A 55,660-nucleotide genomic window follows, 5' to 3' on the forward strand; every position below is an offset into this window, starting at 1 on the left:
AGGTAGTGCGCGAGCGGGTCGACGCCGGCCGCCTTCACGTCCGGGTTGCGGGCGAGGTAGAGCTCGTTGTCGAAGGCGGCGGAGGGGTCGCGGCCCTCCTTCCAGCCCGCCTGGTCGTACTGCTCGAGCGGGTTCTGGCCCGAGGCGCGCACCGCCTGGTTGGCGGCGAGGTAGCCGGTGGTGGAGAACAGCGCGTTGGGGTCGCGGCCCTCCTTCCAGCCGTAGAGGGCGTAGTGCGCGTCGGCGTCCTGGCCGGCGGCGAGGACGTCCTTGTTGGCGGCGAGGTAGAACAGGTCGTCGACGAGGGGCGCGCCGTCGCCGGTGACGATGGTGGCGTCGGTGAACTGGTAGCGCTCGAAGCCGGCGACGCGGTCGCGGCCCTCGGGCCCGGCGATCAGCGTGTAGGCGCCGTCGCGGGTGACGGTGGCGTCGGCGAGCCTCGAGCCGAACACCAGGGTGTCGTCGCCGGCGCCACCGCTGATGATGTCGTCGTAGGGCGTGCCGGTCAGCGTGTCGTTGCCGTCGGTGCCGGTGCGCACGACGCCGCGGGCCAGCACCGTGTCGCCGCGGGTGGCGAGGTTCTGGATCCGGGTGTCGCCGGCCGGATTGGTGTCGGCGGTGCCGTAGGGCGTCGAGGCGTGGAAGGCGCGCAGGTACTCGGCCATCGCGTCCTGCTCGGTGCCCTGCGCGGCGAAGGTCGCGGTGTTCGGCAGCGAGCGGCCGGGCGTGGCGGAGGCGAGCGCCACCTTGTTCTCGCCGTAGGCCGGGAAGGGATAGTTGTCGCCGCCCAAGCCCGGCGCGGTGGAGGTGCCGGTCGCCAGGAAGTCGAGGGTGACCGTGCGGATGCCGCGGTTCGGGTCGCCGACGATCTGGCCGTTCTGGACCAGGGTGTCGGTGATCCGGCCGTTCTCGTCGACGATCGCGGCGTTGAGGATCCGCTGGCCCTCGCGGGTGACGGTGCCGTTGGCGTCGAGGGTCTGGGCGGTCTTGCCGGCGTCGAACGAGAAGCTCAGGCCCCCGATCTGCGGGAACTGCCCGGGGGTCGCGCCCGAGGCGGTGGCCGAGACCGCGTGCTCCAGGATCCGCTTCATCTCCAGCGCCGAGACCGTGGTGACGGCGAGCGCGTTGTTGAAGCGCAGCGAGTTCGTGACGTCGAGCTGCGAGATGTCGCCCGATTGCTTGCCCGCGGAGGGGTTCGCCGCCGGGGGCAATTCGGCGGTGCCGCCGCCCGCGGTCGAGAACGAGCCGATCGAGTCGCGGATGCCGCCGCCGTTCTTGATCGAGACCGCGACCGACGCATCGTACTGCTTGGCGTACCAGAGGTTGGCGTCGGCGGAGAGGTCGCCGAGGTTGGTCTCCTCGGTGCGGACCTCGCCGCGGCGCCCCTCGAGGTAGACGCTGGTGCGGCCCAGGATGTTGCCGTCCTGCTGGCGGATGATGTCGGCGACGCCGGCGGTCTCCTGGATGCCGTCGTTGTTGACGTCGAGGCCCTCGATCACTTCCCTGACGAGGAAGCCCTTGGTGCCGGGCGCGAAGGCCGCCTGGGTCGAGCCCCAGAGCTGCGCCACGCTGGTGTCGTCGACCGCGACCGCGCCCGAGTTCTGCGGCGTGATCGAGTCGCGGATGATGGTGCCCTTGTCGTCGAAGGTGACGGTCAGGCGGCCGACATACGAGTACTCGGAGGCGGTGTTGACCAGCGCCAGGGTCTGGCCCGAGGCGTTGGTGAAGAATTGCGGGTAGGCGCCGCCCGAGACGTCGCCCGGCAGCAGCCGGTCGTTCGAGTCGGAGAGCAGGGTGTGCGAGCCGCCGCCGATCAGCACGTCGACGTTGCGCAGGAGCGGGGCCAGCGCCTGCTCGTTCGACAGCTGCTGCAGGTGGGTGCCGACGATGACCTTGTTGAGGCCCGGGTTGGCGGCGAGCACCCGGTCGACCTCGGCGTTGATCTGCTGGGCGAGCAGCGCGATCTCGTCGCGGCCGGTGAAACCGTCGAGCGTGACGTTGCCGAGCGTGGTCAGCAGCGGCTCGAGCTGGGTGGTGGCGCCGATGAAGGCGATCTTCTCGCCGTTCTCGGTGATGACCACCGACTTGGCGATCTTGTCGGCGCCGGTGCCGGTCTGGGTCGAGGTCGGGCCGGTCGCGGCGAAGGTCGCGGCGTCGCCGTCCTTGTGGACGAGGCCGGACAGCGCCGATTCCCGCGAAAAATTCAGGTTGGTCGAGAGGTAGGGAAATTGCGACCCGACCCAGGTGTCGTCGGAAGCCCCCGGGCTCGATCCGAGATTGGCGCCGATGATGTTGGCGACCTCGTTGGGCCCTGAATCGAACTCGTGGTTGCCGAACACCGCGGCCTGGACGCCGATGACGTTCTGGATCGTGATGTCGGCCCGGCCCGGCGAGGCGGTGAGCTTGCCGTAGGCGTTGGCGCCCGACAGCCCGTAGAGCTGGTTGTAGACGCCGTTATAGGTCGCGTTCAGCTGCGGGTCGGCGCCGGCGATGAAGAACGGGCTCGGGATCCAGCCGTCGCCGGTCGAGAGGGTGATCGAGTTCGGGGTCGAATCCTCGAGCTTGTCGACGATCGCCGCGAAGTTCGGCGCCCGCTGGGTCGCCAGGAGGCCGGCCTCCCAGTCGGAGGCGTGCAGGATCTGGAGCGTGTAGGTCATCGGGGCGGCCTGCTGGGTGGTGAAGTCGAGCTGGTCCTGGGCGAGGCCCGCGAAGGCGTTGCCGGCCGTGTCGGTGACCGCACCCTTCGGCACGATCACGTCGTAGGCGGTGCCCGCCTTGAGGTCGGCGCTCGGGTCGATCGTCACGGTGTCGCCCGAGATCGCGACCTGGGCGGCGTCGGAGACCGCGATCGTGCGGGTGTCGCCCGCCCCGTCGGTGATCGTGATCGAACCGGTGCCGGCCTTCACCGCCTCGCTGAAGCGCAGGGTGATGGTGGCGCCCGTCGCCACGCCGGTGGCGTTGTCGGCGGGCGTGGCGGTGAGGAGCGTCGGGGCGGTCCGGTCGAGCTTGAGGCCGACCAGCACCGGGTCGTGGTCGGATTCGCGCGCCGCGACGCGGCCGTCGAAGTACGAGGGCGAGCGGCCGAAATCGAGGTTGTAGTCGATCGCGTCCGCCTCGTCGGCGTTGACGTGCCACTCGGTCACGCCGGTCACCTGGCCGTCGAGGCTCGGGGTGGCGAAGGCGTGGTCGAGGGCGCCGTAGGCCCCGTCGAAGACGTAGGAATACGGGTCGGCGAGGTGGTCCTCGGCGAGGTTGGTGAAGCCCCCGGCCTTGATCGTGTCGAGGGCGTCCTCCTTGAGGTAGGCGTTGAAGTCGCCGAGCAGGATGACGTCGGAATCCTGCGTGCCGGTCGGCTTCGTCGCCACCCACTCGGTCAGCGCCCTGGCGGCGAGCTCGCGCTGCTGCTGCCAGTTGCCCTGGCCGTCGCCCTGGTCGGCATCCGCGCCGGTGCCGGTGCCGCTCTTCGACTTCAGGTGGTTGATGACCGCGGTGAAATCCTCACCGCTGGCGATCTCGTGGAAGGTCACCGCGAGGGATGCGCGGCTGGTGTTCACCCCGTTGAACAGGTGGCCGGTCGTGCTCTGCTGGAGCAGGGCGGGGTCGATCCGCGCCACGTCCGCATCGTCGAGCTTCTCGATCGTGGTATGGAGCGCGACGCCGACCTTGCCCGGCTTGTAGATGAAGCCGACCGCGATGGCGTCGCCGCCGAGGAACTGGCCCTGGTCGAGCTGGCTGCCGGGGTTCACGTACGCGTAGGTGCCGGCCCCGGCCCGGGCGTTGAGCTGGCCCACCAGGTATTCGAGCGCGTTGCCCGGGTTGCCGGGCTGGAACTGGTTCTCCAGCTCGGTGAGGCCTAGCACGTCGGCGCCGGTGCCGATCAGCGTGGTGACGAGCTTCTCGGTCTGGCGTGCCAGCTCCTCGCTCGTGTTGGCGCCCCGCGGCTGCTGGCCGATCGCCGTCGTCGCGCTCGCCGTGCCGGCGAGCGTCGTGAAGTAGTTGAGGACGTTGAGGCTGCCGACCTTGAGCGTGCCGCCGACCGCGTCCGGCGCGCTCGGGCGCGGATTGGTCTTGGTGACGCCGTTCGCGCCGTCCTCGATCGACCGGACCCGGAAGGCGCCGGTCGGGCCGAAGCCCAGCGTGCCGGTGAGCCCGGTGATCGTGTCGCCCATCCGCGGGGCGGTGGCGGTGGAATAGGTCGGGCCGAACCCGTCGAGGGTCTCGATCGGCAGGTTCTGGCTGTTCGAGCCGTCGTCGTAGGTGATCGAGCGCGCCGCGGTCTGGGCGAGATAGGCGGCGTAGCCGGCCGCATTCGGCTCGAATGCGTTGGTGTAGGTCTCGGGCCGGCCGCCCGCCGCGAGGCGGATCTCGTTGAAGCGGTCGAGGTTGAACTGCTCCGAGATCGTGAGGGTCTGGGGGAAGCGGACCAGCATCCCCTCGTAGCGTTCGAGGTCCGGCTGGGCCGTCGTGCCGGTGCCCACCACGCCCGCCGTCGGCAGGCCGACATCGACCGCCTGCGCCTTGACCTCGGCGGCCGAGAGCGCGCCGGCCTGGACGACCTGGATGCCCGAGGCGGCGTTCACCGTGAGCTGCGTCTCGCCGTTGAACTCGGTGACCGTGCCGGTGACCCGGACCCGGTCGCCCTCGGTCACGTCGACGAGGCGGTTGCCGGTGCCCTCGTAGACGAACAGGCCCTCGGAGGTCAGCGGGTTCGAATCCTGGTCGGCCTTCTCCTCCTGCAGGTAGAAGCCGCCGAGGTTGCGCTTTGCATCCGCGTCGCCGTTCTGGAAGTCGCCGACGACGATCGCCTCGACCGTGACGGTCCGGCCGACGAGCGGGCTGGCGCTGCCGGTGCCCTGGACCGCCGAGATCAGGGTCACGTCGTCGTTGACGATGGTACCGGTGGCGGTGGCGTTGGCGGCCGCCACCGAAGCGGTGAGGCCGGCCTGGCTCGTGCTGGCGCCGGTGAGCTTGAGCGCGAAGGTCTCGCTCGGCTCCGGCGTCGCGTCGCCCTGGACGATGACGGTGACCAGAGCCGAGGCGGCGCCCGCCGGGATCGTGCCGGTGACGGCGAGCGGCAGGGCCGGGCTGCCGGCGAAGTCGGCGGAATTGGCCGGGTTCGTGCCGGAGCCCGAGAGCTCGGCCGTAAAGGCGACGGTGCCCAGCGTGCCGTTCGAGCGCTGGACCGTGAAGCTGAAGGTCGTGGTGCCGCTATCGCCCTCGGGCCGGCTGACGCTCAGCGAATCGGGCGAAAAGGAGATCTCCTGCGTCGCGCCCCGGGGCAGGGCGGCGTACAGGGTGGCGCCGCCATTCGCCACCTCGTTGGCCGAGACCACGAGGTTGGTGCCGGTCGGGTTGCGGTCGGCCGGGATGAAGGTCAGCACCTCCGGGCCGAGATCGGCCGGCGAACCGGCGAGCGGCGGCACGTAGGACACGTAGTTGGCGTTCGCCGGGTCGGTCACGTCGTAGACCAGGATGCCGCTCTGGCGCTCCAGGCCGACGAAGGCGTAGGTCCGGCCGTTCACCGTGCCGACGGTGATGCCCTCGGGCTCCGGCCCCTTGTTGTCGGAGCGGTCGTCGGGGGTGGCGGCGACGGTCTGGTCGTTGTTGAACCGCTCCGGCGCGATCTGGGCGAAGATCTTTTCGAACTCGCCGCCGGTCTCGCGCACCTTGGTGATCGTGCCGTCGGCGTTCTGGCGGAAGATCGAGATGCCGCGGCCGCCCAGCGTATTGAGCTGGTCGATCACCCCGTCGCCGTCGGTGTCGCCTTTGCGCAGGAGCACGTTGAGCCGGGCATAGGCCGGATCGGATTTCAGCGCCTGGAGCGCCGGGGTGAGGCGGGCATTCGGCACCGCGCTCAGGCGCGCGACGTCGTTGGCGTCGTCGGCGCCGCCGATGACCCGCTGGTCGCCCTCGTTGGCGGTGACGAAGTAGGTCGCGCCGCCGGTGGTGAACGACGCGACGCTGTCGGGCTGGAGCAGGCCGAGGATCGGGGTGCCGGCGGGCGTCGCGGCGATGCGGATCGAGGCGGTGCCGTTCGGCCCGTCGCGGTCGGACGCGTCGAACTCGTTGCCGGGGAGCGCGTGGTCGACCGCGCCGAGCGGCTGGATCGCGATCGGCGCCGTGCCGGGATTGGTGAGATCGATCACCGCGACGCCGTTCACCTCCTGCAGGGTGACGTAGGCGAAGCGGTTGTCGGGCGAGATCGCGATGTATTCGGGCTCGATGTCGGCGGACGCCGCCTTGCCCGGCGTGATCGCGAGGCCGCGGGCGCGCAACGTCGCCTCGGACCCGTCGAGCCCGGAAAAGCCGACGGTCGTGGCGACGGAGGCGCCGGCCGCGCCGCCCGAGACGTCGATGATCGAGACGCTGCCGACCGGGTTGCTGGCCTGGCTCGCCTGCTCGCCCTCGTTGGCGACGAGGAGGCGGCTGCCGTCGCGGGTGAAGACGATCTGGTCGGGCCCGACCCCGACGGCGAGCGAGCGCTGCAGCGTGCCGTCGGCGGTGAACAGCGCGACGCGGCCGGGCGCGTCCCCGGTCGCGTTGGCATAGGCCACCGCCACGAGGCCGTTGAACACCGCGACCGAGTTCACCGCGCCGTACTGCTCGAGGCCCGACAGCAGGATCTCGCCCGTCTTGCGCAGGGACCCGGCGGCGTCGAGGGCGACGATCTCGATCCGGTTCTCGTTGGTGTTCTGGACGTAGAGCCGGCTGGTGGTCGAATCGTAGGCCACCACCTCGGCATTCGGCGCGATCGTCGTCGCGGTGTCGTTGGTGGTGGCGTAGGCGCCGAGCCGCACGAGCTGGAGCGCGTTGGTGGCGCTCGGCGGGGTCGTGGCGGTCGCGCCCGACAGGCCCTGCAGCGAGGGCGCGGCGTCGAAGATCGCCGTGCCGCCGATCCGGGTGCCGGTATCGTCGTTGAGGATCGTGCCGGTGCCCTGGCCCTTCGCCACCGTGGCGCCCGCGACGTTCGCGACGCTCACCGTGAAGGTCTCGGTCGGCTCCACCACCGTGTCGCCGGTGATGTCGACCGCGAAGGTGGCGCGGGTCTGGCCGGCCGCGATGGTCTGGCGGGTGAGGCTGCGGGCGGCGTAGTCGCTGCCGGCGGTGGCGCTGCCGTCCGCGGTGGCGATGTCGAAGGTCACGCCGCCGGCGGGCGCGGCCGCGCTCAGCGACACCGTGAAGGCGAGCGGCTTCGTGCCCGCATCGCCCTCGGCCGCCTGGACGTCGTCGATCGACAGGGTCGGCAGGGGTTGGGCGGCGGTCACCGTAAAGGGGGTGTAAGCCGCATCCCCGACCCGGGTGGTGCTGTTCTGGGTCCAGGACGTGGGCGTGCCGACCGAGGCCAGGATCTGGTCGCGGGTGCCCGCGGTCGCGCCGGCATAGCGGCCGTTGGCGGAGGGCAGGGCGACGGCGGTCTGGCCCGGCGTCAGGCCCGGCGGCAGGGCCGAGGTGCTGGCGCTGGTGGCGTTGGCGGCAAACGCCGTGCCGCCGTCGGCGAAGTTGATCGCGTACAGGAAGGTCGGGCTCGCGGCCGTGCCCTGGTAGGCCAGGATCTGGTCGCCCGAGGCGTTGAGCGCGAAGTTCTGCGCCGTGAACGCGGGAGAGTTGGTGGCGCCGGCGGCACTGTCGGTGGTCGGGCGGATCACCGTGCCGGCGGCGAGCGCCGAGGGCGCCGTGTAGGTGTAGGTGCCCTCGCCGGTGCGGAATGCGTTGGCGCTGGAGCTCCAGCCGTTGTCGGTGAAGCTGATGGCCGTGCCGGCCTCGACGTCCCGCAGCACCACGAAGGCGAAGTCGTCCGGGTTGGTGGCGTCGTAGCCGACGATGGCGATGTCGCCGGCGGCAAGCGTGGTGGCCATGGGTTCCAGGGTCTCCGGGCGCGCGGGAGCGGCGGCGGGCCCGGACCGGGCGCCACCGTTCGGCGCGAAGCTGTTAGGGCTTGAAGAGTCAGGGACGCGCAGGAGGCACCGGGCTCACCCGCGATCGTTCGACGTGTCGGACCGGATGGAGGGCGAGGCGGCCTTGTTGCAGCTTGTTTCAGGCTGGTTTCGGTCTGTAAGGGCGTTTTGCGACAGCGCTGTGAAGGTCGGCCGGTCCCTCAGGAGAGTGGGGCCGCCCCGGTACCGCGGACGGGGCGCGCGGCGTCCGTCCGGTCGGCCGGTCTCTCAGGAGAGCGGGGCCGCCCCGTGCCCGCGGCACTCCGCGGCGGTCGCCGCCTCCAGCCGCGCCGCGAGCCGGGCGAGGGTGCGCCCGAACAGGCCGGGATCCTGCAGCGCGCTCGCCGTCACCAGCGCGCCCTGGATCGCCGTGACGGTCTCCTCGGCGAGGTCGCGGGCGGGGGCCTCGGCCACCCCGGCCCGGGCCAGCGCGGCGGCGACCGCGTCGCGCCAGGCGGCGAAATAGGCGTCGATGCGCCGGGCGAATGCATCGCGGGTGGCCGAGAGCGCGAAGGCGCCGACGAGGCAGATCCGCCGCCCCGAGCGGAAATAGGCCTCCGTCTCCGCCAGCATGGCGCGCAACGCCGCCGCCGGGTCAGGGTCCTCGCGCAGGGGGCGGAACATCCGCGCCTCGAACCACGCCTCGATCTCGGCGAGCACGCAGGCGGCCATCTCCTCCTTCCCGCCGGGAAAGAAGTGGTAGAGGCTGCCCTTGCCGAGCCCGGTGCGGCGGGCGATCACCGACAGGCTCGCCCCCTCGTAGCCGTGCTCGCGGAACGCCTCCGCTAGGAGCGGCAGGACCGCCTCGCGGGTCTGCGGGCGCGTCAGAGCCCCAGCTCCGTCAGGCCGGGATGGTCGGCCGGGCGCGGGCCCGAGCGGTCCCAGTGGAAGAGGCGCTCGCCCTCCGTGATCGCCAGGTCGTTGATGCTGGCGTGGCGCACCGCCATCAGGCCGTTCTCCGCGAACTCCCAGTTCTCGTTGCCGTAGGCGCGAAACCACGTCCCGGCCTCGTCGTGGAACTCGTAGGCGAAGCGGACCGCGATGCGGGCGTCCGACCAGGCCCAGATCTCCTTGATCAGGCGGTACTCGTGCTCGCGCGCCCATTTGCGGGTCAGGAACGCCACGATGGCCGGGCGGCCCTGGAAGATCTCGGCCCGGTTCCGCCAGCGGCTGTCCGGCGTGTAGGCCAGGGCGACCTTGTCGGGGTTGCGGCCGTTCCAGCCGTCCTCAGCGGCCCGGACCTTCAGGAGGGCGGTCTCGCGGGTGAAGGGCGGCAGCGGCGGGCGGGTCTCGGAGACGGTGGGATCGGACATGACGGGCTCCCTCTCTGTACCGATCGGTAAAGAGCCGGCGGGCCGGGGTCAAGCGTGCGGCGTGGTCAGGCCCGGCACAGGCGCGCGAGGCGCGGGCCGGAGACCCGGCCGCGGGTGGTGCCGTCGGTGCGCAGGGCCTCGCCGGCGAGCGCGATCCGGGTCGGGTTCTCGATCAGGGTGTAGCGGGTGCGCCCGGCCGGCAGGCCGAACTGCACCGCCCACAGCCGCAGGGCCTCGCAGAAGCCGCGCCGCGTCCCGGGCCCGAACCGCAGGGGATCGAGCACCGGCGCGACCTCGGCGGCGCCGTAGGGCAGGGCGCGGAACCCCGCCAGCAGGCCGGGGCGGCCCTCCGCCAGGGTGAAGGCGGCGCTCGATTCGACGCCGAGCGCGCCGGCCCGGTCGGCCGGGACGGTCGCGAGGCCGAGGCTGACGGGCTGCTCGGTCACCACCACCACGGCCCGGCCGGGCGCCTCGGACAGGTCGATCGCCAGCGGCCGGTAGCCGGCACCGGCCTCCCGCGGCGCGGTGTAGACGAGGCCGATCAGGTCGAGGGTGGCGGCCGAGCCCGGGACCCGGTCGGGATGGGCGGTCCAGCCGATGAGCCGCTCGCGCTGGGCGGTCCGCTCGGCCGTCACGTCGGGGACCTGGATCTCCTGGTCGGCGAGGGTGCCGCGGATCGTGACCGGCCCCGCCTCGGCGGTGCAGACGGGGCAGGGGCGCTCGGCGGCCTGCGGCCGGGCCTCGTCGGTCCAGGGCCGCCGGGACGGCGAGGCGGGCGGGCCCGGCATCGGGCCCTGCGACAGGGGCGGGGCCGGCGCCTGGGGCGATGACGTTTGGGTCGAGGGGGCTTGGGCCGGGGACGCCTGGGTCGAAGACGTTTGGCCGGGGGAGCTGTTGCCCGCTTCGCTCGCCGGGCGCGAGCGCAGGAGCCCGATGCGCGGGTCGAGGACCGCGATCACCGCGAACGGAATGGCGACCGCCGCGAGCGCCGCCAGGCCGAGCCCCCATCGCCCGCTTCCGTCCCGCACGCTCACCCGCCCCGCTGCGCGCACCCACGGCGCGATCCGGGTATTATGCACCCGATCGTAAGGAAAGTGCATCCGCGGCAAAGACTTAGACGAAAAACCTGGGGATGGCGCCCCGGAGGGCTTGTCGAGCGGCCCCGCCCCCTGTCCCAGCGGCACCCGTCCGGCCCGGCAGGACGGGTGCCGGCCCGCCCGAAAGCCCCTATGGTGGCACCATGACGATGCCCGACCCGACGCCGCCCGTGCCCGCGCCCGACCCGACCGACGGGCTCGCGCGCCGGCTGCGGCTGGAGCGGGAGGCGCGGGGCTGGTCGCTCGGCGACCTGGCGGCGCGCTCCGGCGTCTCGAAGGCGATGATCAGCAAGGTTGAGCGGGCCGAGGCGAGCCCGACCGCCGTGCTGCTCGGCCGGCTCTCGGGCGCCTTCGGGCTCACCCTCTCGACCTTGCTCGCCCGGGCCGAGGGGGAGACGGGCCAGCTGCGGCGCGCCGCGTCCCAGCCGGTCTGGGTCGACCCGGCGACCGGCTACCGCCGCCGCCAGCTCTCGCCGCTGATGGGGGAGCATCCCCTCGACCTGACCGAGGTCGAGCTGCCGGTCGGGGCCGAGATCGCCTATCCGGCGGCCTCCTACGCCTTCCTGCGCCAGATGATCTGGATGCTCGACGGCACCCTGACCTTCCGGGAGGGCGAGGCCGTCCACGTTCTCGCGGCCGGCGACTGCCTGGCGCTGGGCGCGCCCGCCGACTGCATCTTCGCCAACCGGAGCGACCGGCCCTGCCGCTACCTCGTCGCCGTCGCGCGGCAGCGCTGACGGAGCCGCTGGTGCCGGAGGCTCACGCCGCGCGACGGGCGAGGAAGGTCCGGGCCTCGGCCCCGCCGCGCAGGAAGCCGTAGACCAGCACCGGCCAGCAGAAGAGCAGCACCGCCATCGGCGCCGACATCTGCCAGCCGACGATCGCCCCGACGATGCCGGCCGCCGAGCCGACGAAGCGGAAGTAGAACACCGGCACCGCGACCACGAGGCCGAGCAGCACCGGCACCCCGAGCGCCGCGGTCAAGCCCGCTTGCACCGCCAGGAGGTTGGTCACGCCCATGGCCAGGAACACCAGGAAGGCGGCTATCTGCATCATCGGTCTCGCGCTCCGGTCCCTTGCGATTCGTGCAGGCCACGAAAGACAGGCGAGCATGGCTTTTTGTGGGGCGCCGGCGCGGCGGCGGCCGGGTCGCCCACCGAAACCGGCGGGAACGGAAGAATTTCATCCATCCTGGCTCTTACAGAGAATAGAATTTTCGAAATGCCAATCAAACCGAAGTCGGCAAAGCGTATTGAATCCCGGGACTCGCCCCTCGACCGTCGTTCATGTGCGCGAGCGCACAGGGATCGTCGAGGGCACAACCTAGATCCGGCTTCGAGCGGCGGCGCAATCCCGGCGACCGGCCGCGCATGACCGACGAGATCGACGATGACGAAGACCACCCTGCTCCTCGCCGGGGCGGCCCTGTTCGCCGCGACCGCGGCCTCGGCCCAGTCGGCGAAGGAGATCTACAGCTACAAGGCCCCCTCCGGCATGTTCAGCGAGGGCACCACGAAGTGGGACATGTACCGCTTCATGGCGGTCGACCACGAGCAGCAGGAGCAGCGCGCGGCGGCCGCGGCCCAGGCGGAGGCCGACCGCACCGCCTCGGTGCCGTCCCCCGCGGTGGCGGGCCGGCCGGTCGCGCATTCCCGACTTGCTCACGCCCGACTTGCTCACGCCCGCGCGCACCCCGTCCGGCCGTGAGGGCGGGAGCCGAAAGGGCGAGGCCGCCGGGGGGCCTGAGCCGGCCCTCCTGCCACACCCGGGCGCGTCCCGCCTTTGCCTAACCGTGATGTCCCTCGCCAATCGGACCGGCTCGGATAAGATTTTCCCCAGTGCGGATACGAGAAGATCCGCCGATGCTGCAATGCAAAAAAGGCAGCGGGGGACGCGATGGATGCGAGATCACTGCTCGTCCAAGTTCAGTCCGACATCGGGGCGACGTGCGACAGGGCGGTCCGGCAGGCTTCATTGATCGCGGCGCGCGAGCGACAGGGACTGGCGACCGACCGCGAGCGGAACGTCCTGCGCGGCATCCGGGTATCCCTGGGTCTCGAGTACCACCACGAGGCGGTGCTGCTGGGGCGGCTGGCCGGCGGCGAGGCGGAAGGCGATCGCGTCGACCGCCGCGCCGCGCCGGCCCGCCGCCGGTGCCATCGCGGGGTCGGGGAGGATTGCCCACTGCCGATCCCCTGCTGCGCGACGCTGGCGGCGACCCTAACGTCCCGGTCGCCGGCGGGTGCCGCCCGGCGCTGACCGGCTTTCCGGCGGACGGCGCGATTCGGGTGGGGGTGCTTCGGGCAGTCGCGTTTCGCGCCGGCCACCCGTGCTCCGGTGCCACACCCGCGAACCGGATCGCCGCCGCCGCCCTCTGGCGCGCGCCACCGCCCGGGGCGGTGTGGCGCCGGAGCACTGGCGTTCCCCGCGGCCCCGGCGGTCTTCTCCCACGGCGAGATCGGAGAGCTCATGCCTGGACCTGCCCTGCTGCCCGCCGCGTCGGACGCGCCGCTCCTCCTCCATCTCGCCGGGTCCCTGGCCTTCGTGGCCGCCGCGGGACGGGGCATCGGCTGGGCCCTCGACGCCTGGGTGCGCCGCGCGCCCGCCTCGCCCGCCGTCCCGGCCGAGCGTCCGCCTCAGTCCGGCGCCCGCATCCGGTAGCCGACCCCGGTCTCTGTCAGGATGTAGCGCGGGCGCTCGGGCTCGGGCTCGAGCTTCTGGCGCAGCTGGCGCACGTAGACCCGGAGGTATTGCGGGTCGGCGGCGTTGCCCCACACCTCGCGCAGCAGGTGGGCGTGGGTGAGCACCTTGCCGGCATGGTGCACGAGCAGGCGCAGCACGTCGTATTCCTTGGGCGAGAGCTTCACTTCGCGCTCCCCCACCCGGACGATGCGGCGCACGAGGTCGACCGAGATCTCGCCGGCCCGGAAGACCGGGCGCTCGCCGCCGACCGCGAGCTGGTGGCGGAGCGCCGTGCGCATCCGGGCGAGCAGTTCGTTCATGCCGAAGGGCTTGGTGACGTAGTCGTCCGCCCCGAGATCGAGCGCCTCGACCTTGCCGGCCTCGTCGTCGCGGCTCGACAGCACGATCACCGGCAGGTCGGGCTTCAGGCTCCGGATCTGCGCCAGGAGGTCGTGCCCCTTGATGTCCGGCAGGCCGAGATCGAGGATCGCCAGCGCGATGTCCTCCCGGCCCAGGAGGTCGAGGGCGGTGCGGCCGTTCTGCGCCTCCACGACCTGGTAGCCCTGGCTGCCAAGGCCCACGCGCAGGAGCTTGCGGATCGGCGGCTCGTCGTCGATCACCAGGATGCGGGGGTCGTTGGTCACGCGGCGGCGTCCTCCGGGGCGGCGCGGGGCACCGGGAAGGTCAGGGTGAAGGCGGCGCCCGGGAACGGGGATCCGTGCCGGTCGCCCCGGGTGCGGGCGGTGATCCGCCCGCCCATCGCCTCGACGAAGCCGCGCGAGATGGCAAGGCCCAGGCCCGTCCCGGCCCGCACCCGGTCGCGCTTTCGCACCCGGTAGAAGGTGTCGAAGATCCGCTCCTCGTCGCCCTCCGGGATGCCCTCGCCCTCGTCGAGGATCCGCACCCGCACGACGCCGTCCCCATTCTGGGTGTCCTGCCAGGCCTCGATCCGCACCAGGCTGCCCTCGGGGGCGTACTTGGCGGCGTTGTCGAGGAGGTTGAACAGCACCTGCTCGGTCAGCACCGCGTCGAGGCGCAAGGGCGGCAGGCCGGCGCCGAGGGCCAGGGCGACCCGGTGATGCGCCAGGATCTTGTCCGCCCGCTCGAGCGCCGTCGCGACGATCTCGGCGAGGTCGTGGGGCGCGAGGTTCGGGGCGAGCGCGCCGGATTCGAGCTTCGTCATGTCGAGGAGGTTGGCGATGAAGCGGTTCAGCCGCTCGGCCTCGTCGATGATGGTCGCGAGCAGTTCGCCCTGCCCGTCGCGATCGAGGGCGTCCCCGAGGTCGCGCAGGGTCGTCGCCGAGCCGAGCACCGCGGCGAGCGGCGTCTTGAGGTCGTGCGAGAGCGACGACAAGAGCGCCTGGCGCAGGCGGTCGGTCTCGGCCGAGCGCCGGGCCCGGTCGAGGTCCTCGACGAGGTGGACCCGCTCGATGGCGAGCGCCCCCTGGTCGGCGAGCGCGTCGAGGAGCCGGCGCTGGTCGGGGGTGAGGAGCGGCCCCGGCTTGTCGCCGTCGAGCCCGACCACCCCGACCATGCCGCGCCCGGTGCGCAGGGGCAGGAAGAGGCGTTTTGCTCCCGGCAGGGTGTCGGCGCCCCGTCCCGCCGGGCGGCCGTGGTCGAAGGTCCATTTCGCCGCCGCGAGGTCGGCCTCGTCGAGCTCGTCCTCCGGGGGATAGCCGGCCATCACCGTGACGGTGCCGCCCTGCGGCAGGAGCAGCACCACCCGCAGGCGCAGCATCAGGGCAATCTGGTAGGCGGTGGCCCAGAGCACGTCGTCGAGGGTGCCGCAGCCGGCGAGCTTGCGCGAGAAGCCGTAGAGCGCCTCGGTGGCCTTGCTGCGCGTGCGCGAGATCGTCGCCTCGGCCCGCGCCCGCGCGGCGAGGTTCGAGACCACCACCGCCACCAGGGTGAAGAAGAACAGGGCGACGACGTTGGTGGGATCGGCGATCGTGAAGGTGTAGAGCGGCGGCAGGAAGAAGAAGTTGTAGGCCAGCGACGAGGCCAGGACGGTCGCGAGCGAAGGATAGAGCCCGAAGCGCACCGCCACCGCTACCACGGCGGTGAGGAAGACGAGGTCGGTGCTCTCGTGGCCGAGCGACGGCTGGAGCGCGAGGCCGAGACCGAGCGCGCCCGCGACCGCACCGAGCGCCGCCCCGTAGGGCAGGAGGCCGGGCCGGGGCGGGGCGGCGGTGCGCACGCCCTTGTGGGGGGCAGGCGCCCCTGCCGCCTCCTCGCCCGCCACGACGTGGACGCTGATCGAGCCGGAGCGGCGCAGGAGGTCGTGCACCACCGAGCCGTTCAGAAGCTCGAACCAGCGCGAGCGGGTCGACTTGCCGATCACCACGTGGGTGACGTTGTGCTCGTGGGCGAAGGCGACCACGTCGTCGGCGATGCGGCCCTGGCTCGGCAGGGTCGCGGTCTCTCCGCCTAAGCGCTCGGCGAGCCGGAGCGTGTCGGCGATGCGGTCGCGCTCGGCCTCGCCGAGCTGAGCGCTGCGCCGGCTCTCGATGGTGAGCGCGGTGAACGGCGCCCGCAGCCGGTCGGCGAGGCGCTTGGCGGTGCGCACCAGGCCGGCCGAGCGCGGATCCTCGCTGACGCAGACCAGCACCCGCTCGCCCGCCGCCCAGGGGCCGGGGATCGCGTGGTCCCGCATGTGGGTGACGAGCTGGTCGTCGACCTGCTGGGCGGTGCGGCGCAGCGCCAGCTCGCGGAGCGCCGTCAGGTTGCCGGGGGAGAAGTAGTGCTTGAGCGCCCGCTCGGCCTGGCGCGGCAGGTAGACCTTGCCCTCCTGCAGGCGCCGGATCAGGTCGTCGGGCGAGAGGTCGATGACCTCGATGTCGTCGGCCCGATCGAGGATCGAATCCGGCACCGTCTCGCGCACCCGGATCCGGGTGATCTGCGCCACCACGTCGTTCAGGCTCTCGACGTGCTGGATGTTGAGGGTGGTGTGGACGTCGATGCCGGCCTGGAGCAGCTCCTCGACGTCGAGGTAGCGCTTGGGGTGGCGCGAGCCCGGGGCGTTGGTGTGGGCGAGCTCGTCGACCAGCGCCAGCTGCGGCTTGCGGGTAAGCAGCCCGTCGAGGTCCATCTCGTCGAACGTGCCGCCGCCATACGCGACCGTGCGGCGGGGCAGCACCGCGAGCCCGGCGACCAGGGCCTCGGTCTCGGGCCGGCCGTGGGTCTCGACCACGCCCACCACCACGTCGACGCCCTCGCGCACGCGCGCATGGGCGGTCGTCAGCATCTCGTAGGTCTTGCCGACCCCCGGCGCGGCGCCGAGGAAGATTTTCAGGCGCCCGCGCCCGGGCGCCTCCCGGCGCGCCTGCGCCAGGAGGGCGTCGGGCGAGGGCCGCAGGCCCTCGCGCAAGGGCCGCAAGCCCTCGCCCGAGGGACGGGACGTGTCCCTCATCGGGCCTGCTGGACGTCGAGGGCGCGGTTGAGGGCGAGCACGTTGACCCGGCGCTCGCCGAGGACACCGAGGCTCGGCTCCTGCACCTGCCCGGCGACGAGGGCGCGCAGGCCATCCTCGGAGACGCCGCGGGCCTTCGCCACCCGGGGCACCTGGAACAGGGCGGCCTCGGGCGAGACGTCGGGATCGAGCCCCGAGCCCGAGGTGGTGACGAGGTCCTGCGGCACCGGGTCGGCGGGGTTCTCGGCCTTGAGAGCGGCGAGGTCGGCCTTCACCCGGTCGATCAGCGCCGGGTTGGTCGGCCCGAGATTGGCGCCGCCGGAATTGGCGGCGTTGTAGGGCGCCGCCACGGTCGCCGAGGGGCGGCCGTGGAAGTAGCGCTCGCTGGTGAAGCTCTGGCCGATCATGGCGGAGCCCACGAGCGTGCCGTCCGCATTGCGGATCAGGCTGCCCTCGGCTTGCGCCGGGAAGAGCCGCCCGGCGATGCCCGTCATGGCGAGCGGGTAGGCGAGGCCGGTGACGAGGGTCAGGCCGGTGAGGAGCACGAGGGCGGGGCGGAGGTGCCGGAGCATGGCGTTCTTGTCCGTTCGAGCCGAATTCGATCAGGCGAGGTGGAGGGCGCTCACGGCGAGGTCGATCACCTTGATGCCGACGAACGGCACCAGGATCCCGCCGAGACCATAGATCAGGAGGTTGCGCCGCAGCAACGCGGCGGCGCCGACGGCGCGGTAGCTCACCCCGCGCAATGCGAGCGGGATCAGCGCCACGATGATCAGCGCGTTGAAGATGATCGCCGACAGGATCGCGCTCTGGGGCGACGCGAGCCCCATCACGTTGAGGGCCTGGAGCTGCGGGTAGAGCCCGACGAACATCGCCGGGATGATGGCGAAGTACTTCGCCACGTCGTTGGCGATCGAGAAGGTGGTGAGCGCGTCGCGGGTCATCAGCAGCTGCTTGCCGATCTCGACGATCTCGATGAGCTTGGTCGGGTCGGAATCGAGGTCGACCATGTTGCCGGCCTCGCGGGCCGCCACCGTGCCGGTGTTCATCGCCACGCCGACATCGGCCTGGGCGAGCGCGGGCGCGTCGTTGGTGCCGTCGCCGCACATCGCCACGAGCTTTCCTTCAGCCTGCTCGCGCCGGATCAGCGCCAGCTTGTCCTCCGGGGTGGCCTGGGCGAGGAAGTCGTCGACGCCGGCCTCCGCGGCGATGGCGGCCGCGGTCATCGGGTTGTCGCCGGTGATCATCACCGTGCGGATGCCCATCCGGCGCAGCTCCGCGAAGCGCTCCCGGATGCCGCCCTTGACGATGTCCTTGAGGTGGACGACGCCCAAGAGCTTGCCGTCGCGGGCCACCGCCAGCGGCGTGCCGCCGGCCTTGGCGATCTCCTCGGCGATGGCCCGGATCTCCTGGGCGGCCATCGCGTCGAGGCGGGGCTGGATCATCCGGGCGGTGGCCTCGCGCCCGACCGGCGCGGGGGCCGCCTCCAGGCTGGCGATCACCGCCTCGACCGCCCCTTTTCGGATCGAGGAACCGTCGAGATCGATGCCCGACATCCGCGACTGCGCGGTGAACGGCACGAAGTTGGCGGCGAGGCTTCCCATGTCGCGGGCCCGGATGCCGTGCGCCTCCTTGGCCAGCACCACGATCGAGCGGCCCTCGGGCGTCTCGTCGGCGAGCGAGGCGAGCTGGGCGGCGTCCGCCAGCGTGCCCGGGGTGACGCCGCGGACGGGACGGAACTCGGTCGCCTGGCGGTTGCCGAGCGTGATGGTGCCGGTCTTGTCGAGGAGCAGCGTGTCGACGTCGCCCGCCGCCTCGTCGGCGCGGCCCGACATGGCGAGCACGTTGAAGCGTACCAGCCGGTCCATGCCGGCGATGCCGATCGCCGAGAGCAGCGCCCCGATCGTGGTCGGGATCAGGGTGACGAAGAGCGCCACCAGCACCGTCATCGGGATCGCGCCGCCGGCATAAGACGCGAAGCTCGGGATCGAGCCGACCGCGAACACGAACACGATGGTGAGGCCGGCAAGCAGGATGTCGAGCGCGATCTCGTTGGGGGTCTTCTGGCGCGAGGCGCCTTCGACCAGCACGATCATCCGGTCGACGAAGGTCGAGCCGGCGGCGGCCGTGATCCGCACCCGGATCCAGTCGGAGAGCACCTGCGTGCCGCCGGTCACCGCCGAGCGGTCGCCGCCGGATTCGCGGATCACGGCGCGGATTCGCCGGTGATCGCCGCCTCGTTGACCGAGGCGATGCCCTCGATCACCTCGCCGTCCGACGGGATCACGTCGCCGGCTTCCACCAGCACCACGTCGCCGACCTCGAGGCCGGCGCCCGGCACGGTCTCGTACACGACACTGAGACCGTGGAGGCCGTCCGAGGGCGTTCCAAGAAGGCTCGGCCCCTGTCCCGGACGACCGGAGCGTCAGCGCAAGGAGATCCAGGATCCAGTAGAAGACTTGCCGCGAAGCGGCTCTTCATCTTTCACCGCCGCAGACACACGGACGCTTCGCGGCTTGTCGTGCTGGATCCCGGATCTCCTTCCGCTTCGCTTCAGTCGTCTGGGAAAGGGGTTGGCCGACGATGATCCGGGGAGCCCGGCCAGGGCCGGTGTCGTGGTCCGTGGCGTTGCAATCGCCAAACTCTCCAGGTTTTCGATTTTGCCGCACTGTCTTCGACGAACCGGCATCCGCTTCGTCGAAAAATGCTCTGGGTGGGCCCGACGAGACGGACCGCGACCGTCGGGTCGCCGCCCGCGACCGTCAGGTCGCCAAGAGCTCGCCGCCCTTCTCGGCGATGACCTGCCGGACCTTGCCGGAGAAGACCCCGAGCAGCAGCGGCAGGTGGACCTCGACGCGGGCGGCCTCGTCCTCGACCGCGATGGTGCCGCTGACCGACTGGCCCATGGCGCCGACCTGGAAGCCCAGGGTGTCGCCGGTCCAGACCGGGTCCTGCATGGTGAGGCCCGCCTTCTGGACGAGATCCCGACCCTGGCCGATCCGGGCATCGATGCGCCGTCGTGCCTCGCTCCGACCGAGCTGGTGGGGAATCACGACAACCAGGGGTTTCGCCATCGCCGTCTCCACGGGCCGCCGCGCCCCCTTCGCGGGAGGCGCATCCGGGCATCATGCCCCGGCGGCATCGAATCTCTGCGGTTGAATTTTATCAGGACGGTCGGGAATTCAATCGGTGGCGGCCGCGGAGGGTTAAGGAATGTGGCACGGCCCGCCCCGACCGGATGTCCCGCCGAATGATCGCTCGGGGATGCTGGGCAAGCCCGCCGGCCTGGCGTAGAGGGGCGGGGAGCGGCGCGGGCTGGCGCGCCCCGCGAACGGAGGCCGGTCGTCACGTGATCGAGCGGGGAATTCTCGGCGCCATCGCCGTGTGCATCGCGGCCACCGCCGGCCTGTGGCTGCTCGCGATGCCGGACGAGCCGGTGCGGGCCCTGCAGGACGGCCTCGGGGCCGCGGCGCTCGCCACCATCATCGCGGGCGCGGCCGTCCGGCGCTCCACCGAGTGAGCGACGACCGCCGGACGGCCCTGGCGCGGCTCGCCCGGCTCTCGACCCTGGCCCGGCCCCTAGCGCGCGGGGGCGTCGCGCTCCTCGTCGCCGTCGCGGTGCTGTGGCTCGCGTTTCACCTGCGCTGAAGCAGGCCTGCGCGGACGCCGATCTCCGCTTGCGGTAGCTGTCGCACCGGCGGGGCGGGACTGCTAAGCTGGCGGCGCCCGAACCCGGACGAAACCCGATGCGTCTCTCCCTCGCTTCCCTGCTGATCCTCGGCGCGCTCGCCGTCCCGGCCCACGCCCAGACGACGGCCCCGAACCCGTTCAGCCCCGGCGCCGCCAAGCCGAACCCGGCGCCGCCGCCGAACCCGCCCGCCATCCCGGCCAAGCCCGCGTCGCCGGCCGCGCAAGGTCCCGCCGCCACGGCGCCCGCCGGCAACGCCGCCGCCCCGCGCGCTCCGGCCGCCGGCGCGGTCTATCCGACGGCGGTCGCGCCGAAATACGCCAAGGAGTCGCCGGGCAGCGCCCGCCAGCATACCTGCCTCGACCAGTACAACGCCAACAAGGCGGCCGGCGGCGCCGGCAACGGCGGCCTCAACTGGATCGAGAAGGGCGGCGGCTACTATTCCGAGTGCAACAAGCGGCTGAAGGGCTGAGCACGGGGCCGGCGCCGAGGCGCCGTCACGCCCGCGCCGGCCCGGGGGACGGCCGCACCGTGAGGGCCAAGGCTACGCCCAAACCCGCGGCGGCCAGCCCCGCCAGCACCGCCCAGGCCGGCCAGGCGCCGCCGGCGCCCTCGGCCAGGGCCGCCTGGTAGGCCTCGATCGCCCAGGCGTTCGGGGTGAACCAGCCGAGGCTCTGGAGCCAGGGCGGCATCAGGAAGCGCGGCACCATGCTGCCGCCGACCGCCGAGAGCAGCAGCACCCCGAAGGTCGAGACGAGGTGGGCCTGCTGGCGGGTCCGCGCCGCCGCGCAGGCGGCGAGCCCCAGGCCCGCCGCCATGGCGGCGACCAGCACCCCGGTGACGAGCCAGGCCACGACGTGCGGGCCGACCGAGACGCCGTAGACCAGGGCGGCGGCCGCGAAGATCAGGCCGCCCTGGGCGGTGCCCTGGAGCACCAGGAACAGGAACTTGCCGAGCACCACCACCGGCAGGCCGCCGGGGGCGGCGGCGAGGCGGTCGGCGAGGCCGGACTGGCGCTCCTCCACCAGGGACAGGGCACCTTGCATGGCGGCGAACATCAGGAACACCGCGGCGATCGCCCCGGCATAGTAGGCGACGCGGGCGTTGCCCCCGTCCGGCCCGCCATGCCCCTCGGCCGTCGAGGTGCGGGCGACCAGGGCGGCGAAGGAGAAGGCCTCCTTCTTCTCGCGGCTCTCCGCGAAGGCGCGGTCGAGGAAGGCGCGCTCGTCCGGGCCGATCTTGCCGGTGCGCTCGACGTCGGCGACGACCCGCGACAGCACCACGTCGGGCAGGGCCTCGTTGAGGACCCGCTGGACCTGGCCCAGCGCGATCGGGGTGGCGAGGGCGCGTGCCGGGCTCTCGACGACGAGGATCGGCGCGTCGGCCGAGGTGCTGCCGGCGGCGAGGTCGCCGCGCAGCACCAGGGCGACGTCGACCTCGCCCCGGCGCACCGCCGTCACGGGGTCGCCGTCGAGGCGCCTCGTGCGCAGCGCCGGGTCGGCCTCGAGGGCGGCGACGAGCCGTCCGGTCGTGGCGGTGCGGGCCTGGTCGAGGAGCCCGACCTGGATGCGGATCCGCTCGCCGACGGCGCCGGAGAAGATCGCCGCGAAGACGCAGAAGATCACGGTCGGCAGGACGAAGGCCATCACCAGGGCGGCGCGGTCGCGCCACAGGGTGAGCAGCATCACCCGGAACGCGGCGACGATCATGCCACGGCCTCCACGGGGCGAAGGTCCGCCGGGGGCTCGCCCGCGGTCACGTCGCGGTAGAGCACGTCGAGCCCCGGCTCGCGCACCCGGATCTCCCGCACCGGCACGCCGTGGCGGCGCAGGTGGGCGAGGAGCGCCGCGCCGTCGCGCCCGCCCGCCACCGCGTCGCCGGCCCGCCGGTCGGTCTGCCAGACGAGCGGCGAGGCCGGATGGAAGCCGGCCTGGCGCAGAGCGGCCGCCCCCGCCGGGCCGGCGGCCTCGGCCAGCGCCACCTCGTGCTCGGGCGGGCCGGCGCGCAGGCGCGCGAGCAGGTCGGCGAGGCGCCCGTCGAGGCGGATGCGCCCGTCCTGGAGCACCAGGACCCGCCCGGCGAGGCGCTCGGCCTCGGCGAAGTCGTGGGTGGCGACGAGCAGCGCGGCGCCGGTCTCCGGCAGGCGCTCGAGCACCGCGTGGATCGCCGCCCGGGCGGCCTGGTCGACGCCCTGCGTCGGCTCGTCGAGGAGGACGAGGGCGGGCTCGCCGAGGAGCGCCGCCGCGATGTTGGCCCGGCGCTGGTAGCCGCCGGAGAGCACGCCGACGAGGCGTGAGGCGACGTCGTCGAGGCCGGTCCGCGTCAGCGCCCGGGCCACCGCCGGCGCCCGCGCCGCCCGGGGCAGGCCCAGGAGGCGGGCGAAGACCTCGAGGTTCTCCCGCACGGTGAGCCGGGGGTAGAGGGCGATCTCCTGCGGCACCCAGGCGATGGCGCGCCGCACCGCGGAGGAGCGTCCGGGATCGCCCCCGGCCACCCGCACGCCGCCACGCTCCGGGACGAGGCGGCCGGCGAGGAGCCGCATCAGCGAGGTCTTGCCGGCGCCGTTTGGGCCGAGCAACGCCACGGTCTCGCCCCGCGCGAACACGAGGTCGACGCGATCGAGGACGCGCCGGTTGCGGTACGAGAAGGCGAGGTCGCGGACGGTCGCCGCCGGATCGGGTGTCATGGCTCCGACCACAGCAGAGCTTTGCGGCATTCCCGGGGAGGGACGCCGGTGCGCAGGAGGACCCACCCTGGACAGGACCTACCGGGCCGGCAGGGCGCGGGTGAGCCGCACCCGCAGCGATGCGCCCAGCTCGGGCAGGCGGAAGGCGGCGGCGGGAAAATCCGGGCGGCCGCGCCGGCCGGCGCCGTTCGAGAAGCCGTAGGGCTCGGTCGGCAGGCCGAGGGGCGTGCGGCCGAGGCGGCCGTCGCCGTCGAGGTCCTGGAACGCCGCCACCGCGTAGCTGCCCGGCGGCACGCCGGTGAAGCCGAAGCGCAGGCTCGGGCCCGAGGCCGGCCCGTTCTGGCCGATGCGGCAGGCCTCCTCGGCCAGCGACCCGGTGCAGAGCGCGACGAAGACCCGGCCGGCGCCGGGCTCGACCCCGTCGACCTCGATCGCGAGGTCGGCGGCCCACGCCGACCCCGCCAGGGCCAGAAGCGCTATCAGCGCGAGAGGCCCCCTCACGAGGCCTCCCCGAGGCTCGGGGCGGCCGCGAGCGGCAGGCCGCGGGCCGGCACCGTCCCGAGCGCCAGGTCCTCGGCCATCAGCCGGGCGGTGATGCGGGCGCCCTCGTAGATCACCGGCAGGCCGGAGCCCGGATGGGTGCCGCCGCCGACGAGGTAGAGGCCGGGCCCGAAGCGGTTGTGGGGCCGGAAGTAGAGCATCTGCAGGAGGTCGTGCGACAGGTTGAAGGTCGCGCCCTCGTACACGTCGAACTCGTCGCGCCACTGGGTCGGGTCGACCACGCGCTCGTAGCGGATGCGGGATTCGATGTCGGTGAGCCCGAGCTTCTCCAGCCGCTTGAGCACCAGCGCCCGGTAGGACGGGCCGACGCTCGCCCAGTCGATCCCGGCGCGCAGGTTCGGCACCGGCACCAGCACGTAGAGGCTGGTATGCCCCGGGGGCGCCATGCCGCCGTCGGTGTAGCCGGCGTGCTGGACGTAGACCGAGGGCTGCATCGGCAGCACCCCGTCGGAGACCTCGCGGATGTTGCGGGCGTAATCCTCCGACAGCAGGATGGTGTGGTGGCCGAGGCTCTCCGGCATCGGGCCCTCGATGCCGAGATACAGCATGTAGGTCGAGCAGGAGAGGCGGGCCTTGGCCACCTTGGCGTCGCGCCAGCGCGGCCGGCGCGCCTCGGGGACGAGCTCGGGCACGACCTTGGCGAAGTCGCCGTTGATGACGACCGCGTCGGCGGCGATGCGCTCGCCCCCGGCCTCGACCCCGACGGCGCGCTTGCCCTCGAACAGCACCCGGTCGACGCTCGTGCCGAGCTTGATCTCGACGCCCATGCGGCGGGCGAGCCCCGCCATCGCCTCCGAGACCGCCCCGCAGCCGCCCACCGGGTGGTAGACCCCGTGCTCGTATTCGAGGAAGCTCAGGATGGTGAACAGGCTCGGGCACCGGAACGGCGACATCCCGAGGTACTTGGTCTGGAACGAGAAGGCGAGGCGGACCCGCGGGTCCTTGAAGTAGCGCGCCAGGTCGCGGTCGACGGTGGCGTGCGGGCGCAGCAGCGGCAGGGCCGCCAGCATCGCCGGCGAGGCGAAGCTGCGGAGCGAGTCGCAGGCCTGCTGCAGCACCGGGATGAAGGCCGCGAGCTTGTGGCGGTTGTCCTCGAGGAAGCGGCGCACGTTCTTGGCGTCGTCGGGCGCGATGCGGGCGATCTCGGCCTCGAGCCGCTCCACGTCCGGCGTCGCCTTGATCTCGCCGCCGCCCTCGAAGACGAGGTGGTATTGCGGATCGAGCCGCTCGAGGGTGAGGTGGTCTTCCAGCCGCTCGCCGCAGGATTCGAAGATGTCGGCCAGGATGCGCGGATAGAGGAAGAAGGTCGGCCCGATGTCGAACCTGTAGCCGCCCGGCGCCGTCACCGTGCGGGTGCGCCCGCCGACGCAATCCTCCTTCTCGATCACCGTCACCTGCACGCCGTCGCGCGCGAGCATCAGCGCCACCGCGAGGCCGCCCGGCCCCGCCCCGACCACCACCGCCCGCCGCCCCGACAGGGTGCGGTACCCATCCCGCGGCTGCAACAACGCTCCACCTCCTGCCAGACCGAGACGCATGTCCGTGCGTACGGCCTAGTTGTGGTGCGCGACGGTGAGTCGGCAATGGTTGCGCATTGTCGCGGCGGGGTGAGACGGGGTTTTTCGCCGGGGTGTGGCGGGGCGTCGACGGGCAGTCCGACGCGCGGTCCTTGGCGTTGCCGCCCGATCAGATCGGCGCCAGCCGCTCACCCCCGAGCCGGTGCAGAGCCACGGCGCCGGCCACCGCGACGTTGAGCGAATCGACCCCCGGCGCCATCGGGATCGCCACCCGGCGGGCGCGGGCCATCAGCGCCTCGGGCAGGCCGGGGCCCTCGGCGCCGAGCAGGAGGAGCGCCCGGGGCAGGGGCGGCAAGCGCCCGATGTCCTCGCCCCGCGGCGACAGGGCGAGGGGCGTGAGCCGGTGGCGCTCGCACAGAGCGAGGAGGGCGTCGCCGGTGGGGAGCCGCGCGAAGGGGACGGTCAGGCTCGTGCCGGCCGAGACCCGGATCGCCTTGCGGTAGAGCGGGTCGCAGGTTTCCGCGTCGAGCAGCACCGCGTCGGCCCCGAAGGCGGCGGCGTTGCGAAACAGCCCGCCGACATTGTCGTGGTTGGCAAGCCCCACGAGGCCGACGAGCAGGGCCGGGCTCGCCGGCACCAGGGCGTCGGGGTCGGGCTCGGGCCCGCGCAGGCCCACCGCCAGGACGCCGCGATGGATCGGGAAGCCCGCCACCGCGCCCATCACGGGTTTCGCGGCGACGTAGACGGGGGCGGCGAGGCCGGCGAGCGCCGGCGCCAGCCCGGGCAGCCGCTCGGGCGAGACGAGCACCGACTCGATCCGGAACCGGGCGGCGCCCGAGAGCAGCACCCGCAGCACCACCTCGCCCTCGGCGATGAACCGGCCCTCGCGCCCGACGAGGTCGCGCTCGCGCATCTGCGTGTAGGCGGACAGGCGCGGGTCGGCGGGGTCGTCGACGGGGATCGGCGTCATGCGGTCCGGGTTCTGGCCCTTCTGGGGATCAGCCCTTGCGGGCGGCGAGCGGGTCGGCCTCGGCCCGGGTCGGTACCTTCACCAGGGCCTCGCCGTCCAGCACCGTCTCGCCGTTGACCGCGCAGGTGCAGGTCAGGCGGGCGCGGCGGCGCTCCGGCACCAGCTCGGCCACCTCGACGGTGACGTCCACCGTGTCGCCGATGCGCACCGGCGCGCGGAAGTTGAGGCTCTGGCTGATGTAGATCGCGCCGGGGCCGGGCAGGCGGGTGCCGAGCACCGCCGAGATCAGCCCGGCGGTGTAGAGGCCGTGGGCGATGCGGGTGCCGAACGGGGTGCGGGCGGCGAAGTGCTCCGAGAGGTGGATCGGGTTGCGGTCGCCGGTGATCTCGGCAAAGCCGACCACGTCGGAGGTCGCGATGGTCTTCGACAGCGTCTCGGACAGCCCGACGCTCAGGTCCTCGAAGTACAGCACGCGCAGTTCGGGCATCATCGGCGTCGCTCCCGGTGGACGTCTTGGGGCCGCGGCCGGGCGCGCGGGGCTCCGCCGTCCCGCCGGGTCCCTCGGGGTCGCACGGGACGGGGCCGGAAATCCACTGGCGAAAGGTCGGAAGGGGCGGCGCCACCGCGGCGGCGGCACCGGCGGCGGCCCGGCCGGGGCCCGCGCCTCACCGAGAGAAAGGCGCCCGGACGTGCGGCGTTGCTGGCGTGGATCCGCCGCGTTCCGTTTCGTCATCGGTCCGGTTCAGGCGCTATCAGGCGAGCAAGAATTGATCTGATCTTCTTCTCTTCGGCTGTGCGACTTCATTTCGGAGTTGCGACGCATTAATAAAATTTTAGCGGTGCCGGCGCGACAAGAGCGCGATCCGACGATCGCTCACCCACGGCTTGTCCCATGCGTCTGTCCCTGAAGAGCAGCCTCACCGGCCTGTTCGGGATCCTCCTGCTGCTGACCCTGGCCCAGGGCGGCCTCTCCCTGTGGAAGCTCGGCTCGATCGAGGCCCGCATCGCCACCCTGGCCGACGACGCGGTGCCCTCGATCAACGAGGCGCATGCGATCAACGCCCTGGTGATGCGCGCGCGGCTCTGGCAGTTCCGGTTCATCACCGCCGACGGCGAGGCCGAGAAGGCGCTCGCCACCAAGAGCTTCTCCGAGATGGACGCGGCGCTGGGCGAGCGGATGGCGCGCTACCGGGGGCTGATCAGCTCGCCGGCCGAGGAGGAGATCTTCGGGAGCCTGAGCGCCAGGATCGCGGCCTTCCGGGCCGACTGGGCCCGCCTCAAGGGGCTTCCGAGCCAGGCCGAGATCGACGCCTATTTCCGCGGGCCGATGAACGCGACCTACCGCGCCACGATCGACACCGCCGGCAAGCTCGTCGCCCTCAACGCCGCCGCCGGCACCGCCGCCGGCGAGGCCGCCCGGACCGAGCGGGCCGAGGCCACCCGCAACGCCGTCGCGATGCTCGCGGTGTCGGTCCTCGTCACGCTCGCGGCGGTGCTGTTCTGCCTCGTGCGCGTCGTCCGGCCGCTGGGCCGCATGACCGGCGCGATGCGCCGCCTGGCCGAGGGCGAGGCCGCGACCGCGATCCCGGGCGCCGGCCGCCGGGACGAGCTCGGCGCCATGGCGGGGGCGCTCGCGGTGTTTCGCGACAACCTGGTCCGCACCCGGGCGCTCGAGGAGGAGACCGCGCTCGCCCGGGCCGGCGCCGAGGCGCAGCGCCGGCAGGCGACCCGCGCGATGGCGGACGCCTTCGAGCGGGCGGTCGGCGGCATCGTCGGCGCGGTCACGGCCGCCGCCACCGAGCTGCAGGCGACCGCCCGGACCATGACGGTCACCGCCCGGGAGACCGCCGGCCAGTCGGGCGGCGCGGCCGCGGCCGCCGCCCAGGCCGCCTCGAATGTCGGCATGGTGGCGGCGGCGGCGGAAGAGCTCGGCGCCTCGGTCGACGAGATCGGCCGCCAGGTCGACGGCTCGGCCCGGCTCGCCGGCGCCGCCGTCCGGGAGGCCGGCGCGAGCGCGGCCCAGGTCCAGGCGCTGACCGAGGCGACCCACCGCATCGGCGACGTGGTCGGGCTGATCTCGTCGATCGCCGCCCAGACCAACCTGCTCGCGTTGAACGCCACCATCGAGGCGGCCCGCGCGGGTGCGGCGGGGCGCGGTTTCGCGGTCGTCGCCGCGGAGGTGAAGGAACTCGCCGGGCAGACCGCCAAGGCGACGGAGGAGATCACCGGCCAGATCGCGGCGATCCAGGCCTCGACCGGCCAGGCGGTCGGCGCGATCGGCGGCATCACCGCGCGGATCGAGGAGATCGCGGGCGTCGCCACCGCGATCGCCGCGGCGGTGGAGGAGCAGGGCGCGGCGACCCGCGAGATCGTCCGCAACGTCTCGGACGCCGCCGCCGGCACCGGCGAGGTGACGGCGAGCGTCTCCGGCGTCGCCCGGGCGGCGGACGAGACCGGCGCGGCGGCGAGCCAGGTGCTCTCGGCGGCCTCCGAGCTGTCGCGCCAGTCCGAGCAGCTCTCGGCCGAGGTCGCCCGCTTCCTCGACACCGTGCGGGCGGCCTGACGCCCGCACGGGACCGACGCATCGGAAGGACCGCCCCGGGGGCTCCGGGGCGGTCCTTCGTCGTTTCCGCGCTCAGTTCAGCGCCTGCGGATCGGCCTCGGTCAGGAAGGCGGCGACCTCGCGGAAGAACTGCATCCGGTTCTTCTCCATCATCACCGTGTGGGTGCCTTCGCCGAGTTCCACGAAGCGCTTGTAGGGCGTGCGGGTGAGGCGGGCGAAGTACTCTTGCGCCTGGTAGCTCGGCAGGTCGGCGTCCCATTCGGCGTGGATGACGAGGGTCGGCACCCGGATCTCGCCGGGATCGTAGAGCGGCGTGCCGGCCTGCCAGTAGTCCTGCGAATCGGCCACCACCCCGTTCGGCGCCCGGAGCACCGGGGGCGTCTGCGCGGCCCCGGCGGCGTCGGTCGCGAAGGTGGCGTCGGCCCATTGCTCGAACCAGCCGGGCGGGATCAGGTCCGCCTGCTTGTCCGCCGGCACGCCCTTGAGCCAGCGCTCCCTGGCGCTGTCGCGGCTCACGCTCCGGTAGGCGCCGAGCGGCCCGCTCGTGCCGAGGAGCGAGGGCGTGCGCGACAGCCATTGCGGCGCGTAGAGGACGAGGCGGTTGACCGCGTCGTTGTGGGTGCTGGTGTAGAGCCCCATGGTCGAGGTGCCCCAGGACCAGCCCATCAGGTCGATCCTGTCCACCCCGCGCCGCCGGCGGATGAAGTCGACCGCCTGTCCGACCACCGCGGCGGCGTCCCTCGTCCGCATGAAGGGTTTTCCGTCGGCGGCCGGGCGGCCCATCGCGGCGGGGCGGCCCGAGAGGCCGTAGCCCGGCAGGTCGACGAGGTAGACGTCGAAGCCCAGCCCCGCGAGGTAGTCCATCATCGACAGGCCGGCGAGCGGCAGGTCGAAGGCGGTCGAGGCCGGGTAGGTCGCGCCGTGGACGTAGAGCAGGATGCGGTCGGGCGCGAACCGCTCGGTCCCGGCCGGGCGCTTGTTGCGCAGGTAGACCGAGACCCCGTCCTCCGGGCCGGGGAGGCGGAATTCCTCCATGGCGAGACGGGGCGGGGCCGCTTGCGAGGCGGCGGGCGCCGCCGAGGCAGCGGACCCCGAGAGGGTGCTACCCAGGGCGGCGGGTGCCGCCGCGAGCCCGCCGAGGACGAGGCGGCGGGGCATCCGCCCCGGGGACGGGGGCGGCGATGAATGCGGCATGGTCGTCTCCTCCTGGCCCACCGCGTCTCGGTGGGTGCCCGCCGTGTCCCGGCGGATCTCCGCCTGTGGCCGGCGGCTGACGGCAGTGAAGCCGGCGCGGGGGCCCGGTGCAACCGCCGGCCCGGCATGGCACCGATGCGGCGTCGTGCGGCGCGCGCCCCCTGGCCGGCGCCGCCCGGCCGGGGCATAGACGACCGGCCGCCATCCGCGCGAGGCCCGCCCCGTGACCCCCTCCGACACCGATCCCGGCCTGCGTGCCACCGTGGGCCGCGTCGCCCTGCTCAATCTCGGCTATTTCGGGATCGAGGCGAGCGTGGCGGTGGCGATCGGCTCGGTGGCGCTGGTGGCCGACAGCGTCGACTTCCTGGAGGATGCGGCGCTCAACCTGCTGATCGTCGCCGGCCTCGGCTGGCGGCCGGCGGCGCGGGCCCGGCTCGGCGCCGCGATGGCCGGCATCCTGCTGCTGCCGGGGCTCGCCGCGGCCTGGACCGCCTGGCAGAAGTTCTGCGCCTTCACGGCCCCGGATCCGGTGCCCCTGACCCTGACGGGGCTCGGGGCGCTCGCCGTCAACCTCGCCTGCGCCGTGATGCTGGCGCGCCACCGCGAGGGCCGCGGCAGCCTGACCCGGGCGGCCTTCCTGTCGGCCCGCAACGACGCGGTCGCCAACGTGGCGATCGTGGCGGCCGGGCTCGTCACCGCCGCCACCCTGTCGACCTGGCCCGGCTTCGCCCCCTGGCCCGACCTGGTGGTCGGCCTCGGCATCGCGGCGATGAACGCCGACGCCGCCCTGGAGATCTGGCAGGCCGCCGCCGCCGAGCGCCGGGCCGCCCGCGAGGCGGCGTGAGGCGGCGATCCCCGGGCCGGCGGGGTGCTACGCGCCCGGCTCTCCCGCCCCCTCGGCGTCGCGCCCGATCAGGTCGCGCAGGGTCGCCCCGGTCGGGCCGGCCAGCACGTCCGCCAGGGTGAAGCGGTCGAGCTCGCGGATGAAGCTCCGCTCGGCCGCGTCGAGCGCGGTCTTCAGCAGGCAGCGCCCGGCGAGCGGGCAGGGGCCGCGGCCGCACTCGACGAGGCAGCCGAGGCCCTCCAGCTCCGCCACCACGGCGCCGAGGCGCACCTCCGCCGGCGGCCGGGCCAGGCGCACCCCGCCGGAGCGGCCCTGCCGGGCCTCGATGTAGCCCGCCCCCGTGAGCCCGCGCGCCACCTTCTGGAGGTGGTTCAGCGACACCCCGAAGGTGCGCGCGACGGCGGGCGTCGTCGTCCAGCCGCCGCCCTCAACCGCCCCGAGATAGAGCAGCAGGCGCAGCGACAGGTCGGTGTAGAGCGAGAGCCGCAGGGCGCTGTCCTTCTCGGTCGGCGCCCGGGCCGCGCCCGCCGCCGGAGCGACGGCGAACGAGGCGGAAGGCCCGCGCGCCGCAGGGGATGGGTCGGTGTCGAGGAACCCCGGAGCCGTCGCGGTCCGGCGGGCGACGGCGGCGATCCGGGGATTGCCGACGCGCCCGGGCGGACGGGAAAGCACTCGCACGAGTTTATCGCCGGCCAGCGGATTTGGCCAGGGCGGCCCGGCCGCGGATCGGCGCGGGCCGGCATTCGCGCCCGTTCGCGAGGTCTAAACCTGGTAATTCATGTGCGTGTTTGCGTGCCGGGGGAAATCAGCGTTCGATAAACATTTGCGAGGGCAGACGATGCCGTTGCGTCTTAAGTGAAGCCTCGAGGCGCCCCGATCGGCGAGACCGGCCGGCGGGATCCGGGATCTTCCGCCCGGCGGCCTTCTCGACACTCCAGGGGCCGCCCGTGCCGCGCTACTTCTTCGACATCAACGACCACGACCTGTCGCACCGCGACGACGAGGGCAGCGAGTGGCCGAGCCGCGAGGCCGCCCAGGCCCACGCCATGCGGATCCTGGCCGACATCGCCCGCGACGAGGCCCGGCGCCAGGACCGGCTGCACCTGTTCGTCACCATCCGGGACGAGGCCCGGGCGGTGCTCGGCGTCGCGTCGCTGGCGGTGTCCTGCACCTGGGTCGACTGACCCGGACCCGGCGGGTCCGGCCGGGGGCTCGAGCCGGGGACCTCGCCCGACCGGGCGCCGGGGCGTGGTGCGGCGCAAACCGTCGCGGCCCGAAACCCTGTCCCCGACGGACCGTTACCCCCGCGCTTTAACGTGTGTTGGGTGCGAGGCGACGTGACGGACCGGCCGATCGAGGACTACGCCGTCATCGGCGACACCTGCACGACGGCGCTGGTCGCCCGGGACGGATCGATCGACTGGCTGTGCTGGCCCTGCCACGACAGTCCTGCGGTGTTCCTGCGCCTCCTCGACGAGGACAAGGGCGGGGCCTGCGAGATCCTCCTCGACGGCCTGCGCGAGACGCGCCGGGCCTACCGGCCCGGCACCACCATCCTGGAGACGGTGTTCGTCACCGCGACCGGGACGCTCCGGCTCACCGACTTCATGCCGCTCCACCCCCTGGCGGAGGTGCCCGACGAGGGCCCGGACGGCGCCCCCCACGGCCGGATCGTGCGGATCGCCGCCTGCGAGGCCGGGACGGTGTCGGGGCGCTTCCGGGTGCGTCCGACCTTCGACTACGCCCGCGACGGCGCCGTCCTCGAGCCCGAGGCGGGCGGGACGGTGCTGTGCCGGCGCCGCTCGAAGCCGGAGGGCGTGCGGGTCGCCGCCACGGTGCCGCTCGCGGTCACCGGCGACCGGGTCGAGGCGGCGTTCGCCCTGCGGGCCGGGGAGGGGGTGTCCCTGGTCCTCGCCCACCGGAAGGACGACGACGGCGACATCGGGCACGCCGCCGCGAGCCTGTCGGCGACGGAAGACTACTGGCACGAATGGTCCGGGCGCTGCACCTATGACGGGCCGCACCGCGACAGCGTGCTGCGCAGCGCGCTGGTGCTCAAGCTCCTGACCCACGCGCCCTCGGGCGGGATCATCGCGGCCTCCACCACCAGCCTGCCGGAGGCGGTGCCGGGCACGCGCAACTTCGACTACCGCTACGTCTGGATGCGGGACGCGAGCTTCACCGTCACGGCCTTCGTCAATCTCGGCTACGTGCGCGAGGCGGCGGAGTTCCTGCGCTTCCTGCGCGACGCCGACCACAGCCGCGGCCGCGACCTGGAACTGATGTACGGCATCAACGGACGCGTGCCGGAGGAGGAGATCCTCGACCACCTGCGCGGCTGGCGCGGGGTCGGCCCGGTGCGGATCGGCAACGCGGCCTCGGGCCAGCACCAGTACGACATCTACGGCGAGTTCCTGGTGGCGCTCCACGCCTTCCTGGACGCCGTCGACTACGACCCGCCGGTGAAGGTCAACGACCACCTGCCCGAGGCGCTCGGCCACCTCACCGACCACGTCATCCGCTGCCGCCACGCGCCCGATCACGGCATCTGGGAGCTGCGCGACGAGACGCGCCAGATCCTCCACACCAAGGGCATGCTCTGGGTCGCCCTCGACCGGGCGGTGCAGATCGCCGAGGCCGTCGAGGTGGCGGCCCCCGAGCGGGTCGAGGAGTGGCGGCGCGTCGCCGCCGAGATCCGGGCCGAGTACCACGACAAGGGCTGGAACCCCCGCGTCGGCGCCTACACCCAGGCTTACGGCTCCGACGACCTCGACGCCGCGGTCCTGCGCACGGTGCTGTTCGGTGCCTTCGAGCCGCATTCGCCCCGGGTCGCCGCGACGCTCGAGGCGGTGAGCGCCGGGCTCGGCGACGGCGACCTCCTCTATCGCTACCGCAACGCCGACGGCTTCGAGCACCCGGAGGCGACCTTCGCGGCCTGCGCGTTCTGGCGCGTCGGCTGCCTGGCGCTCGCCGGGCGCATGGCCGAGGCCGAGCCGCTCTTCGCCCGGTTGCTGACCCGCGGCAACGACCTCGGGCTGTTCGCAGAGGAGATCGACGCGGGGTCGGGCGAGCAGCGCGGCAACGTCCCGCAAGGCTTCACCCACATGGCGATCATCAACCACGCGGTGCGCCTCGACCGGGCGGCGCGCCACCGGGACGCGCCGATGGACGAGCCGTTCCGCCAGGCCGTCGGGGCCTGACGCGCGGCGGAGCGGGCGGGAACGCCCTCGCGGGGGGTGGGCACCGCTGCCCGAATTTGCTCTAAGGCACGGACGGGCGCCGCCTCGCGGGCGGGCCCGATCCGAATCCTTCATACCGGGAAACCAGCCGTGGCGGGCGAGCCGTTCTTCATCACCACCGCCATCTCGTACCCCAACGGGGTGCCGCATATCGGCCACGCCTACGAGGTGATCGCCGCCGACGCCATCGCGCGCTTCAAGCGCCTCGACGGCTACGACGTGTTCTTCACCACCGGCACCGACGAGCACGGCCTCAAGATCCAGCAGACCGCCGCCAAGGCCGGGATCAGCCCGCGCGCCTTCGTGGACGACATGGCGCCGCGCTTCCGCGCCATGGCCGAGCAGCTCGACTGCTCCTTCGACCGCTTCATCCGCACCACCGACGCCGACCACGTCGCCTCGGCCCAGGCGCTGTGGCGCCGGATGGAGGAGAACGGCGACATCTACCTCGCCAAGTATGCCGGCTGGTACTCGGTCCGCGACGAGGCCTATTACGACGAGGCCGAGCTCGTCACCTTGGCCGACGGCAGCCGCCGGGCCGAGAAGACCGGCACGCCGGTCGAGTGGGTCGAGGAGGAGAGCTACTTCTTCCGGCTCTCGGCCTACGGCGAGCGCCTGCTCGCCCTCTACGAGGCGAACCCGGACTTCATCGGCCCCGATTCGCGCCGCAACGAGGTGACGAGCTTCGTCCGCTCGGGCCTGCAGGACCTGTCGGTCAGCCGCACCACCTTCGACTGGGGCGTGCCGGTGCCGGGCAACCCGGCCCACGTCATGTACGTCTGGGTCGACGCGCTGACGAACTACATCACGTCCTGCGGCTTTCCCGACGAGGGCGCGCCGCGCTGGCGCCAATGGCCGGCGGCGCTCCACGTCATCGGCAAGGACATCATCCGCTTCCACGCGGTGTACTGGCCGGCCTTCCTGATGTCGGCCGGTCTCCCGGTCCCGCAGCGCGTCTTCGGCCACGGCTTCCTGCTCAACAAGGGCGAGAAGATGTCGAAGTCGCTCGGCAACGTCGTCGCCCCGACGGCGCTCGCCGAGGCCTACGGCGTCGACCCCCTGCGCTACTTCATGCTGCGCGAGGTGCCGTTCGGCCAGGACGGCAGCTACTCGCACGAGGCGATCGTCAACCGCCTCAACGCCGACCTCGCCAACGACCTCGGCAACCTCGCCCAGCGCTCGCTGACCATGATCGCCCGCAATTGCGGCGGTCAGGTTCCGCAGGCCGGCGAGCCGTCCGCCGCCGACCGGGCGCTGCTGGCGCTCGCCGACGCGCTGCCGGAGAAGGCGAGGGGGCTGATGCGGGACCTCGCCCTGCACGCGGTGCTCTCCGAGATCTGGGCGGTCGTCGCGGAGGCCAACCGCTACTTCGCCGGCCAGGAGCCCTGGAGCTTACGCAAGACCGACCCGGCCCGGATGGAGGCGGTTCTGTACACCACCGCCGAGGTGCTGCGGGCGGTCGGCATCCTGGTCCAGCCCTTCATCCCGAGCGCCGCCGCCCGGCTCCTCGACCTGCTGGCGGTGGCGCCCGACGCGCGCAACCTCGCCGCCATCGGGCCGGATCACCGCCTCGCGCCCGGCACGGCCCTGCCGGCGCCGAGCCCGATCTTCCCGCGCTACGTGGAGCCCGAGGCGTGAGCCTGGTCGACAGTCACTGCCACCTCGATTCGCCCGGCCTCGCCGAGCGGCTGCCCGAGGTGCTGGCCCGGGCGAAGGCGGCCGGGATCGACCGCATGGTGACGATCTCGACCCGGGTCGCCCGGTTCGAGACCTACCGGCGTTTAAGCGAGGCCCACCCCGAGGTGCTGTTCACGATCGGCACCCACCCGCACCAGGCCGGCGAGGAGCCGGACGTGCCGGCGGCCGAGATCGTCGCCCTGTCGCGCCATCCGCGCTGCATCGGCATCGGCGAGGCCGGGCTCGACTACCACTACGATTACGCCCCCCGGGACGTGCAGCAGAAGGTCTTCCGCACCCACATCGCGGCGGCGCGCGAGAGCGGGCTGCCGCTCGTGATCCACGCCCGCGAGGCGGACGAGGACGTGGCGGCGATCCTCGCCGAGGAGATGGCGCGCGGGCCGTTCAAGGCGGTGCTGCACTGCTTCTCGTCGGGGCGGCGGCTCGCCGAGGTGGGGGTCGAGCTCGGCCTCTCCGTGTCGTTCTCCGGCATCGTGACCTTCCGCAACTCGGACGAGATCCGGGACATCGCCAGGGGCGTGCCGCACGACCGCCTGCTGGTCGAGACCGACGCGCCGTACCTCGCGCCGGTGCCGCATCGCGGCCGGCCGAACGAGCCGGCCTTCGTCGCCGACACCGCCCGGGTGCTGGCCGAGACCGTGGGCCTCGCGCCCGAGGCGCTCGCGGCCCTCACCACCGCCAACTTCTACCGCCTGTTCGACAAGGCCGCCGCACACAGCTGAGGGCTCCGACCGCATGCCGACCCTGACCCTTCGCATCCTGGGCTGCGGCTCCTCGGGCGGCGTGCCGCGGGTCGGCTACGGCTGGGGCGCCTGCGACCCGGCGGAGCCCAAGAACCGGCGCCGGCGCTGCTCGCTCCTGGTCGAGCGCCGGGAGGCCGGCGACGAGGCGACGACCGTGCTGGTCGACACCTCTCCGGACCTGCGCGAGCAGCTCCTCGACGCCGCGGTGGCGCGCCTCGACGGGATCCTGTTCACCCATTCCCACGCCGACCACACCCACGGCATCGACGACGTGCGCCCGCTGGTGATCCACATGCGCCGGCGCATCCCGGTCCACGCCGACGCCACGACCTCCGACCTGCTGCGCGCCCGCTTCGCCTATTGCTTCACCTCGCGGGAGGGCAGCCTCTACCCGCCGATCCTCGACCTGCACGCGCTCGAGGCCGGCGCGCCGGTGAGCGTCGGGGGCCCGGGCGGTCCCGTCACCGCCACGGCCTTCGTCATGGAGCACGGGCCCCAGGAGAAGGCGCTGGGGTTCCGCTTCGCCGACGCGGCCTACGCGCCGGACGTGAGCACGATGCCGGACGCCGCCAAGGCCGCTTTACGCAACCTCGACCTCCTGATCGTCGATGCCTTGCGCGATTCGCCCCATCCGACCCATTTCTCGGTCTCGGACGCCCTGGCGCTGATCGAGGAGGTGGCGCCGCGCCGCGCCGTCCTGACCAACCTCCACACCGACCTCGACTACGAGACCCTGCGCCGGCGCCTGCCGCCCGGGGTGGTCCCGGCCTATGACGGGCTCTCGCTCGCGGTCGACGGCTGATCGGCCGGCCGGAGGTGGACCGCGAGCCAGACGGTCGCCTCGTCGGGGCTCGTCCACTCGACCCGGTGGCGCAGGCGGGCCGGGATCGTCAGGTGGTCGCCGGGTTCGAGCCGCCGCGGCGCCGGTTCGCCGTGCAGGTGCAGGCCGGCGCTTCCCGAGAGCAGCACGACCCACTCGTCGAAGGGCTGGTCGTACCAGAAGCCCGGCGGGCTCGCCTGGCCGGTGGAGACGATCCGCTCGACGCGGCCGTACGGTCCTTGCGCCAGCACGTCGGTCGTCTCGTCGGGCTGCGGCGAAGCGGGCAGGCCGGCGAAGAGGTTGGCGGTCGTCATGCGGGTCGTCATGCGGGTCGTCGTGGCGCGTCCGGCATCGGGGCGGGGTCGCGAGCGCCGTGCCGGATGCCGACTACGACGATCTCGCTCGCGGTCGCGACGTAGAAGATCAGGTAGGGGCTCGCCAAGGTCCTGCGCATGGGACGAAGGTCGGTCGGTGGTCCGCTGCCGGGCTGTTCGAGCAAGCGCCCGATCGCCGCCTGGATGCGGGCCTGGACGCGGCGGGCGCCGTACGGGGATTTCTCGGCGACCCCGTCCAGTATCCGCTCGAGTTCGTCCGCCGCCTCGGGCGTGTAGCGCAACCTCACAGGCCGTGCTTCGCCCAGATGGCTCGTATCCGCTCGTCGCTCGCGAATTCGCCCCGGGCGGCCTGCGCCAGGGACTTGGCGAACGACGCCTTCTCATCGGGGTCGAGAACGACGAGCCCCGGCTCGTCGTCGAGGACGGCCAGCATGACGCGGGCGACATCGTCCTGTGCCTCGGGCGAGAGGGTGCGGACGCGTTCGATGGCGTGTTCGAGGAGTTCGGTCATGGTGGCATCATGCACCCGATTCGCGTCGGCATGAAGGGAAACCGGGCGTGTCCCGGTCGCGCGTCCCGGCCTGCCGATCCCGTTAAAGTTCCATAATGCTGCTTATGCGACTCGTGGCAGGAGAGAGGAGTCCGAGGTCATGTCGCGCTGCCGGCCGTGGTCCATCCGGCCGTGGTCCATGCCGCGCGTGGACGGCCCGCGGCGGTCGGGCACCGTCCAAAGCGAGCGTGGCCGCCATCGACCGCGTGCGGACCCGCGACGGCGCCGGTCGCCGCCGCAGGCCTTCGTCGGCGCCGCGGCGGGGACGCGCCCCGCCCTACGCCGCCCGCCCCTCGGTCTCCCGGGCGAGACCGTCCACCACCGCGGCGATTCCCGAACCGTCGCTGCCGCCCGCCGCCGCGTAGGCCGCGCGCTGGCGGTCGGCGCTGGTGCCCTCGCGGGCGATGCGGCGGGCGTCGTCGAGGGCGTCCTCGCACCCGAGCGCCGCCGCGTCCTCGGCGACGAGCGAGAGCAGACCCTCGATCGCCTCGCCGAACGGCACGGCGCGGCCGGCCCCGGCGTCGATCAGGGCGGCGCGCACGCCGTCGCGCTGGGCCCGCCACAGGTTCTCGCGGATCACCGCCCGGGCAACCCCGTCGAGGGCGGCATTCAGGTCCGGCCGGCGCTCGGCGGCGCGCACGAGGCAGCGGTACAGGCTCGCGATCGCCACCGCGTCCTCGACCCGGGTGCAGCTGTCGGCGATGCGCAATTCGAGCGTCGGGTAGCGGATCGAGGGCCGCAGGTGCCACCACAGGAAGCTCGCATCCTCGATCGCCCCGGCGGCTTTCATCACCGACACGAAGCGCTCGAACTCCGCCGTGCTCGCAAACAGGTCCGGCAGCCCGGTGCGGGGCATCTCGCCGAACACGCTGAGGCGGTAGCCGGCAAGGCCGGTGTCGCGCCCCTCCCAGAACGGCGAGGAGACCGAGAGCGCCAGCAGCGCCGGCAGGAACGGCAGCAGACGGTTCATCAGGTCGACCCGCTCGTCGGGCCGCGCTACCTCGACGTGGACGTGCATGCCGCTCACCAGCGTGCGCCGCCCGATCATCCGCACCGCGTCGAGGATGCCGTCGTAGCGCGCCCCGTCGGTCGGGGATTGCGCGTCCCAGGCCGCGCCCGGATGGGTGCCGGCGCCGAAGACCAGGATCCCGTGCGCCCGCCCGATCTCGGCGAGGCCGCGGCGCAGGGCCGACAGCCCGCTCAGCGCCTCCGCGGGCGTGGTGGCGGGCGGCGTCGCGATCTCGATCTGGCTCTGCAGCAATTCGCGCTCGGCCGCCGGCAGCAGCGCCTTGGCGGCGGCGTGGAAGCCCCGGACGCCCTGGCCCGGCGTGCCCCGGGTGGCGGCGTCCGCCAGGAAGAACTCCTCCTCGATGCCGAAGCGGTAGGCAGGGCCGGTCATGCGCGCGGAATCCTTGGTCGAGGGAGGGCGGGATATAGCGGCCGCGCCGCGGCCGACCACGCCGGCCGCGCCCTCAGCCGCGCAGGGTCCACAGCGTCAGGACAAGGACGGCGAGCGCGAGGGCGGCGAGCCCCGCCAGGATCACCGCCCGGTGGGCGCCGCCACGGGCGGGCGGCGGCGGCACCCGGTCCGGGGCGGCCGCCGTCGCGGCTGCGGCCGCGGCGGGCGGCGGTTCCGGCGCGGGCGCGGCGGGGGCCGGTGCCGGCGGCTCGGGCAGCCGGATCGCGCCGGCGGGCAACGGCGGTCCGCCGCCCTGCAGCAGGATCTCGTCGGGATCGACCGCGATCCCGGCCTCCTCCAGCTCGATCAGCACCAGCGCGATGTCCTCGGCGCTCATCCGGTCGACCGGCAGGGCCCGGCGCAGGTCGTCGGGGGTGAGCTCGCCCCGGCTGCGGCCGAGAGCGACCAACTGGTCGAGGGTGGTCCTGTCGAAGGCGGCCTGCATCGGCGGATCTCCGGTCCGGCGGGCCCGGGTTCTCCCGTGAGCGTGGCACCGCGCGGTGTGCCAACGCGCACCGGCCGGAATGCGTTTCCCGGTCACGCTCGCGCCCAGAAGCGGGTAGACAACCTCCGGGCTCCCGGTGCCCGTCGGGACCACCGAACCCAGGCGAGCCATGAACGCGCATCCGTCCCACGTCCGTCCGGCCCCCGAGGGGCCCCGGCCGGTCCTCGCCCGGATCACGCCGCCGGCCCAGCCGCTCGGGCCGTGGCGCTTCCTGAGCACCGTGGTGCGCAACCCCCTCGAGGCCTGGCCGGAGACGATCTACCGCGAGCCGGTCTACACCTCGACCGTTCTGGGCAATTCCAGCCTGTTCGTGATGGCGCCGAACCTGATCCGCCGGGTGATGGTGGACGATGCCGACGCCTTCGAGAAGTCGGAGGTCCTGCGCCGTGCCCTCTCGCCGGCGCTGGGCGACGCGATCCTGACCGCCGACGGCGCGCGCTGGCGCTGGCAGCGGCGGGCGGCGGCGCCGATCTTCCGGGCCGAGCGCATCCGCAGCTTCGTGCCGGCGATGATCGCGGCGGCCGAGCGCACCCGCGACGCGCTGGCGGCCGATTCGGGCGCCGAGGTCGACCTCGCCCAGACGATGATGCGCACCACCTTCGAGATCATCGTCGAGACCATGCTGCCGGGCGCCGGCGGGATCGACGCGGCCCGGGTCGAGCGCGGCATCACCGACTACCTCGAATCGACCAGCTGGGTCGTCGCCCTCACGCTGCTGCGGGCGCCGGCCTGGCTGCCGTTCCCGGGTCGCGCCAAGGCCGAGCGGGCCAAGACCTACCTGCGCGACGAGCTGCTGCGCCTCGCCGCCGAGGGGCGCCGCACCGGCACCGAGGGGCGCAACGACCTCCTGAGCCTCCTGCTCGCCGCCCGCGACCCGGAGACCGGGCAGGCGATGGACGACCGCGACGTCGCCGACAACCTGCTCACCTTCGTGACCGCCGGGCACGAGACCACGGCGCTCGCCCTCACCTGGGCGCTCTACCTCCTCTCCCACCACCCGGAGAGCGAGGCGCTGATCGCCGCCGAGGTCGAGGCGGCGACCGCCGGGGGGCCGCTCGCGCCCGAGCACGTCGACGCCCTCCCCTACACCCGCCAGGTGATCCTGGAGGCGATGCGGCTCTACCCGCCGGTGCCGGTGGTGGTGCGGGCCGCATTGCGCGACGTCGACCTCGACGGGATACCGGTGCGCGCCGGCACGCCGATCACGATCCCGATCTACGCCGTGCACCGCCACGCGGCGCTGTGGGACGAGCCGGAGCGCTTCGACCCTGCCCGTTTCGCCCCCGAGGCCGCCAAGGCCCGCGACCGCTACGCCTACCTGCCCTTCGCCGCCGGCCCGCGCATCTGCATCGGCATGGGGTTCGCGCTCTCCGAGGCGGTGGCGATCCTGGCGGTGCTGGTGCGCTCGCTGCGCTTCTCGCTCCGGCCCGGCTACCTGCCGGTGCTCAAGCAGCGCATCACCCTGCGCCCGTCCGAGGGCATGCCGATGCGGGTGAGCCGGCGCTGAGGCGCCCGGCGTAGCCGGCGTCGGGCCCCGGCGGGGCGTCGGCGGTTCCCGATCCCGTACGGGGCCGGCCGGCTCCGTCGTCGGTCGCCGTCGAGACCGATCGAATGCGGGACGGCCGATCGCCGCTCTCCCCGGTCGCGGGATCCCTCACCAGTAGAGCTGCGCCCGCCCGATGAACACGTCCGCGTCGATGGTCCGGCGGTTGAAGTTCAGGCTCGCCGGCGAGGGCGAGGTGTGGGAGCGGACGTAGTCGAACACGAAGCGGATGTTGCGGTCCGGGTACCAGTTCACGCCGGCGGTGAAGTCCTGCTCGATGCCGCCGCGGATGGCGCGGTCCTCGAGGTCGATGGCGCTGTAGCGCAGCCCCAGCTCGAACACCCCGGTGCCGCCGCGGCTGACGCGCTGCGCCTCCTCGACCTCCACGCCGCCGAACACCGCGTACTCGGTGGCGTATTTCGGCGCGATCGCGTAGCGCCGTCCCTTGCCGTTGAGGAGCAGGCCGGCCTGGATGTAGCCCCCCTGGAAGCTCAGGGACGGCGCCCCGCCCGAGCGGCCGATCTCGGTCAGGATGTACTCGGCCTGGAGCCGGAACGGCCCGGCCTGCCAGGCGGCCTCGAGCCCGATGCGGCCGATGCTCGTCGCGTCGCGGATGGCGCCGGTGTTGACGAACTGGCGCGCGAACAGGAACGCCTCGGAGCGGCTCGACAGGGTGAGCGCGCTGCCGTCGTTCGGCAGCGAGCGGTAGCTGCCGGCGACCCCGAGATGCAGGACGTCGTTGCCGTCCTGGCTCAGGTAGGGCGCGTAGGTCAGGCGGGTGGTCGAGGCGACGCCCTGGTCGCCGATGGCGGCGTTGTTGATGTTGCCGCCGAACACGCTCGTCACCGCGGTCCAGCGCTCGCCGTGGGTGCCGATCGCGAAGCCGAAGTTGCGTGCCGGCGCGAAGGCGTCGGCGAGCGAGCGCTCGGTGAACAGGGTGTTGTTGTCCGAGATCAGCTGGTCGAGGCTGAACGGCTCCTTCATGTTGCCGATCGCCACGATGACGTTCTGGAAGCCCTTGTAGGCGACGACCGCGTCGTTGATCGGCCGGTTCGGTTCGGCGAAATCGTACTGGAAGGCGAGCTCCAGTTCCTTGCCGAGCGTCAGGTAGCTCTCGATCCAGGAGCGGCGCACGGCGATCGGCGTGTCGAACACCGTGCCGAAGCCGCGCTGCTGCACCCGCCCGGTGCCGAAATCGAGCTGGAGCCGCCCGCCGATCCGCAGGGTCGCGGCGTCGTCGGGAAACTTCAGGGTGATGCCCTTCTCGTCGATGGTCAGCCTCTCGCCGAAGGGGCCGGGCGGGCCCTCGACCGCGCCGGCGGGCAGGCTCGCGCAGCAGGCGAGCAGGAGAACGGCGATCGGCCAGGACGGGCGCGACGGCGGGCGGGTGGGGTGAGACATGGCCGGATCCTCGCACCAGATATGTCGGAGGCTGCGTGTCATTCCATGACGGGGCTGCGACCCTCGGTGGATCCGGCCGCGTTCACCGGCCGGTGTGGCGCGCCCGCCACGACCAGGCGAGGCACCGCGCGGGCGGGGCGAACCGTGACGCGACGGCGGGGTTGTGTCGGGGACGATCGAGGAACCGCCATGCCCCCCGCCATCGACCGCCGTCTCTGCCTGTCGGGCCTCGCCGCCCTCGCCCTCGGACCGCTGACCGGCGCCGCGCGCGCGCAGGGCGCAGCCGCCCAAGGCACGCCCGTGCAAGCCGCACCCATGGGCGCGGCCGGCCGGTCCGACACCCTCCTGGTGATGGAGAAGGGCGACCACGCCCTGAGCTTCTACGAGCTCGCCAGCGGCCGGCGCACCGGGCGGGTCGAGCTGCCGGGGGAGTATCCGCACGAATTCGTCGTCGACCGGGCCGGGACCCGCGCCTACGTGGCGCTCTACGGCGCCAAGTCCTCGACCACGCCGGGCCCGGGGGGCGATGCCGTCTACGTCGTCGATCTCGCCGCCCGCAGCCTCGCCCGCACGATCGATTGCGGGCCGTTCCGGCGCCTGCACGGGATCCGCCTCGACGCGAGGGACCGGCTCATGGTGCTGAGCGAGGACCGCGACGTGCTCCTCGGCATCGACGCGCCGGAGCGGGCCGAGCGCCCGGACCGGGCGGTGGCGACCGGCGGCATCAAGGGCCACCTCTTCTCGCTGTCGCGGGACGGCGAGACGGCCTACGTCGCCAACATCCTGTCGAACACCGTGAGCCGGGTGCGGCCCTTCGCGCCCGCGGAGGCGCCCCGCATCGCCGCCACCGGCCCGTGGCCGGAGGGCAACGCCCTCTCCCCCGACGAGGCGACGCTCTACGTCGCCCACCGCCGCGGCGCGACGCTGGCGGCGCTCGCCACCGAGGCGATGACGGTGACCCGCAGCGTCCCGACGCGGGGCGACGTGGTGCGGGTCGATTGCGGGCCGGAGGGCGACCTGATCCTCGCCAACTACGCCGAGAAGAGCCTGTCGCTGCTCGATCCCGCACTCAAGGAGATGGCGGTCGTGCCGCTCGGGGCTGCGCCGGTGGCGCTCGCCCGCCACCCGTCGAGCCCGCTGGCCTTCGCGGCCCTGGAGGACGACCGGATCGCGGTGGTCGATCTCGAGGGCCGTCGGGTCCAGGGCACCCTCGCCACCGGGCGCGAGCCCGACGTGATGGTGCTGCTGCCCGGATGATCGGTGACCGGGCCCCGCGGGGCCCGGATCCGGGTCAGGCCGCCCGCATCGGGCGCTTCGGTGGCTCGAACACCGTCGCGTAGTGGGTGCGGCACCAGCGCTTGCCGGTGAGCACGCGGCAGCCGCAGACGCGCTTGGTCTCGATCGCGGTGCCGTCGCCGTCGGCCCAGAGCGGGAAGGTGCAGTCGAGGAGGCCGGCCTTGAGGAATAGCACGCCCTCGCCGCCATCGGCCGCGGCCGCCGGCACGCGGCGGGACATCGGCAGGGCGACGACGCTGCCCTCGGACGGCGGCGCCATCAGCACCGGCGCCGCGGCGGGCTCCTGGAAGGCGGGGTCCTGGAAGGCGGGCTCGCGAACCGCCGGCGCCTCGACGGCGCGCGGCAGCGGGGCTTGCGCCCGCGGCGCCTCGGGCTGCGGGGCGGCCGGCTTGACGACCGGCGCGGCGGCGGCCGCGGGCTTCGCCGCGACGGGGCTCGCGGCCCGCGCGACCGGCGCGGCCTTGCGGGCCGGCGCCGGCGCCTTGTTGGCGGCGAGGAACGCCCGGGTGGCTTCCTCGAGGGCGCGCGCGCTCATCACCGGCGCCTCGGCGCGGGCGGGCTCGGCGGGCGGTTTGGCCGGGACGGGCTTGTCGGCGACGGTTTTGGCGACGACCGGCTTGGCCGCCGGCTTGTCCTGCGGCGCCTTGGCGGGGGCCGGCTTCGCGGCGGCCGCCGGGACGGCCTTTGCAGGCTCGGCCCGGGTGGGCTCGGCCTTGGAGACGAGCACCCTGGCGGGGGCGGCCGCGGCGGGCTGCAGGGTGGAGGGCAGGATCCGCGACGGCAGGATCCGGGGAGCGGCCTTGGCGGGCTCGGCGCCGGCCTGGACCTTCGCGGGCTCGCTCCGGGCAGGCTCGACCTTGACGGCCGGTTCCGCCTTCGCGGGAGCGACGGCCTGTGCCGGGGCTTCCGGCTTGGGCTGGGCGGCCGCCGTCTGCGCGGCTGCCTTGGCCTGCTGGCGCGCCAGGGCGGCTTGCGCCACCCGGCCGATCACGTCGGCCACCGACGTGCCGATCACGCCGGCGATCTCCGCCGGGTCATGTCCCTCGATCCACAGCGCGACCGCCTTCTCGGTCGCCTCAGCCGTCCACACCGCGTCGTTCATTTCCAAAAGGGCTCGTTCCAGTTCGAATCGGAAAGGCGGGATATACGGCGAGTCTCCTCACCAAGTCCCTTCTCATGACGCAAGGGTGGGATGCGACCGATCGCCAGCCCGCGAAAGACTGCGGCCACGCTCCCGCCTCAAACCGCCGCCCCGCGCATGGCGGCGTCGGCCGATTCGGCCACGGGCGGCACGCCGTCGACGAGGGTGCTCGCCGCGTCCCCGGTTTTCAAGGCGTCTTCGGCCCGAGCGGTGCCCTCGGCGTCCGGGGCCTTCACGCCATCGTTGGCCTTCACGCCGTCCTTGGCCCTCAGGGCATCCTCGGCCCTCAGGGCATCCTTGGCCTTCAGCGCCTGGGCGGCCCGGGCATAGCCCCCGTCCTCGCCGTCGACGAAGTGGACGTGGTCGCGCAACGCCGCCACCGGGGTGATGCAGGTGGTGAGCGCCGCGCCCTGGCGGTGCAGGCCGAACCGCACCAAGCCCGCCGCCTCCGCCGCCTCCAGCCGCGCCTCGATCCGCGCCGCGAGGTCGGGGCTGCAATCGAGGGTCATGCGCAGGCCGTCGTCGTATTTGCGGAAATCGGTGTTGGCGACCAGCTCGTCGAGATAGCGCGGCGCCGAGAAGCCGCCGAGCCGCAGGCCGAGGCGGAAGATCAGGTGGCCGACCAGCGTCGTGCCCAGGACATGCAGGCGGCGCAGAGCCAGCGAGCCCTTGAGCGGTCCTCGCGCCCGCACCTCGTGGGCGAGGCCCGGCGGCGGCCAGCGCAGGCGCGGCCCGCCCGGCGGCAGAGGGTGGCCGCGGGCCGGCGCCTCGCCGGCCAGCCGCACGACGTCGGCGATCGCCGCGCGGGCCGCCGTCCGGTCGGCGCGCTCGGCCGCGACCACCAGGACCGACAGGATCAGCCCGTGCCGGGCGCGCGCCGGCTCGAACCGGCAGGTCAGGCCGGTGAGGTCCGGCTGGGTGCCGGGCGGCGCCGGTGCCACGGCATGGAGCCCGCGCTTGAGCACCCGTTCGGCATAGGCGAGGCCGCCGCCCATGAACATCGCGTAGGCGACGTCCGGCGAGGGCGCGTAGCGCGCCACCTCCACGGCGTGGCCGGCGGCGCGGATCTCGGAGACCGGCACCAGGGCGGCCCGCAGGCTCAAGGCCATCGCGTCGCGGGCCCAGGCCACCGTGGCGGCGAGGGCCGCCCGGGCCGCCGCCTCCTCGTCGGGCGCGATCAGGACGCTCGCCCCGTCGCCCCCGAACACGAAGGGCAGCTCGCGCCGGTCGAGCGCGTTGCGCAGGGCGGCGATCACCGCCGCCCCGGCGAAGTTCACCGCCCGGTAGCGCCCCGCCGCGATGGCGGCGGTGGAATCGACCACGTCGGTGACCGCCACCCACCAGCCGTCCGGCACGGGGCGGTACTGCGCGTCGTCGAGCACGCTCAGGAAGTCCGTCGCCGGGGCGAGGTCGGCGTAGCGGAAGCCCTCGGCCGCCGAGGACGTGCCGGCGGGCGCGGCGGCACGAGGGGTGGCGTCGGGCATCGTGGGTATCGCGGTCTCCATCCGTGCCAAACGTCCGGGCCCGCGGCGCCGGTTCCCCGCGCGGGCGTATCGGCGGGGTGATCCGGCGGTGAGCGCCCGATGTGCGACGGGGTTCGGCCCGAACGCGAACGGGCGCGGGTCGGCCCCGCCCCACGCTCGCAGGGAGACGCCAACCCGCGCCCGTATCGCGACCACCCCGGTAGAGGCCGATGCTCGTCCGGCGAGCCGGAGCGGCGCGGGTCCCGAGGTCCCGTGCGGGGCCTACGCCATGCCGAGGGCCTGCATGTAGAGCTCGAGGATGGCCTCCTCCTCCTGGCGCTCCGAATGGTCCTTCTTGCGCAGGCGCAGGATGGTGCGGACCGCCTTCACGTCGAAGCCGCGGCCCTTGAGCTCCAGCATCACGTCCTTGATGTCGCCCTGGAGGCCGGCCTTCTCCTCCTCCAGGCGCTCGATGCGCTCGATGAACTGCTTGAGCTCCTCGGCGGCGACGCCCGACGAGGCGACGTCGGCATCCGGCATGCTGTGCGCGTTCATTCACGAATCTCCTTGCCGACGGGTCCGGTGCCGCCGCGGGCGGACGCGGCCATCAGGCACCCCAACCCACTGACGGATGGCGGCCTTCGCGGCACGCCTTCCCGGATCTTGATAGATGCGCAACCTTACCGAGTTCTTGCGCGGCCGGGGACGGACGAGGGTCCGGAGCGCCTCGCCCTCCCCCCGGCGCGGGCAGAAATCTTCAGTGCTTCTCCGCCCGCGCCGCGAAGGATGCCGCCTGCTCGGGGGTCGCCTCGTTCTGGTGGCGCGCCTTCCACTCGTCGTAGGGCATGCCGTAGACGTGCTCGCGGCTCTGGTCCTTGGTGAGGGGCAGGCCGCGGGCATCCGCCGCGTCCTTGAGCCAGTTCGACAGGCAGTTGCGGCAGAAGCCCGCCAGATTCATCAGGTCGATGTTCTGCACGTCGGTGCGCCCCTGCAGGTGCGAGACCAGGCGGCGGAAGACCGCGGCCTCGAGCTCGGTGCGCGTGGTGTCGTCGATGCCGTCCATCGGAAGTTCCTCTCAGCCAGTGCGAACGGGAAGTCGGGGCGGGCGCCCGTCCGGTCAAGCGCGGGCGACCAACGGCCCCAGCAGGGCGGCGAAACGCGCGGCCCAGTCCTCCGCCCCGGCCGCGTCGCCGATCAGGTCCTGGCGGATCTCGATCAGGGCGTTGGGCAGGTCCCGGGCCATGGCGTGGCGGTCGATCGTGTCCCCCGGCAGGCCGCCGCCATAGGGCTGGTTGTCGCCGACCGTGAACCCGGCCGGATCGGCGCGCAACCCTGCGATCAGCGGGCCGGCGAGGCGGTCGTCCCGGTCCCACAGGATGCCGACCTGCCAGGGCCGCGCCACCCCGCGCCAGGCCGGGGTGAAGCTGTGCACCGTCACGATGGCGGGCGGCGCGCCGGCCTCCATCGCGGCCGCCACCGCGGCGTCGATGGCGTGGTCGTAGGGATCGTAGAAGCGCGCCAGCCGCTCGGCGACGCCGTCGGGCCCGATCCGCGCGTTGCCCGGGACGATCGCCCCGTCGGAGAGGCGCATCACCAGGGTCGGGTCGGTGCGGCCGCGATTGGGGTCGATGATCAGGCGCGAGAAGGTGGTGAGCAGGGCCGGCGCCCCGAGACGCCAGGCGAGCGCGCGCGTCACCGCCGCCGCCCCGATGTCGTAGGCGATGTGCCGCTCGAAATGCGGCGCGGCGACGCCGAGGTTGTCGAGGTCCGGCGGCACTGCGTTCGAGGCGTGGTCGCACAGGAGCAGCAGGCCGCACCCGGGATCGCCGGGAACCGTCTCGACGGGCTGGGGCGGGTGGCGGGGGGAAGGAGCGGCGGTCATCCGGGCGATCGGTCTTTTGGGGGGAGACGAGGGAGGAGCCCGGCCGCGCCCGAGGGCGCGCGGCGGGATCCGGCCCTCCTCCATACCCAAATGGCGGGGCGGCCTCCATCGGTGCGCCACGGTGACGCCGGGCGCGACTTGCCATAGTGACGGACGCGACCGACGATTCCCCCGCCCCGGGAGCGCCCTGCGCGAAGGCCCGCCGATGTCCCGCACCCCCCTGCCCGACCTCGCCGCCGGCGCCCCGGCCGCCGGCCCGCCGGCTGCCGCCGATCTCGGCCCGGCGCTCGCCGCCCTCGTCGCCGGCGCGGTGGCGATGGGCCTGTCGCCGGTCCTGGTGCGGGTGGTCAGCCCGGAGGTCGGGCCGTTCGCCAGCGCGTTCTGGCGCGTCGCCCTGGCGCTGCCGGTGCTCTGGGGCTGGATGCGCTGGGAGGAGGCGCGGGCGCCGCACCTGCGCCGCGGCGTCACCCCCTCGGCGCTGCTCGCCGGCCTCGCCTTCTCGGGCGACCTCCTGTTCTGGCACCTCGCGATCCTCGGCACCACGGTGGCCAACGCCACCTTCTTCGCCACCACGGCGCCGGTCTTCGTGGTGCTGTTCGCCTGGATCGGCCTGCGCCGCCGGCCCGCCGGCCGCACGCTCGCCGGCCTGGCGCTGTGCCTCCTCGGCGGGGCCGCCCTGGTCGGGCAGTCGGTCCAGGTCGATCCGAGCCGCCTCGCCGGCGACCGGGACGGGGTGATCACCGCGCTCTTCTTCGCCCTCTACTTCCTGACGGTGGAGCGCGCCCGGGCCCGGGGAATGGGCGCCGCCCGGGTCACCTTCGTGGCCTCCTGCGTCACCGCGCTCGTGCTCCTCGGCGCGGTCGCGGTCCTCGAGACCCGGCCGGTCCTGCCGCGCTCCCCGGGGGCCGCCGCCGCCCTCGTGGCGCTCGCGCTGATCAGCCATGCCGGCGGCCAGGGGCTGCTCTCGGTGGCGCTCGGGCGCCTGCCGGCGGGCTTCTCATCCCTGGTGATCTTCCTCGAGGCGATCGCCGCCGCGCTCCTGGCCTGGCTCGTGCTCGGCGAGGCGCTCGGCCCCCTGCAGGGGCTCGGCGGCGGCCTGATCCTGGCCGGCATCGCGGTCGCGCGGCCGCGGCGCGCCCGGGCGACCTCACTCTAACAGACGAGAACGAGGCCGGCACGAAGCCGGTCCGAAGCATGACCACAAGCCCGGCGTGACCGCCGCCCAGAGAGGAGCCGCCCCCCGTGACCGATGCCTCCCACCGAGACGCCTCCCCCTCGGAGACACCCGACCCGGAGACCCGCGCCCTGCTGCTGCGCCTGCTCGACGCGGGCGTGACCGCCGCCCATCCGCGCGGCTGCCTGGTGCCGCACCTGCCCCCCGTGCCGGCCGGGCGGCTGGTGATCCTCGGCGCCGGCAAGGCCGGGGCCAGCATGGCGGCGCTCGCCGAGCGGCACTACCGGGCGCAAGGGGTCGACCCGGCCCGCATCGCCGGGCTGGCGGTGGCCCGCCACGGCTACGGCGAGCCGGCCGGGGTGATCGAGGTGGTGGAGGCCGGCCACCCGGTGCCGGACCAGGCCGGCATCGCGGCGACGCAGCGGGCGCTCGACCTCGCGGCTTCCGCCGGTCCCGACGACCTCGTGCTGGTGCTCCTCTCCGGCGGCGGCTCGGCCAACTGGATCGCGCCGGCGGGCGCCCTGACGCTCGCCGAGAAGCAGGGCATCACCCGGGCGCTCCTGCGCTCGGGCGCGGCGATCGACGAGATCAACTGCGTGCGCAAGCACCTCTCGCGGATCAAGGGCGGGCGCCTGGCGGGGGCCGCCCGCAACGCCGGCCGCATCCTGACGCTGGCGATCTCCGACGTGCCCCGGGACGACCCCGCGGTGATCGCCTCGGGCCCGACGGTGCCGGACCCGACGACGCTCGCCGACGCGCGGGCGATCTGCGCCCGCCGCGGCATCCCCCTGCCCGCTTCCGCCGAGGCGCTGCTGAACGACCCCGCCAACGAGAGCCCGAAGCCCGGCGACCCGGCCTTCGCCCGCAGCGAGTTCCGGATCATCGCCCGACCGGTCGAGGCCATCGAGGCCGCCGCCGCGGCGGCGCAAGCGGCCGGCTACGAGCCGGTGCTGCTCGGGGCCGACCTCGAGGGCGAGGCTCGCGAGGTGGCGGCCGCGCACGCGGCGCTCGCCCGCGAGATGGCGGCTGCGGGCCGCAAGGTGGCGCTGATCTCCGGCGGCGAATTGACCGTGACGATCCGGGGCGAGGGCCAGGGCGGGCCGAACCAGGAATACGCGCTCGCGCTCGCCCTGGCGCTGGACGGCGCCACCGGCATCGCGGCGCTCTCGGCCGATACCGACGGCACCGACGGCGGCCGCGGCGAGGCCACCGACCCGGCCGGCGCGATGATCGACCCCACGACGCTGGCCCGTGCGGCGGCGGCGGGGCTCGACGCGCGGGCGAGCTTGGGAGAGAACGACTCGACCCCGTTCTTCGACCGGATCGGCGACCTCGTCCGCCCCGGGCCCACCCGCACCAACGTCAATGACCTCCGCATCATCCTGGTTGGCTGACCTCCCCTCCCTCCGCCGCGCCGCGCTGCTCTCGCTCCCGCTCCTCGCCCTGATGGGCGCCGGGCCGGCGCGGGCGGACCTGCGGATGTGCAACATGACCGGCAGCCGCATCGGCATCGCGCTCGGCTACCGGGATTCCGGCGGCTGGGTGACGGAGGGCTGGTGGAACCTCTCGGCCAAGGGCTGCGAGACCCTGCTCAAGGGCGCGCTCGCCGCCCGCTACTACTACGTCTTCGCGGTCGACTACGACCGCGGCGGCGAGTGGAGCGGCCGCTCGCTGATGTGCACCCGCGACCGCGAGTTCACCATCCGGGGCGTCGAGGATTGCCTGGCCCGCGGCTACGACCGCAACGGCTTCTTCGAGGTCGATACGGGCGAGCAGAAGAGCTGGACGATCCAGCTGACCGATCCGGGGCGGGCGGGGCCGTGAGGTAGGGTAGAGTGATGGATTTCGTGGCCGACTGACCTCTGGAACGGGTGCGGAATACAGGCGTACCGTTCGACGCTATGAAACGCCAAGCGCGCCCAGCTTGCACCGAACTCGGCCGGAGGGCGTGCGTCCGGCGGGCGCGGGAGATCGACTGCCGCTACATCGCCGAGCATGGCCCCCTCGGACCCGTGCCGTCCGCGCCTCGCTTGCAATCACGCGAGCAGCCGGTACCCTCGTCGCCATGTCGCTCGAATTCGCCTATCGGTTTCGTCGGAAAGCTCCTCATCAGGGCCTGCGGGACCTTGACCGGGTCGCGTTGACGGCCGCCGTGGTGAGCGACGACGGAGACACGATCCCGGCAGGAGCAACGGGCACGATCGTCAGCGTCCACGAGGGCGGCTCGTCCTATGTCGTGGAGTTTTCCAAGCCTGTCGGCGCGCTGGCGACGGTCGAGCCGCAGCACATCAAGCGAATCGGGCTCGCACCGCGTTGAACGGACCCGACGTCGCCGTCGAATGGGTGATCGACGCGCCCAAGATCCTGTCGTTTCTCCTCAATCCGGATCACGAGGACGGTGCGTCCAAGGAGAAGTTTCTGGTTGGGTTCGGTTTCTCGCGCCACGCGCCGAGCGTGCTCGCCGATGCTCTGGTCGAGCACGCTATCGCCAACTTTCCCGGGGTGAGACGAATACCGCCGAAAGGGCCGCCCAGGATCGTGTTCGAGGGAACGGTCACTGCTCCTGATGGGCGCGAGATGCCCTTGCGTACCGTTTGGGAGATCTACCCGCCCGCGACCATGCGGTTCATCACAGCCGTGCCGCTGACGCGATAAGGTCCCACATTGTCAAGGCGGCTGGTCGCTCCCCTTGGATCTCTCGAGACCTCTGTCGATGGAATGGTTTCGGGAGGAGCGTTTCCCTTAGGTGCGGTGATGCATCACCAGGCTCGATCCGTGCGCAACTTGCGCGCCGCCTCCGCCAGCACCGCGTTCATCCGGGTCTGCCAGCCCGGCCCCGTCGCCTTGAAGGTCTCGACCACGTCCGGGTCGAGGCGCAGGCTCACGAGTTGCTTGGGCCGCTCGGACTTCGGCCGGCCGCCGCGGCTCGGGAGGGCCGCGTACACCTCCGGGGGGAGGACTTCGTGGGCAGGACGCAGCTGGGCCAGTTCCTCGTCCGTTAGCTCGGGAGAATCTACGGCATCCCAGTCCTCGTGCGTGTAAGTGGGAGGATTCGCGTCTGCCTTCGCGATGGGGGGCATAGGCATTCCTTTCCTTCGGAGGTGGACGAGACGACCATCGGGCTGCTCACACGATCTTAACCCATCGCCCACCCCTGCCCCGACCCAAAATCGCCAATTGACCCGAGGCCCCCGACCGGCTTTCCGTACGGTCCATCCTCCGCCCATCGCACACCCTCGGACGACACCCCCATGAAGCGCGCCCGCCGCACCAAGATCGTCGCGACCCTCGGCCCGGCCTCCGAGGATCCGGCGGTGATCGAGGCGCTGTTCGCCGCCGGCGCCGACGTGTTTCGCATCAACATGAGCCACCTGCCGCGCGAGCGGCTGAGCGAGCGGGTGGCGACGATCCGGAGCATCGAGCAGAAGCTGAAGCGGCCGATCGCCGTGCTGGTCGATCTCCAGGGCCCCAAGCTCCGGGTCGGGCGCTTCGCCGCCGACGCGGCGATGATCGAGAACGGCCGGGACTTCGTCCTCGACGACGACCCGACGCCTGGCGACGCGACCCGGGTCCACCTGCCCCATCCGGAAATCCTGTCGGCGCTGGAGCCCGGCCACGCGGTGATCGTCGACGACGGCAAGCTGCGCCTCGTCGTCACCGAGGTCGCGCCCGGCCGGGCGGTGACCCGGGTGGTGACCGGCGGCAAGATCTCGAACCGCAAGGGCGTGTCGCTGCCCGACACCACCATCCCCGTCGCGGCGATGACCGAGAAGGACCGCCTCGACCTCGAGGCCGGCCTCGCCGCGGGCGCCGACTGGATCGCGGTGTCGTTCGTGCAGCGGCCGGAGGACGTGGCCGAGGTCAAGGCGGTGGCGCAGGGCCGCGCCCTGGTGATGGCCAAGATCGAGAAGCCGCAGGCGGTGACGGCGCTCGACGCCATCATGGCGGTGGCCGACGGGCTGATGGTCGCCCGCGGCGACCTCGGGGTCGAGATGCCGCTCGAGCAGGTGCCGGGCGTGCAGAAGCGCATCACCCGGGGCGCGCGGCGCCTCGGCAAGCCGGTGGTGGTGGCGACGCAGATGCTCGAATCGATGATCTCCGCTCCCGTACCGACCCGGGCCGAGGTCTCGGACGTGGCGACCGCGGTCTACGAGGGGGCGGACGCCGTGATGCTCTCGGCCGAGAGCGCGTCGGGCGCGTTCCCGGTCGAGGCGGTCTCGACCATGGACCGCATCGCCCAGCAGGTCGAGCGCGACGGGATCTACTGGTCGATCATCGCGGCCCAGCGCAACCAGCCGGAATCGACCGCCTCCGACGCCATCGCGGCCGCCGCCCACCAGATCGCCGACACGCTCGGGCTCAAGGCCGTGATGGCCTGGACCGCCTCCGGCTCGACGGCGCTCCGCCTCGCCCGCGCCCGGCCCGACGCCACCGTGATCGCGCTGACCCCGAAGCGCGAGACGGCGCGGCGCCTCGCGCTCGCCTGGGGCACCCACCCGATCGTCACCAACGACGCCAGCGACATCGACGACATGTCGTTCCGCGCCTGCAAGTTCGCGGTGCGGGAGAACTTCGCCGGCATCGGCGACCGGGTGATCGTGGTGGCGGGCCTGCCCTTCGGCACGCCCGGCGCGACGAACCTCGTGCGCATCGCCACCGTGACGCCGGAGCACGCCGCGAAGGCGTGACCGGGCCGCGCGAAGAGCCGCGACGGGATCGGGGGCTAGAGCGCTCCACGATCGCGTTGCAATCGCGAGCTCTCTAAGTATTTGTTTTGTCGCATTTTCTCCGACGAACTGGTTTCCACTTCGTCGGAAAATGCGCTAGTCCGCCCCCACCCGCTCGCGCGCCGCCAGGGCCTCGATCTCCGCCACCACCGTGTCGGCGGCGATGTATTGCAGCATGTGGCCGACCCCCGGCAGCACCACGAGCCGGGCGCCGGGCACCTCGCGGGCGAGCGCGCGGGCGTGGATGTCGGTCTTCACCACCGGGTCGATGTCGCCGGCGACGATCACGGTCGGGGCGGTGATGGCGGGGTAGCGCGGGCTCTGCCGCTCCAGGAAGGCGTAGAGCCCGTCGAGGTCGCGCAGATTCGCCGCGAAGGTCGAGGGGCGCAGGATCAGCGGCACCCGCGCCCCGTCGAGGTAGCCCGCGGGCAGCCCCTGCGGGCGAAACACCACCTCGGCGAAGCGGTCGAGGGTGGCGAAGCCCAGCGGCGCCGCGACCGTGTAGGTGGCGAGGTTCAGCAGCATCCGCCCGGGCAGCGAGCGGTACCAAGCGGCGTAGCCCCCGACCGAGCCGCCGGGCCAGGGATGGCTCACGGGGGCGAGCAGGGCCAGACCGGCGACGCGCTCGGGAAAGTCGAGGGCGAGCGCCGTGGCGAGCGCGCCGGACCAGGAATGGCCGACGACCAGGGCGGGGCCGACCTTCATCGCCGCCAGCGCCTCGGCGATCAGCCGGGCCTGCACCGCCGGCGAGGCGGCGTCAGGGGCGATGCGGTCGCTGTAGCCGAAGCCGGGCCGGTCGAAGGAGAGCACCCGGAAGCCGTCGCCGGCGAGCCGCCGGCCGATCGCCAGCATCGGGTCCATGGCGTTGGCGGACGCCCCGTGCAGCAGCACCACCGTGCCGCGGCTCGGCGCCCCCTCGCCCGGGCCGGCCTCGATGACCGCGAGGTGCCCGCCCTCGACCGCCACCCGGCGGCCCGCCGGAGGGTAGCGCGCCTCGACCACCAGGGTGATGATCCAGGTCGCCAGCAGGCCCGCGGCGACGAGCGCCAGCACGGTTCCGGCGACGAGGCCGGCGATCAGGGTCAGCACGCGGGAGATCCGTCCTCTGGACCGGCGCGGCGGCCGGTCGGTCACAGGTCGCGGCCGTCGACGTCGGGGGCGAGGCGCTCGATCGCCTCGTGGACCTTGCCCATGCGGGGATAGATCGCCTCGGCGCGGCGGAAGGC

53 protein-coding genes and 1 pseudogene (1 of these 54 cut by a window edge) are annotated in these 55,660 nt (G+C 73.4%); 21 read left to right on the forward strand and 33 right to left on the reverse strand.

Going from position 1 to position 55,660, the window contains the following annotated elements:
* The 4 genes from BMX97_RS28350 to BMX97_RS28365 all read right to left on the reverse strand — a co-directional run.
* Positions 1–7,856 (reverse strand): ExeM/NucH family extracellular endonuclease (locus tag BMX97_RS28350; protein ID WP_091754514.1); only part of this gene is annotated, 7,856 nt, incomplete at its 3' end.
* Between the two features lie 306 nt (positions 7,857–8,162).
* Positions 8,163–8,762, reverse strand: a complete 600-nt coding sequence (locus BMX97_RS28355) for a TetR/AcrR family transcriptional regulator (RefSeq protein ID WP_244538692.1) — start codon at positions 8,760–8,762, stop codon at positions 8,163–8,165.
* A complete protein-coding gene (locus BMX97_RS28360) occupies positions 8,759–9,247 on the reverse strand; it encodes a nuclear transport factor 2 family protein (protein ID WP_091754515.1) in 489 nt (162 codons plus the stop codon). Before BMX97_RS28360 ends, BMX97_RS28355 begins: the two co-directional genes overlap by 4 nt.
* 65 nt (positions 9,248–9,312) lie before the next feature.
* The gene (locus BMX97_RS28365) at positions 9,313–10,299 is read right to left on the reverse strand and encodes a hypothetical protein (protein ID WP_244538684.1); all 987 of its coding nucleotides are present in this window, start codon (positions 10,297–10,299) and stop codon (positions 9,313–9,315) included.
* 188 nt (positions 10,300–10,487) lie between these two features.
* Here BMX97_RS28365 and BMX97_RS28370 point away from each other — a divergent pair, with 188 nt between their 5' ends.
* Positions 10,488–11,081, forward strand: coding sequence for a helix-turn-helix domain-containing protein (locus tag BMX97_RS28370; protein ID WP_348273140.1), 594 nt, complete (start codon positions 10,488–10,490; stop codon positions 11,079–11,081).
* A gap of 22 nt (positions 11,082–11,103) precedes the next feature.
* Here the strand turns inward: BMX97_RS28370 and BMX97_RS28375 are convergent, their stop codons facing one another.
* Complete coding sequence (locus BMX97_RS28375; RefSeq protein WP_060847681.1) at positions 11,104–11,400, reverse strand: hypothetical protein; 297 nt, start codon at positions 11,398–11,400, stop codon at positions 11,104–11,106.
* Between the two features lie 333 nt (positions 11,401–11,733).
* Here BMX97_RS28375 and BMX97_RS28380 point away from each other — a divergent pair, with 333 nt between their 5' ends.
* A complete protein-coding gene (locus BMX97_RS28380) occupies positions 11,734–12,051 on the forward strand; it encodes a hypothetical protein (protein WP_091754516.1) in 318 nt (105 codons plus the stop codon).
* Positions 12,052–12,315: 264 nt separating this feature from the next.
* Here BMX97_RS28380 and BMX97_RS28385 read toward each other — a convergent pair whose 3' ends face one another.
* Complete coding sequence (locus BMX97_RS28385; RefSeq protein WP_091754517.1) at positions 12,316–12,504, reverse strand: hypothetical protein; 189 nt, start codon at positions 12,502–12,504, stop codon at positions 12,316–12,318.
* 309 nt (positions 12,505–12,813) lie between these two features.
* On the opposite strand from BMX97_RS28385, the gene BMX97_RS28390 reads away from it, so the two are divergent.
* Positions 12,814–13,005, forward strand: coding sequence for a hypothetical protein (locus BMX97_RS28390; protein WP_091754518.1), 192 nt, complete (start codon positions 12,814–12,816; stop codon positions 13,003–13,005).
* Here the strand turns inward: BMX97_RS28390 and BMX97_RS28395 are convergent.
* The 5 genes and pseudogenes from BMX97_RS28395 to BMX97_RS28415 form a co-directional block, all read right to left on the reverse strand.
* Positions 12,981–13,670 (reverse strand): response regulator transcription factor, encoded by a 690-nt coding sequence (locus BMX97_RS28395; protein WP_091754519.1) that lies wholly within the window; start codon positions 13,668–13,670, stop codon positions 12,981–12,983. The two genes, BMX97_RS28390 and BMX97_RS28395, sit on opposite strands and share 25 nt — an antisense overlap.
* Positions 13,667–16,435, reverse strand: a complete 2,769-nt coding sequence (locus BMX97_RS28400; protein WP_091754520.1) for a sensor histidine kinase — start codon at positions 16,433–16,435, stop codon at positions 13,667–13,669. Before BMX97_RS28400 ends, BMX97_RS28395 begins: the two co-directional genes overlap by 4 nt.
* Positions 16,432–17,007 carry a potassium-transporting ATPase subunit KdpC gene (gene kdpC, locus BMX97_RS28405; RefSeq protein WP_091754521.1) on the reverse strand — a complete coding sequence of 192 codons (576 nt, stop codon included), beginning with the start codon at positions 17,005–17,007 and terminating at the stop codon, positions 16,432–16,434. Before kdpC ends, BMX97_RS28400 begins: the two co-directional genes overlap by 4 nt.
* 30 nt (positions 17,008–17,037) lie before the next feature.
* Positions 17,038–18,785 (reverse strand): annotated as a pseudogene (gene kdpB, locus BMX97_RS28410) (potassium-transporting ATPase subunit KdpB); the annotation flags it as partial.
* A gap of 412 nt (positions 18,786–19,197) precedes the next feature.
* Complete coding sequence (locus tag BMX97_RS28415) at positions 19,198–19,509, reverse strand: polyhydroxyalkanoic acid system family protein (protein WP_060847672.1); 312 nt, start codon at positions 19,507–19,509, stop codon at positions 19,198–19,200.
* A gap of 275 nt (positions 19,510–19,784) precedes the next feature.
* Here BMX97_RS28415 and BMX97_RS33210 point away from each other — a divergent pair, with 275 nt between their 5' ends.
* From BMX97_RS33210 to BMX97_RS28420, 3 genes are all read left to right on the forward strand, one after another.
* A complete protein-coding gene (locus BMX97_RS33210; RefSeq protein WP_177202381.1) occupies positions 19,785–19,955 on the forward strand; it encodes a hypothetical protein in 171 nt (56 codons plus the stop codon).
* Positions 19,952–20,083: a hypothetical protein gene (locus tag BMX97_RS34275; RefSeq protein WP_280142822.1), complete on the forward strand. Its 132-nt coding sequence runs from the start codon at positions 19,952–19,954 to the stop codon at positions 20,081–20,083. Before BMX97_RS33210 ends, BMX97_RS34275 begins: the two co-directional genes overlap by 4 nt.
* A 98-nt stretch (positions 20,084–20,181) precedes the next feature.
* The gene (locus tag BMX97_RS28420; RefSeq protein WP_091754522.1) at positions 20,182–20,595 is read left to right on the forward strand and encodes a hypothetical protein; all 414 of its coding nucleotides are present in this window, start codon (positions 20,182–20,184) and stop codon (positions 20,593–20,595) included.
* 25 nt (positions 20,596–20,620) lie between these two features.
* Here BMX97_RS28420 and BMX97_RS28425 read toward each other — a convergent pair whose 3' ends face one another.
* From BMX97_RS28425 to croR, 6 genes are all read right to left on the reverse strand, one after another.
* Positions 20,621–21,832 carry an ABC transporter permease gene (locus BMX97_RS28425; RefSeq protein ID WP_091754523.1) on the reverse strand — a complete coding sequence of 404 codons (1,212 nt, stop codon included), beginning with the start codon at positions 21,830–21,832 and terminating at the stop codon, positions 20,621–20,623.
* Positions 21,829–22,809 (reverse strand): ABC transporter ATP-binding protein, encoded by a 981-nt coding sequence (locus BMX97_RS28430; RefSeq protein WP_091754524.1) that lies wholly within the window; start codon positions 22,807–22,809, stop codon positions 21,829–21,831. Before BMX97_RS28430 ends, BMX97_RS28425 begins: the two co-directional genes overlap by 4 nt.
* Before the next feature lie 78 nt (positions 22,810–22,887).
* Complete coding sequence (locus BMX97_RS28435) at positions 22,888–23,310, reverse strand: DUF2141 domain-containing protein (RefSeq protein ID WP_091754525.1); 423 nt, start codon at positions 23,308–23,310, stop codon at positions 22,888–22,890.
* Positions 23,307–24,878, reverse strand: coding sequence for a phytoene desaturase family protein (gene crtI, locus BMX97_RS28440; protein WP_091754526.1), 1,572 nt, complete (start codon positions 24,876–24,878; stop codon positions 23,307–23,309). Before crtI ends, BMX97_RS28435 begins: the two co-directional genes overlap by 4 nt.
* 178 nt (positions 24,879–25,056) lie before the next feature.
* Positions 25,057–25,857, reverse strand: a complete 801-nt coding sequence (locus tag BMX97_RS28445) for a TrmH family RNA methyltransferase (RefSeq protein WP_091754527.1) — start codon at positions 25,855–25,857, stop codon at positions 25,057–25,059.
* Positions 25,858–25,885: 28 nt separating this feature from the next.
* Positions 25,886–26,347 (reverse strand): 3-hydroxybutyryl-CoA dehydratase, encoded by a 462-nt coding sequence (gene croR, locus BMX97_RS28450; protein ID WP_060847665.1) that lies wholly within the window; start codon positions 26,345–26,347, stop codon positions 25,886–25,888.
* 402 nt (positions 26,348–26,749) lie between these two features.
* Here croR and BMX97_RS28455 point away from each other — a divergent pair, with 402 nt between their 5' ends.
* Complete coding sequence (locus BMX97_RS28455) at positions 26,750–28,420, forward strand: methyl-accepting chemotaxis protein (RefSeq protein WP_091754528.1); 1,671 nt, start codon at positions 26,750–26,752, stop codon at positions 28,418–28,420.
* Between the two features lie 72 nt (positions 28,421–28,492).
* Here the strand turns inward: BMX97_RS28455 and BMX97_RS28460 are convergent, their stop codons facing one another.
* Positions 28,493–29,614, reverse strand: coding sequence for an alpha/beta hydrolase (locus BMX97_RS28460; protein WP_091754564.1), 1,122 nt, complete (start codon positions 29,612–29,614; stop codon positions 28,493–28,495).
* A 223-nt stretch (positions 29,615–29,837) separates the two neighbouring features.
* On the opposite strand from BMX97_RS28460, the gene BMX97_RS28465 reads away from it, so the two are divergent.
* Positions 29,838–30,458, forward strand: coding sequence for a cation efflux transmembrane domain-containing protein (locus BMX97_RS28465; RefSeq protein ID WP_091754529.1), 621 nt, complete (start codon positions 29,838–29,840; stop codon positions 30,456–30,458).
* A 27-nt stretch (positions 30,459–30,485) separates the two neighbouring features.
* On the opposite strand, the gene BMX97_RS28470 is transcribed toward BMX97_RS28465, so the two are convergent.
* Complete coding sequence (locus BMX97_RS28470; protein ID WP_244538685.1) at positions 30,486–31,136, reverse strand: RrF2 family transcriptional regulator; 651 nt, start codon at positions 31,134–31,136, stop codon at positions 30,486–30,488.
* 269 nt (positions 31,137–31,405) lie between these two features.
* Between BMX97_RS28470 and BMX97_RS28475 the strand changes: the two genes are divergently transcribed.
* The 5 genes from BMX97_RS28475 (at position 31,406) to BMX97_RS28495 (ending at position 36,940) form a co-directional block, all read left to right on the forward strand.
* Positions 31,406–31,642 carry a DUF6894 family protein gene (locus BMX97_RS28475; RefSeq protein WP_091754530.1) on the forward strand — a complete coding sequence of 79 codons (237 nt, stop codon included), beginning with the start codon at positions 31,406–31,408 and terminating at the stop codon, positions 31,640–31,642.
* Positions 31,643–31,783: 141 nt separating this feature from the next.
* Positions 31,784–33,658: a glycoside hydrolase family 15 protein gene (locus BMX97_RS28480; protein ID WP_280142823.1), complete on the forward strand. Its 1,875-nt coding sequence runs from the start codon at positions 31,784–31,786 to the stop codon at positions 33,656–33,658.
* 129 nt (positions 33,659–33,787) lie between these two features.
* Positions 33,788–35,335, forward strand: coding sequence for a methionine--tRNA ligase (metG, locus tag BMX97_RS28485; RefSeq protein ID WP_091754532.1), 1,548 nt, complete (start codon positions 33,788–33,790; stop codon positions 35,333–35,335).
* Positions 35,332–36,117 (forward strand): TatD family hydrolase, encoded by a 786-nt coding sequence (locus tag BMX97_RS28490; RefSeq protein WP_244538686.1) that lies wholly within the window; start codon positions 35,332–35,334, stop codon positions 36,115–36,117. Before metG ends, BMX97_RS28490 begins: the two co-directional genes overlap by 4 nt.
* 13 nt (positions 36,118–36,130) lie before the next feature.
* Positions 36,131–36,940, forward strand: coding sequence for an MBL fold metallo-hydrolase (locus BMX97_RS28495; RefSeq protein WP_091754533.1), 810 nt, complete (start codon positions 36,131–36,133; stop codon positions 36,938–36,940).
* Here BMX97_RS28495 and BMX97_RS28500 read toward each other — a convergent pair.
* The 5 genes from BMX97_RS28500 to BMX97_RS28520 form a co-directional block, all read right to left on the reverse strand.
* Positions 36,907–37,284, reverse strand: a complete 378-nt coding sequence (locus tag BMX97_RS28500) for a cupin domain-containing protein (protein WP_244538687.1) — start codon at positions 37,282–37,284, stop codon at positions 36,907–36,909. The genes BMX97_RS28495 and BMX97_RS28500 overlap by 34 nt on opposite strands.
* Positions 37,281–37,580, reverse strand: a complete 300-nt coding sequence (locus tag BMX97_RS28505; protein WP_091754534.1) for a type II toxin-antitoxin system RelE/ParE family toxin — start codon at positions 37,578–37,580, stop codon at positions 37,281–37,283. The genes BMX97_RS28500 and BMX97_RS28505 overlap by 4 nt, the downstream gene beginning before the upstream one ends.
* Entirely contained in the window at positions 37,577–37,804 is a 228-nt protein-coding gene (locus tag BMX97_RS28510; RefSeq protein ID WP_091754535.1) for a hypothetical protein, read from the reverse strand. The genes BMX97_RS28505 and BMX97_RS28510 overlap by 4 nt, the downstream gene beginning before the upstream one ends.
* Positions 37,805–38,120: 316 nt before the next feature.
* Positions 38,121–39,242: a carboxylate-amine ligase gene (locus BMX97_RS28515; protein WP_091754536.1), complete on the reverse strand. Its 1,122-nt coding sequence runs from the start codon at positions 39,240–39,242 to the stop codon at positions 38,121–38,123.
* 73 nt (positions 39,243–39,315) lie between these two features.
* Positions 39,316–39,747, reverse strand: coding sequence for an RNA polymerase sigma factor region1.1 domain-containing protein (locus tag BMX97_RS28520; protein ID WP_091754537.1), 432 nt, complete (start codon positions 39,745–39,747; stop codon positions 39,316–39,318).
* 169 nt (positions 39,748–39,916) lie between these two features.
* Between BMX97_RS28520 and BMX97_RS28525 the strand changes: the two genes are divergently transcribed.
* Positions 39,917–41,314, forward strand: coding sequence for a cytochrome P450 (locus tag BMX97_RS28525; protein WP_091754538.1), 1,398 nt, complete (start codon positions 39,917–39,919; stop codon positions 41,312–41,314).
* Between the two features lie 147 nt (positions 41,315–41,461).
* On the opposite strand, the gene BMX97_RS28530 is transcribed toward BMX97_RS28525, so the two are convergent.
* Positions 41,462–42,751 carry an OprO/OprP family phosphate-selective porin gene (locus BMX97_RS28530; RefSeq protein ID WP_091754539.1) on the reverse strand — a complete coding sequence of 430 codons (1,290 nt, stop codon included), beginning with the start codon at positions 42,749–42,751 and terminating at the stop codon, positions 41,462–41,464.
* Positions 42,752–42,940: 189 nt separating this feature from the next.
* On the opposite strand from BMX97_RS28530, the gene BMX97_RS28535 reads away from it, so the two are divergent.
* Positions 42,941–44,008 carry a YncE family protein gene (locus tag BMX97_RS28535; protein ID WP_091754540.1) on the forward strand — a complete coding sequence of 356 codons (1,068 nt, stop codon included), beginning with the start codon at positions 42,941–42,943 and terminating at the stop codon, positions 44,006–44,008.
* 34 nt (positions 44,009–44,042) lie between these two features.
* Here BMX97_RS28535 and BMX97_RS28540 read toward each other — a convergent pair whose 3' ends face one another.
* The 5 genes from BMX97_RS28540 to BMX97_RS28560 all read right to left on the reverse strand — a co-directional run bounded on the left by BMX97_RS28540 (position 44,043) and on the right by BMX97_RS28560 (position 48,533).
* The gene (locus tag BMX97_RS28540; RefSeq protein ID WP_091754541.1) at positions 44,043–45,149 is read right to left on the reverse strand and encodes a GcrA family cell cycle regulator; all 1,107 of its coding nucleotides are present in this window, start codon (positions 45,147–45,149) and stop codon (positions 44,043–44,045) included.
* A gap of 137 nt (positions 45,150–45,286) precedes the next feature.
* Positions 45,287–46,672, reverse strand: a complete 1,386-nt coding sequence (locus BMX97_RS28545; protein WP_091754542.1) for a DUF3095 domain-containing protein — start codon at positions 46,670–46,672, stop codon at positions 45,287–45,289.
* A gap of 261 nt (positions 46,673–46,933) precedes the next feature.
* Positions 46,934–47,191 (reverse strand): DUF2312 domain-containing protein, encoded by a 258-nt coding sequence (locus BMX97_RS28550; RefSeq protein WP_236012505.1) that lies wholly within the window; start codon positions 47,189–47,191, stop codon positions 46,934–46,936.
* Between the two features lie 217 nt (positions 47,192–47,408).
* Positions 47,409–47,714, reverse strand: a complete 306-nt coding sequence (locus tag BMX97_RS28555; protein WP_091754543.1) for a DUF1244 domain-containing protein — start codon at positions 47,712–47,714, stop codon at positions 47,409–47,411.
* A gap of 54 nt (positions 47,715–47,768) precedes the next feature.
* Complete coding sequence (locus BMX97_RS28560; RefSeq protein WP_091754544.1) at positions 47,769–48,533, reverse strand: N-formylglutamate amidohydrolase; 765 nt, start codon at positions 48,531–48,533, stop codon at positions 47,769–47,771.
* Between the two features lie 205 nt (positions 48,534–48,738).
* Between BMX97_RS28560 and BMX97_RS28565 the strand changes: the two genes are divergently transcribed.
* The 5 genes from BMX97_RS28565 (at position 48,739) to BMX97_RS28585 (ending at position 52,362) form a co-directional block, all read left to right on the forward strand.
* Positions 48,739–49,689, forward strand: coding sequence for a DMT family transporter (locus BMX97_RS28565; protein ID WP_091754545.1), 951 nt, complete (start codon positions 48,739–48,741; stop codon positions 49,687–49,689).
* A gap of 86 nt (positions 49,690–49,775) precedes the next feature.
* On the forward strand, positions 49,776–51,101 hold the full coding sequence (locus BMX97_RS28570; protein ID WP_091754546.1) for a glycerate kinase type-2 family protein: 1,326 nt from the start codon (positions 49,776–49,778) through the stop codon (positions 51,099–51,101).
* A gap of 52 nt (positions 51,102–51,153) precedes the next feature.
* Positions 51,154–51,531, forward strand: a complete 378-nt coding sequence (locus tag BMX97_RS28575; protein WP_082742742.1) for a DUF1036 domain-containing protein — start codon at positions 51,154–51,156, stop codon at positions 51,529–51,531.
* A 241-nt stretch (positions 51,532–51,772) separates the two neighbouring features.
* Entirely contained in the window at positions 51,773–52,024 is a 252-nt protein-coding gene (locus tag BMX97_RS28580; RefSeq protein WP_091754547.1) for a DUF4926 domain-containing protein, read from the forward strand.
* Complete coding sequence (locus BMX97_RS28585; protein WP_091754548.1) at positions 52,021–52,362, forward strand: DUF6883 domain-containing protein; 342 nt, start codon at positions 52,021–52,023, stop codon at positions 52,360–52,362. The genes BMX97_RS28580 and BMX97_RS28585 overlap by 4 nt, the downstream gene beginning before the upstream one ends.
* A 104-nt stretch (positions 52,363–52,466) precedes the next feature.
* On the opposite strand, the gene BMX97_RS28590 is transcribed toward BMX97_RS28585, so the two are convergent.
* Positions 52,467–52,793, reverse strand: coding sequence for a BrnA antitoxin family protein (locus BMX97_RS28590; protein WP_091754549.1), 327 nt, complete (start codon positions 52,791–52,793; stop codon positions 52,467–52,469).
* 165 nt (positions 52,794–52,958) lie between these two features.
* Here BMX97_RS28590 and pyk point away from each other — a divergent pair, with 165 nt between their 5' ends.
* Positions 52,959–54,395 carry a pyruvate kinase gene (gene pyk / locus BMX97_RS28595; protein WP_091754550.1) on the forward strand — a complete coding sequence of 479 codons (1,437 nt, stop codon included), beginning with the start codon at positions 52,959–52,961 and terminating at the stop codon, positions 54,393–54,395.
* Positions 54,396–54,530: 135 nt separating this feature from the next.
* Here pyk and BMX97_RS28600 read toward each other — a convergent pair whose 3' ends face one another.
* Positions 54,531–55,523 (reverse strand): alpha/beta fold hydrolase, encoded by a 993-nt coding sequence (locus tag BMX97_RS28600; RefSeq protein ID WP_244538688.1) that lies wholly within the window; start codon positions 55,521–55,523, stop codon positions 54,531–54,533.
* Between the two features lie 41 nt (positions 55,524–55,564).
* Positions 55,565–55,660, reverse strand: the 3' end of a protein-coding gene (locus BMX97_RS28605; RefSeq protein WP_091754552.1) for a tetratricopeptide repeat protein. The gene runs 525 nt beyond the window's last position; only the last 96 of its 621 coding nucleotides appear in the window; its start codon lies beyond the right edge, outside the window — the gene reads right to left on this strand; its stop codon occupies positions 55,565–55,567.

The organism is Methylobacterium sp. ap11, assembly GCF_900110515.1.
Lineage (GTDB): Bacteria > Pseudomonadota > Alphaproteobacteria > Rhizobiales > Beijerinckiaceae > Methylobacterium > Methylobacterium ajmalii.

Coding starts and splice junctions, on each gene's coding strand:
- BMX97_RS28360 (WP_091754515.1), bottom strand. CDS start 9,247: ATGTCCGATCCCACCGTCTCCGAGACCCGCCCGCCGCTGCCGCCCTTC.
- BMX97_RS28370 (WP_348273140.1), top strand. CDS start 10,488: ATGACGATGCCCGACCCGACGCCGCCCGTGCCCGCGCCCGACCCGACC.
- BMX97_RS28375 (WP_060847681.1), bottom strand. CDS start 11,400: ATGATGCAGATAGCCGCCTTCCTGGTGTTCCTGGCCATGGGCGTGACC.
- BMX97_RS28380 (WP_091754516.1), top strand. CDS start 11,734: ATGACGAAGACCACCCTGCTCCTCGCCGGGGCGGCCCTGTTCGCCGCG.
- BMX97_RS28385 (WP_091754517.1), bottom strand. CDS start 12,504: ATGGCACCGGCGGCGGGCCGGCGCGGCGCGGCGGTCGACGCGATCGCC.
- BMX97_RS28390 (WP_091754518.1), top strand. CDS start 12,814: ATGCCTGGACCTGCCCTGCTGCCCGCCGCGTCGGACGCGCCGCTCCTC.
- BMX97_RS28400 (WP_091754520.1), bottom strand. CDS start 16,435: ATGAGGGACACGTCCCGTCCCTCGGGCGAGGGCTTGCGGCCCTTGCGC.
- kdpC (WP_091754521.1), bottom strand. CDS start 17,007: ATGCTCCGGCACCTCCGCCCCGCCCTCGTGCTCCTCACCGGCCTGACC.
- BMX97_RS28415 (WP_060847672.1), bottom strand. CDS start 19,509: ATGGCGAAACCCCTGGTTGTCGTGATTCCCCACCAGCTCGGTCGGAGC.
- BMX97_RS28420 (WP_091754522.1), top strand. CDS start 20,182: ATGCGTCTCTCCCTCGCTTCCCTGCTGATCCTCGGCGCGCTCGCCGTC.
- BMX97_RS28425 (WP_091754523.1), bottom strand. CDS start 21,832: ATGATCGTCGCCGCGTTCCGGGTGATGCTGCTCACCCTGTGGCGCGAC.
- BMX97_RS28430 (WP_091754524.1), bottom strand. CDS start 22,809: ATGACACCCGATCCGGCGGCGACCGTCCGCGACCTCGCCTTCTCGTAC.
- BMX97_RS28445 (WP_091754527.1), bottom strand. CDS start 25,857: ATGACGCCGATCCCCGTCGACGACCCCGCCGACCCGCGCCTGTCCGCC.
- croR (WP_060847665.1), bottom strand. CDS start 26,347: ATGATGCCCGAACTGCGCGTGCTGTACTTCGAGGACCTGAGCGTCGGG.
- BMX97_RS28455 (WP_091754528.1), top strand. CDS start 26,750: ATGCGTCTGTCCCTGAAGAGCAGCCTCACCGGCCTGTTCGGGATCCTC.
- BMX97_RS28460 (WP_091754564.1), bottom strand. CDS start 29,614: ATGCCGCATTCATCGCCGCCCCCGTCCCCGGGGCGGATGCCCCGCCGC.
- BMX97_RS28495 (WP_091754533.1), top strand. CDS start 36,131: ATGCCGACCCTGACCCTTCGCATCCTGGGCTGCGGCTCCTCGGGCGGC.
- BMX97_RS28500 (WP_244538687.1), bottom strand. CDS start 37,284: ATGACGACCCGCATGACGACCGCCAACCTCTTCGCCGGCCTGCCCGCT.
- BMX97_RS28510 (WP_091754535.1), bottom strand. CDS start 37,804: ATGACCGAACTCCTCGAACACGCCATCGAACGCGTCCGCACCCTCTCG.
- BMX97_RS28515 (WP_091754536.1), bottom strand. CDS start 39,242: ATGACCGGCCCTGCCTACCGCTTCGGCATCGAGGAGGAGTTCTTCCTG.
- BMX97_RS28520 (WP_091754537.1), bottom strand. CDS start 39,747: ATGCAGGCCGCCTTCGACAGGACCACCCTCGACCAGTTGGTCGCTCTC.
- BMX97_RS28525 (WP_091754538.1), top strand. CDS start 39,917: ATGAACGCGCATCCGTCCCACGTCCGTCCGGCCCCCGAGGGGCCCCGG.
- BMX97_RS28530 (WP_091754539.1), bottom strand. CDS start 42,751: ATGTCTCACCCCACCCGCCCGCCGTCGCGCCCGTCCTGGCCGATCGCC.
- BMX97_RS28535 (WP_091754540.1), top strand. CDS start 42,941: ATGCCCCCCGCCATCGACCGCCGTCTCTGCCTGTCGGGCCTCGCCGCC.
- BMX97_RS28540 (WP_091754541.1), bottom strand. CDS start 45,149: ATGAACGACGCGGTGTGGACGGCTGAGGCGACCGAGAAGGCGGTCGCG.
- BMX97_RS28545 (WP_091754542.1), bottom strand. CDS start 46,672: ATGCCCGACGCCACCCCTCGTGCCGCCGCGCCCGCCGGCACGTCCTCG.
- BMX97_RS28550 (WP_236012505.1), bottom strand. CDS start 47,191: ATGCCGGATGCCGACGTCGCCTCGTCGGGCGTCGCCGCCGAGGAGCTC.
- BMX97_RS28555 (WP_091754543.1), bottom strand. CDS start 47,714: ATGGACGGCATCGACGACACCACGCGCACCGAGCTCGAGGCCGCGGTC.
- BMX97_RS28560 (WP_091754544.1), bottom strand. CDS start 48,533: ATGACCGCCGCTCCTTCCCCCCGCCACCCGCCCCAGCCCGTCGAGACG.
- BMX97_RS28565 (WP_091754545.1), top strand. CDS start 48,739: ATGTCCCGCACCCCCCTGCCCGACCTCGCCGCCGGCGCCCCGGCCGCC.
- BMX97_RS28575 (WP_082742742.1), top strand. CDS start 51,154: ATGGGCGCCGGGCCGGCGCGGGCGGACCTGCGGATGTGCAACATGACC.
- BMX97_RS28580 (WP_091754547.1), top strand. CDS start 51,773: ATGTCGCTCGAATTCGCCTATCGGTTTCGTCGGAAAGCTCCTCATCAG.
- BMX97_RS28590 (WP_091754549.1), bottom strand. CDS start 52,793: ATGCCTATGCCCCCCATCGCGAAGGCAGACGCGAATCCTCCCACTTAC.
- pyk (WP_091754550.1), top strand. CDS start 52,959: ATGAAGCGCGCCCGCCGCACCAAGATCGTCGCGACCCTCGGCCCGGCC.